Origin of the sequence: Rhizobium tibeticum, assembly GCF_900110205.1 — a bacterium.
Taxonomy (GTDB): Bacteria; Pseudomonadota; Alphaproteobacteria; order Rhizobiales; family Rhizobiaceae; genus Rhizobium; species Rhizobium tibeticum.
The window spans coordinates 71,728-129,398 of the sequence record NZ_FOCV01000013.1; the positions used below are offsets into that span (position 1 = coordinate 71,728).

The following is a 57,671-nucleotide window of genomic DNA, read 5'->3' on the forward strand; positions in this document are numbered from 1 at the left end:
CCGACTATTCTGTCAGCCTGCACCGCCAATTCCGCCTCAAGTGGACCGGCGTCCCAAATGCCATCCGAGATGAAATGATGCAGGCGGTCATAGCGATCAGGTGCCAGGCGCTCCGCCATCGGCTCGATACTCTTGCGATCTCCCGGCCCGATCAGGCCAGAAACATAGATCGGGCACATCTGCCGACGCTTCTTGTGGCCAAGCTTCTCAACAAACGGCTTCAGCCATTCCGTCAGTGCAACATCCTGCTCTGCCATCCTTCGCACCCCTGTTGAAGTGCCAAGGATCGCCGATCATCGTTAACCGAGGATTAATCTGCCAAAGTAGTGCTAGATTGTGGCCAAGTTTGTTCGCTCCTATCGGGCGATGACAGCGACCACTATCCGACGGATGACGTCGGCAAATGTGACACCCAGCGCCATGCTCCCGATGCCAATAACCCCGATAGCACCTAGACCCATTAGCTTCCAACGCTTGACGTCATCGGTAACTGGACGCATTTCAGAAATGTCCTCCTGAACAGCAGCCACATTCCCTTCCACCGGCCTAGCCCTCGACGGCCGCGCGGATGTCCTTCACGGCCGCGATGATCGAGTGCCGCAGCAACAGCGCCAGCAAGAACGCGACCAATGTCGAAGCCGCCGATCGCGAGGATGGTCCGCCAGTCCATGCCACCGAGGAAGCCAAGGCCCGTGCTCAAGCCGGTACCAAGTCCGCCAATCCAGCCGAGCAGGCTGAACTTCTTTTTCACCTGCGTTTCGACGGCGGCCGGGACAACCGCCTTGTCAGCCACAACCGGCGCTGAGACAAAGCCCTGCGCCATCGTCGCTCCAGACATCGCAAGCAATTCGGCATGGAGTGCCGCGCGCGTCTTCGGCCCGACATCACCGTCTGCGACCAAACCCTTCGACGCCTGAAATTCGCGCATGGCCTCCAGCCCAGCACGACCAGCGCCAGGCGCGCGAAATGCGCGACGCGATCGTCAAAACCTTTCATGCCGCCGTTGATCTTCTTGGTGATGGTCTCGATATCGCCCTGGTCAGCGAAGCGATTGAGGTTGTGCGTGTCCCAATACCAAAGCGGCACGAGTCCTTCCCATGGGTCGGCATTGACGAGATCCGGATTGGCTACGAAGTCAGGCGGATTGAAACCTTTCCCGTCGCACCAATCGTAGAATGCCTGGTAGTTTGCCTTGCCGGTGAGCTGCATGCCGGTTCGGCCCATATACTTCTTGCCGTCGCCGTCGGCAGCCGGCGTGTTGCCGAGATCGGTGCGCGTGTCGTAACGGGTCTGCACCGGCGCGTTGGCCCCCAGATCTCGCGATCGTAGCGGAAGTCGCCGCTTTCATGCATTAGCTGCGCCAGGTACTGCACGACGCGGCGCACCCGATCCATCCCGAAGTCGTCGCGATAACGAGTACGTTCATTTGTTTCTCCACAAATTGTGATGGATTTGCCGTTTGAGCATCGAGCAGAAGGGCGCCGCGACGGCCTTGCTGCATGAGCGGAACAGTTCACGCCGCGCTCTAGCAGCGTGATCTCAGCGTTGATGGGCCTGATTTGCCGACTTTTATCAGCAGGCTACGGAATGATCGGGGCACCCATCAGCGAAGCGTTCCGCTCAGCTACAACGCGGGCGTCAGCACAGGGCAGGATATGCCGTTAGGACTTAGGTCCCATAGTAATGGAAGACCGACTCTCTATCTTGTGTGTCTTATGTCATCTATGCGGGGATGCCTGAGATGAATTATATCACTGCGGCTGAGTTTCAAATGATCTCAAGGGCTGTTGTCTTGTGGTACCGCTACTACGGCGCTACTCCGATTGTCGGTCGTTCCGCTACGCTCTGCCGTGAGGCATTGGCGTTATTCGATGAAGGTGTAACGACATCCGAGGATATTGCCGCTTTTCTGATCCAGGAGTACGTAGCCGATGACAGTCTTATTCGAGGATCATCGGTAAATACCCGACACTGAGACCAGCGCCTGAAACCGTTGTCCGAAACATCATTAGCCGGTGACCTCAGTCAATCGGCGTGGTTCGTTGCGATGTGCCCAGAACAGAGCTTCTCCACCCGGGTCTTAATCAACTAAAACGAGCCGACATCCTCAAGTACGCAGGGGCACGACGTATGGATTATTGCGGTATCGGACAGGCGTTAAGTAATACTATTTAAGGCTATTCTGGCCGACAAATACCACTATGTAAGTATAAGACCTAGGTCCACCTAGCATGATTTTGAAGACAATCTAGAATTATGGGCTTCTTGTTCTGGATGAATACAACAGTAAGTCTTGTGTTCGGGATCTCATTCCGCGATTTATTCGGGCTCCCGTCCCTTTTTAAAAGGAGTGTCAGGATGACTTACTTGAGAGATCCCAATCTGCCCCGTAATACTGCACGCCGGCGTTTTCTGGGGGTGGCCGCCGCTGCCGGTGCTCGTTTCGCGAGCGTGGCGGGCATTGCCCTGGCGGCTTCATCGTCGCCAGCACGCGCGGCGGGCCTGCATTTGGGATGGCGCAACGGGGGCGGCCCCGGCAGCGGGCGCGGCAATTCCGGCGGAGCCGGAGGTGGCGGTGGTGCGCAATGCTTCCTGCAAGGCACGTCGATCCTCACCGATTGCGGTGAAAAGTATGTCGAGGATCTTCGGATTGGCGATCGCGTCACACTTCCGGGCGGAGACACCCGCGCGATCAAATGGGTCGGTCGCCAAGTGTTCAAGAAGGGCGGCCCGCACTGGCATGACAGCGTCGTGCCGATCCGAGTGGCGCGCCATGCGCTGGATGAGGATACGCCACATTCGGATCTCTACCTGTCGCCTGGCCATGCGCTATTCCTGAATGGCGTTTTGATCCGCGTGAAGGATCTCGTGAATGGTACGACGATCGCACCGATCGCACCCCACGACGATATGACGATTGAGTATTACGCCGTCCTGCTCGCGACTCACGAAGTGATCCTTGCTCAGGGCGCTGCGGCGGAGACCTTCCATCCCTCGGACAGCAATCGCGAAAATTTCTCGAACTTTGCGGAATACGAACGGCTATATGCCGGTGAGGCGCTTGAGCCGATGACATCCTATGCGACAGTCCTTGGCGAGGAAGGCGGCTGGCAGCATCTAAGAGCACTTCTTCTCCTCGGCGCTTCTCCTTTAGTGCCGATGTTTGATCCATTCGAGGATGCTTGCGAGAAGATCGATGCTCGAGCCAAGGAGTTGTTGATCTGAACAGCCCGCCTTGCCGAACGTTAGGCGGCCGCCGGCTTTGCTCGAGCCTACTATTTACGAGATCGAGGGGCGTTCTGCAGGTTTCGCGTGAGCGCGGAAACACTGTCAGAACGCCTCCCTCTATGTGCTCTGCCTCGTCACAAGACAGAGCACTGAAGAAGCTTCAGGCGGCTGAGGCTGATCCAAGTAGCCTGAAGTCTCTCCATAATGTCACCCGGGATGTGCTTTCCGGCGACATGAGCACTGTACGCCTCATGAGACGAAAAACCAGAATATTGTTGGGTACGATGGCCTATCGTTGAGTTGAAGGCAGCCGAGCACAGGTCGCGATAGGTGATGATGCCGCATCGATCCAGCACAGCGGTGGGAAGGGAGTTGTTCTGACTCTCGCGTCAAATGAGAACATTTATAGAATAAAATGCCGCCGGTAGCTACACTTCTGCCTTTCGAAGCGGCAGCCCGCAAGGCCCCAGCCGACAGTCGGCAGCCATCGAGCTGACTCGCCGAAAGATTCCCTGCGAGTCCGCGACCGGCTACCGCGACAGCATCACGATCCCTCGCGGATGTTCCGGTCGTTCGAAAGCCGATTTCGCAGGACACGCTGTCGCAGCAGCTCTCGCTGGCCTTGGCAGAGGCGTACGGCCGCTTGACGATACAGATCTATCGCGTGGAAACAGAAGAATACGGCGTCCCACGGGAACGAAGCCGGATTTTGCTCGCCGGCATGCGCGGAGACGCCATGGCGATCGGCGATCTGATGGCAAACGGTGGAAAGAAGCTTGGATCGAAGCGCGACGGAACCATGTCGTCATCCGGGATGGCGTCGAGCTGGGGCGGGTCTTGGGAAGGAAATGGCGCGCTGGGTTGCGAAGTAGGCGTGGCCGACGCGGCGCCTACTTGGGAGGAAGCCGACCGGATCGGTGAAGGGTTCCTACCCTCGCTCACCTTGCGCAAGCGCGCTCGTCTGCAAGGATTCCCCAACTGCTGGGAATTCACCGACGGCGAGGATTCGTCCGCCGCCAGATTGGAAACGCCGTCCCGCCGGTCATGTCAGGCACCAGGCTTGCGATCGGGGCTGCTTTGGAGTGGCAGCCCTTCGACTATGGATCGCTGCTGAAGCTACCACACGGCGCCGGCCGGCGGCCGCATCTTCGTGCTAACCCTTCGCCTGGATGGAGGCGTGCGCACGCGGCTAGGCGAGCTCGGGAGGGCAAGCTAATTTAGTGCTATTCGTTACGAACGGTTGAGCGGGGAGCCTTAGCGACTCATCGAATTACAGTTCAGGAAAGAATTCCTCGCGCCCGGCACGCCCCCGGCTCGGCGCCGTCCTCTTCTCCGCGCCTCGGGCGGCTTGGGTGGCCATCGTGGCTACAAAGCTGAATTCGATGTGGACGACGAAGGCGTCGTCCTCGACTACGCGCAATTAGATCCCATGGAGAGTTTTTTGGCGAACCCACTCTGCCACGGCGCGCGGGTCGCTAACTACTCCCATGGGATCTAACAGCGCGATTATCCTGACAGGTTGTGGCGCGAGAGACTCGAGCGCAAACTTAGCTTTAGGAAAGCCCGCTCCTTCCGATAAGGTCTCGCTGTATACATTCCAACGCTTCTGCTAGAGGTTGATATACGACGCGAGTTGCGTCAGAAATTTCCGCCGACAGAAGACCGTTTTGACACGGTCGATCATCATCCCATCCGGAATGGTTTACGATTGGGTACAAGCATATGCCTTCGATCGGAACTCCGGCATCCATCGCGGCAACGACCTCGCTATAAACATACATGATCCAACCAGGGCGCCTTTCGGCTTCGATACCGGTTTCGGCAACGAATATCGGTTTGCCATATCGGGCATAGGTTTCGATCAAAATAGTCCTAAATGGTTTGTAATGCGCGTTGGTTGCGTCGATCGGTGGCCCCCCGTGCATCCACTGATTATTGTGATAGTAGTTGACCCCAACGATATCGAGATAGCGATCTGCACCGCCGATTTGAGGCCATAGCTTTCCTGCTAATAAATCCCACCCCTGGAACTGCGACTGCCGGTGTGCTTCGGCAACAAGCTTCTCCCAGGGTCGCGAAGGATCGATGACGACATTGATAACGGGATCGCAGTGTACGAAACGCGCCCGTGGATCGACAGCAAGGATGGCATCCATGGCGGCGATAGAAGCGCGCGCGAGCTGGACTTTCAATTCGAACCCGCGTCCGTTTGCAAAAGGGTTCAGGTAGCCGGCGTCACCTCCACCCCACGACAAAAACGAGATCTCGTTCACGGGGCAATAGAAGGGAACGTCTCCCGTATTTTCCCGCACCACTGCTGCGACTGCACCAGCAAAATTAGCGAACCGTGACACAAACTCCTGCCCCCAAATATCGATATGGTCTGGCCAGCCATAGTGCAAAAGATCCCAGATGACCTGGGTGCCCGCGTCTTTCGCCGCTTCGAGCATCGGAAGAAAGCTAGACCAATCATAGTGGCCAGATGACGGCTCTATAAGATGCCAGCGGAGGCCGTCGCGCACGGTTTCGATCCGGTGCGCTTTCAGTTGATCGTAGTCCTGTCGCGCATGCGAGTCGTGGCCCGTCGAGCCGAGGACATCGAGACGCGTCCCCGCAGTTTCGCCCTCGCCTGGACGGAGGCGGTGCGTTGAACACTCGAAACCGCCCTGAATGAAAGATTTGAACAAACCAGATGGCCCCGCTCGCGCTCGGTCTTCCAGGACATCCATAAAGAGACCTTCCCATCGCGGCACGATCGTAGCGGCGCTGTAGTCATTTTCAACTTTTGACATCAAGGCTTTGCCCAACCGGGCACGCAGTTCGGCTGACACAATAAGCTTCATCATGGCCTGAGCGACAGCGGCAGGATCGTTGTAGGGCACGAAGAGACCCGAAGTCCCCTCCTCCACCTGCTGAAGCGCCCCGTTGTCAGGCGTCGCGATGACGGGCAGACCTGCTGCACCTGCCTCCGCTAGAACATGCGGCATCCCCTCGTCGCGCGAGAGCCAGGTAAAAATATCGAAGGCTGACAGAAGGTTGGGAACATCCTTCCGATCTCCGAGAAAGGAAAGCACCTCACCCAATCCCCGCTTAGCAGCAAGCGAATGCAACTGTATAGCGTACTCCGGATGGAACGCGTCGGCCCCCCCTACAATCACAAAACGCGCAGACGCAACGTCCTTATGCACCATTGCCGCGGCCTCTATGAAGTCTTCGACGTTTTTTTTGGGATCAAGCCGTCCGACCCAGCCGACCAGGACCGAATCCTCGGCCACGCCCAGTGACGAACGGTTTGCGGCACGCCGGGTGGCGTCAAATTCCGAGAAATCGACCATCGACGGGATTTCAAGAGCGCTTGATTCACGACCGGGCATCACGGAGGCTGCGGCGTCGCGGATTGATCGACAGACGCCGACGTAGCGACTTGTGAAGTGCTTCGGCCCCGCAAGCGCCTCCGACACCAGCCCGCCATGTTCGATCAGCGGCGGGCGAAGATGGAGACGTCCAAGCGCCGGGTAAATATCGGCGACGTTCTGGCAGGAGACCACCACGTCGTAGCCTGGGATTTTCGTTGCCAGATAGGTTATCGTATCCTCAAACGACAATGCATAAGGGGTCGTATCGACATCCACGCCCAACGCAGTTAGCTGCTCATGTGTCTGCTCAGGCATGTTCGGCTTGTGGAAACATGCCACGACGTCAATGCGATAGCGGCTTCGATTGAGATTTCGGGCAAGGAGCCGGACTTCGGTCTCTTCACCGCCAACGACCAACCATGCGAATACGAAAAGGATGCGGACTGGTTGTTTGCGCGACCTCATTCTTGAACCTTGAAAACAATTTGCAGGAATTCTGGCCGGTTCGTAATGAGATCGGCCAAGAATTGCGGCGCATCATCAAATGGAACGACGTGCGTGATCATGTGGTCGCGGATAGCAGAGCCGTGGCTTCGCATTAGGCCAACTGTCTCTCCGGCAAGCCGACATCGGTCCCACAACGCCCCCAATCCGCGCGGCACACGATTGATTTGGGCGCACCTGATGTTGAGACCATTGTGATGAAACTCTTCGCCAAGCCGCAATGCCTGAGCTCCACCTTGGTAAAAGGCGAGATCGATGACTGTTCCCTGCGGCCGCAACGCCTTGAGCGCAGTATGCAAGCTAGTCGCCTGCGCACGCGTCTGGAACACTACATCGGCGCCGCGGTCTCTGCCGCCGTTGTGCCAACGGGCCTTCACGTGCTGCCACACTAGCTCCTCCTCCATCGCGCCGAGGCCAAGATCGTGGGCCCTGTTCTGACGGAATTCCGACGGGTCGCCGACAATGACGTTGGAAGCGCCGCTCTTCTGCGCAAACAGCGCAGTCATCAGACCCACCGTTCCCGCACCGAGAACAACGACGTTTCGTCCCTCAATGCCAGCGCCGAGGTAAGGCACGCTGCTTCCGAACGCCTCTGAATCGGCGTGCAAAATTCCATTAGCCGCGATCGGTCCCATCTGAGCGACGAACACTCCAAGCATGGGATCGATATCGTTGGAAAGCGGCACCAGCACGTCATGGCATGGGTCTGCAGTGTGGCCGCTCTTGTGCGCAAAGGTCGTCGCGACAATATCGCCGTTCGCGAAGCCGGCCGCGCGTGTCTCCGAGACCCGCGCCACCTCCATGTAGCCAAGAAAGGGAACTGGATAGTGAAGGTCAGCCTCGCCTTCCACAAATACACCTCTCTCGCCATCGAACCTCGAATGGAAGTAAGGATTGGTATTTTTCATGAACGTGAGTTCGGTACCTGCTGAAAATCCGCTATACAACGTCTCCAACCGGATATGGCCTTCGGGGGGCGGGCCCTCTTCGTATTCCAAAAAGAATGCTTTCCCCTCACGTTCTATGCCCAGCGAACGAATTCGCCGATGGCCGGGCTGCAGGCCCTGCGGCTCATCTTTACGGGATTGATGCACAAGAGGAGCCATCGGCCTGCGCTCGAAGACAGGAGGGTCGAGTCTTACGGGTTCGTCTTGTCGAGCTGAGGCTGCGACAGCCAGCGCGATCCGATGCGTTGCGAGCGCGTCCGAGTAGGCACAGCGAATGTGGTTTTCCTGCCCGCGCACGGCGTCGACAAAATCGCGATCCTCGCGCCAGACGGGATCGCCTTCGGCTTGGCGAACCGGACGTCCTGCTCCGACATCGACCATGATGTCATGATCTGTCAATTCTATCGCAAGACGATCGGCGAAGATGTTGAGCCCCACCCGATGGTTCCAGCCGAGAAGGCAGGTCGAGGAAAAGTTGGCGATGACGCCGGATTCGAAGGTCATTGTCGCGGTCGCAACCGCGGGCACATCGAGGCCGGGAAATTCTGAACGATCTTTAAAGCCGACACGACCATATACGTCCGTAACTTCGCCAATGAGGTAACGCGCCAGGTCAATGATATGAGTGGTCTGTTCGATCATCTGTCCACCTGATCGATCAATCTTCCACCACCATTGCGGTGGAGGCGTCTGGTCCAACCAGTAGCCGGAAAGAAGTTGCGCCGGGTTTTCCACCAACAACCGGCGGGCCTCCTCTACAGTATCGAGGTACCGCCAGTGGTAACCCACGGCTGTTATCAATTTCGCTCGCGCAATCATGGTTGCAAGTTCTTCGGCAAGGGCCAAATCGAGCGTGATAGGCTTCTCGACAAAGAACGGGACGCCGCGTTGGATCAGCTCCCGCTCCGCGTCGCCGTGCGCAAAGGGAGGTATGCAAATATAAACTGCATCGAGCGCTTCGGCGTCCAGCATGGCCTGGTGGCTGGCGAACGCTTTCGCGCCAAAGCGCGACGCAGCTTCGCTTGCGCGACCTAAGTCAAGATCCGCAAAGGCGACGAGCGCCACATCGTCAAACCCGGCAAGGATGTCGAGATGGCGGTGCGCGATTCCTCCGACGCCGATGAAGCCAATCCGTGTCTTGTCCATGAAAGGGTGTCCTCATTTGACTTCTGTTTTGGCCGGGAGAAACCGTTGGTAGACGGCAACCGTTTCGGTGGCCATCCGCTCCGCTGAAAAGGCGCTGTGAAATCGAATCATGCCAGACCGACCTATTAACCTGGCGCGAATGGGATCAGAGAGCGCGTCGATCAAAACATCAGTTAGGGAGGAGGGATTTCCTGGCTCAGCTAAGAATGGGTGATCTTCGCCAAGCGCTTCGATGGTCCCCCCAATTCGGGTTGCGACGACCGTTAGTCCTACAGACATTGCTTCGAGCACCGCCAACGGCAGGCCCTCAAAGCGCGAGGGCAGGACAAAGAGGTCGGCATTCATCATGATGTTGGGAACGTCATTTCGGTGTCCGAGAAACTGGACATGATCGCGCAGTAACAGTTCGTCGACCAGATCGTGGATAGCATTCATTTCCTCGCCCTCCCCCACGAGAAGAAGTAAGGCGCTGGGATGGACTGCAACCACTGTTGGCATCGCCCTTACGAGGGCAGCGTGATCCTTCTGTTTCGAAAACCGCGCCACCGTAAGAAGGGTTGGTCGGGATTGAAACGGGCGTTCGCCGATCCCGTCTGCGTCGCTTTCCCCCCGATCCCACGCATATATCCCGTTGCGGACAACCGTCAGCCGCGCCGGATCCACACCATTTCTTTCAAAACTCTTGCGAGAGGCCTCGGAGACTACGATATGATGGGCAACTGTCAAAATCCCTCTATGATACTGCGCGATCTGTTCGGCATCTGTCAGCAAATATGGCAAATGCTCCGTTCGTATGACGGGAATTCCGCAATTGCCTCCTACACGGGCAATCTCGTGTCCCTCCCACCCGATGCCGGCATGGATGTGAAGCAGCGATGCACCCGATGAACGCAGCCATTCTTCAAATGCCGCCGGGTCATCGGCGCTCTTGATCGCCAAGCCGCGGCATACGGCGCGGGTCAGCAACGCGGAGTTCGGCGGAGCCGCAAGCGTGACTTTGTAGTGTGTTCTAAGCGCCTGTCCGAGCGTAAGCATGTGCTCGCCCATCCCGGACGGCTCGCGGCTGTCGGTGGCGATAACGATGTGCTGCAATACTCTTGTCATTTCACGCTCGCAGCAATGGTGCTCGCGTGCGCCTTTGACATCTTCCGGTATGTCGCCAGAGCCTGGCCCACCACCTGATCCATATTATAGTACTTGTATGTCGCCAGCCGACCGACAAATGTCACGTCGCTAGAACGTCGCGCAACAGCTTCATATTGCTTGTACAGTGCCTGATTGTCCGGTCGAGGGATGGGATAGTAGGGTTCCCCTTCTCCACCGGCGAACTCATAGGAAATGGTTGTCTTCGGATGGATCTGGCCAGTCAGATGCTTGTATTCGGTAATCCTCGTATACGGCACTGTCTCCGAAGGATAGTTGATCACGCCGACTGGTAGCAGGCGTCTGGCATCATGTGTTTCGTGTCGGAACTCAAGGCTCCGGTATGGAAGACGACCGAAGCGATAATCAAAATATTCGTCGATCGGTCCTGTGAAAATCGTATGTGCCTCGGGATGGTCCCTTCGGATGTCGGCGAATTCCGTGCCGAGCGATACGGTGATGTACTCGTGGTCCAACATTTTCTCGAACATCCTAGTGTAGCCATGCAGCGGCATAGCCTGGTAGGTGTCGAGGAAATATCGGTCGTCATCGCTGACGCGTGCCGGGACACGCGAGGTTACCGATCTGTCAAGCTGACTCGGATCGAGACCCCATTGCTTGCGGGTGTATCCTTGGAAAAACGCGCGGTAGAGATCGCCACCGACCTGGGAGACAACCGCATCCTTCGCTGTTTCGATCGGATCGCAAGGCTCTGCACGAGCGGCCAAAAATAAGGCGGCCTCAGCTTCGTCCTTCAGATTGAGACCGTAGAACCCATTGAGGGTCGTTCGGTTGATGGGGACTGGCAGTCGATGATCGCCGATATCGGCGAGCACACGGTGTTGGTACGGCCTCCAATCGGTAAATTGTGACAAGTAGTCGAAAATTTCCTGACTGTTGGTATGAAAAATATGCGGTCCATATCGATGAACGAGGATGCCGTCTTCATTGTGAAAATCGTACGCGTTGCCGCCGATATGCGGACGCCTATCACACAAAAGCACATGCCTCCCATCGGCCGCCAATCTTTCTGCCAGCACCGAGCCCGCAAAGCCTGCACCGACGATTAGGTAGTCATAGGATGACCTCGACCTGGCGCTTGACGGTGGAGATGGGAATTGTGTGAGAGAATGTGTGAATGCGGACCGACGGATGATGGCTTCCTCAACCAGCACACTCATCGCGTGAAACGTGTCGTCCCACGACGAAGCGGCGAGAAGGGTATCAACTGATCTCAGCCAGGCGCCGTCGGATTCTTTTAAGGCAAGCGCATCGTCGCACGCTCTGGCAAACTGCTCGGCATCCCGCGCAAGAGCGACACCGGAAACGCCCCCGTATTGACGCACGACGTCGGCGATAGGCGTCGATACGATTGGTCGACCAGCAGCAAGATACTCGGGCGTCTTGGTGGGGCTTATGAACCGTGTTGCGTCGTCGAGAGCAAATGGCATCAGTGCCCCGCTCCAGCCCGACACATACGCTGGCAGTTCGCCATATGTTTTTCGGCCCAGGTAATGGATGTTCGCCGCTTTGGGGAGGTCGTCGGATGAAATCTTGACGATTGGCCCGATAAACACAAAAGAGAGGTTCGGTCTAGCGTTGGCTACAGCGCTTATGAGGCCGAGGTCGAGGCGCTCGTCGATGACGCCATAATATCCGAACTTTGGAGCGCTGATGGACCTTTGATCGGCCGGCTCCTCGAGGTTTCCACGAGCAGAGTGGAAATGGTCTACATCGACGCCAGATGGGAAAGGATGAATATTGTCATGCAGATGCCGCTTGGCCTCATACAGGCTGTGGCCGCCGGTGAAGGCCACATCGGCGCGTTTAAGGAGTGCAGCCTCGGCGTCCTTGAGAGTTGGCGGCGCAAATTTGAAGTTGGCCAACTCGTCCATGCAATCGTAAATGACCGCCGCCGCATCGATGTGACGAGCGAGCCCATACATGAGCGGAGTATAGAACCATAGGATCGGGCGGGCCACGCCGTAGATCGACAATAGTTCATCCAACAGGTTTCTTAGTTCACGCTCCCTCTCGTCCTGACCTAACCAGTGAGGGATTCGTGGACGTATGGCTTTCACCGCCGTCCCCTCAAATGGATGGATCTCCAGATAGGCTAAATGGTGATCTGTGGGGATGAACTCTTCGAAATAGAAGACCTGTCTATCTCGCGCGAAACGCTCCATCAAATGCTGGGGACGCTGCAGCACAAAATCCCAGCGCAAATGGGAAAAACATATGATCGGCGCCTTGCGTTGTTCGGCTGTACGGAACCCTTGGGTGAGTGAGCTGGAAAGATTCATTTGCGGATCCGCGGTTTATTGGAAGCCTTCCAACCTCCACTCCGGCGGTTTGTTCCGCAGTCATTTCTGCCCCGCACGCGAATCCATGATTTCGCAAAGCTTGCGGACTGAATGTGGCCACGTCCAATTATCGAGGACAACCTGGCGCGGCGAATAATTTGAGAGGTTTTCAAGCATGCTCAAAATGGCGTGGTGAAAATCATCCGCTGCTGCAGTCTCTCCTGTTCGCGGAGTAATATACTGAAGTCCGCAAACGAGAGCGCTGTTAGCGAGAACCGGCAGGCCAGCGAGCATGTATTCGGTTAAGATTGCCGGCGCGCCGTCGTTGATGCCGCAAACCACGCCGATCTTTGCCTGGTTCATTAGACTATTAACCTCTGCATATGGCACGCCTGGCGGACCAACAAAGTCGACGTCGATTCCCAAGGTTTGCACTTGTGCGCGTAGAATATTCCCGAGTTCCCCATAGCCGCAGACGCAAAGTGCCCTCATACCAAGCGGAAGCTTAGCCAGGGCATCGAAAAGGATATCGTGGCGCTTGTAAGCTTGAGCCGCGGCTACATAGATAATGTCATATCGCCGTGGGCCATCGAGTGGATAGAACATGCTCTCAGAGGCAAATTCCGGCCCGATCGGAAGGACCGCCGTCTTCATTTCCGGATGTCGCCGGTTCGCCTCCTGCGACTGCCACAAGGCGCCGGTCAGCACGAGATCGAAATGTTGGCTGATTGATCGGGGAACTCGCCACGTAGGAGCATCGATAGAATTGTAGATTTTATAGCTGCTCTTGCATGCAACAAGTATGTCTTCTGAAACGCCAAGCCCCCACACGCAGAGAATATCGGGAGCACCAAACGTAAGGATGTGGGCTAGCATGTCATTCGACGCGAATGGCGCCTCTGGGCCGTTCATTGCAAATGAACGGCGAACAAGAAACGGATTAGTCGTCAAATCCTCCGGGGGCGGGCGGGCGCCGCGCCAATGCGTCCAAACTTCAACGATGTCGACTATCCCCATCTTCAAGCAAGCAAGGGGCAGGCGTTCAATGTAACCGCCCTGCACCACTAGATCATGGATTGGCCGTTCGGCAGTGAAAGGACTTCCCCGCGCGCCGCTGGCCCACTGGGCTCGCAACTCCTCGATAGAGAGCGGCGAGGAAGGCACGGACCAGCCGGCTTGATAGTCACTGATCACGACAAGACGCTTTTTGCCTAAATATTGCTTATTCAATTCCCTCCACTCCGTCCACCCATGACGCAGACCATTCCTTGCGGTTACGTTCGCAGAGGCTGCGTTCGCACTCGCGATCGCAACAATCGGGACGGCGCGAAGTTCCCGCTTCAGTTTCGACGGATGCACATGTAGTTGTAGGCCCAGCCGACAATCGCTTGAAGCGATGTTCGTCAAAAACAGGGTTTCGCTCTCGGTCATCAAGCGTCTTGCCTCGACAAACGAGCATGCAGCGGGTCGACCAAATTCCGTCTCGGCAAAACCAGGTTGCCCTGACGCGCGATCGCTTCGCCACCACCACAGGTGGTTCGGCTTTCAGCCATAGCGGTCCGCCACCTCGTTCATTGGCGATGTCCCCCACGCCCGGCCTTACCCGTCTGAGTAGCTCCAGCGTAGTCTTCATGGACAGACTCCCTTTGGTCACATGGAAAGCCGATTACAGATCATGGCTGACGAGACTATTTGGGGGCAGAACACCGGTTACGCTTGGCTGGTGATTCTGGCTCGTTACCCTGTTGCGTAAGCGGGCGATTGGCTGGACTTCGTCAGGCTTTCGATCCGGAGCACGATTGCGACACATCTGCTCGAGAGGGTGCAATGCGATTGAACATGTGGAGCGGCGTCTGGCCGCCGTTCCAGCGAGTTCATGCCCATACTTTGCGTAAACCGCGCGGCGGACGCGGCGAAGGATCGCCTCAGTTCCGTGAAAGTCACTCCGATGGAAGTTCTGGGAGGGTTCCTCGTCGAGGAGATGCAATCTGACGATTTGCAGCTGCTGGAAAAGCTGCATGACACCGAGACCGCTTGCTGCAGATCCATGAGCTGTCGGGGCGCGACAATGGGTGATGATCCGAGCGAGGGAATCGCTCGGACGAGCCTTGGAATTGGTGTCAATCCGAAATCTCGACCTGCAGGCTCGTTGTAGTCGGCTGATCTCGATGCGAACGACGGCGTCGAAGCTCTTAAGTCGATGGAGCGCGTCGCACGCGCTAACGTCCCCGGACTTCGATGTTCCGCTTCGTCCGCGGTTTGCAAGGCCTCGAGAATTTTTGCACTTCGAAAAGGGCAAGAGCCCCTGAGGGGCTCCCGCATATTGTGACTATTTCGACTTCTTGTGGCTCTGTTCGCCAGCTTTGACATGCTGCTCGTGTGAACCGCCCTGCTTGCCGGTTGAGCTCGAGCTTTTGGCCGAAGCGCTTTTGCTGGTTCCGGACTTTGACCCGGCTTTGCCCGATTGTGATCCGCTTGTAGATGGCATGTTGAACTCCTCCGTGATGAGATCAGAAATGATCTCCGGTACCTCAAACTTCGATCAGACGAAACGGTTCCCGTGGCTCGAAACAAACTTCCTCAAGCCTCTCGGAAAGACATTGATGAACATGGAGCTCGCTTAAGAAAAGAGAGGGCCAATAAGCATCGTCGCGATGTCGTCGACGATCCAGCAACCTTCGCCGTATAGTTCGACGGCGGCATTGCAAAGCGTGTCCGAAGTGGTTTCGTCTAATGGAACTTCTTCTAAGCGGTGCCAGCGACGGACCCGTTCGGAAAGGACGCGACGTCCCGCTCAAAATTCTTCTCGATGGCGGTCCTCCGTTTTCGAACGGATTAGGATTCGCCCAATGCTCGTCAACTGCTGCGCGTTAGGCGCTAGATCGTTCCGACACGCTCAGAGCGGCTGCGGCTCTTGGTGTTCTTGCCGGGTCGAGGTGTTCGCCGGGCCGACAACCTCGTCGCCAAGGTCTAGCCATGAGTGCCCAAGGACGATATCGACCTCTTCTGGTGTCACTAACTGGTGTTCCAGGATCGGTGCTGTTACCATCGGATTCGATTAAATCGAATGGTGTAAACTTTTGATATACCAGCGTAATTCGAAAAATGATCAAAGTTATGAGCCAATTTCCCCAAGCTTAAATTCCAATTGACACGAACTTGACTTCCAATTGTCATAAGCGCTATTCCCAATTGGCGACGATCGGGTTCCCTGGTCCTGCTCGGAGGCTTTCCAGAGGCCATCGGCCGCACGACAGAGCGAAGACAGCAGGATTGGGCTCGGTCCTACCTTACTTCGGTCCTGACGCGGGATCTCCGAGATATCGCAGCTTGACAAACTGTCCGAGCTTCCGAAGTTCGTCCGGTTGCTTGCAGAGCATTCGGGTCAGTTGGTTAACTACTCCCAGTTTGGTGGAAGCATCGGTGTTAGCCACAAAACTGGTCAACGCTATGTAGGCTTGCTGGAGCAGGTGTTTCTGGTAACCACACTGCAGCCTTGGTTCACAAACGCACTGAAGCGGATCGTGAAAACCCCAAAGATCCACTTTCTCGATTCCGGGATCCTGGCCGCCAGCCGCGGCCTAACCTTCGAACGCATCAAGGCCAATAGGCACGAATTTGGCGCGTTACTTGAGAGTTTCATCTTCGCAGAAGTGCTGAAATTGATGACGGGCTCAGACCTGAGGCTCGCCCTCTAATATTTTCGCGATCAGCAGCTGAAGGAAGTCGATGTCGTTCTCGAGCGGGACGACGGAGCGATTGCCGGTATCGAAATCAAGGCAAGCGCTACCGTAAGGTCCGATGACTTCGGTGGGCTGAAAACCTTGGCCGAAACCTGCAAGGACCGGTTCAAATACGGCATCGTCCTCTATGACGGGTCGGACATAGTTCACTTTGATGACCGGCTCGCCGCAGTGCCAATTTCGTCGCTGTGGTATTGACTAAAGTTCAGTTGACCACAAACGGGACCAGAGTGTCCGGAATCTCCCACGAGCAGAGTTGGACGCTTGCGGTTCACCACTAGAGGCGTAGGCTAACCCGGATATCGAACTCAAGTAGCAAAGGCATAGACCATGGCCGCATGCTTTCGATACATCGTCGACGACGTCAGTGCCTCGATCGATTTCTACACGAAACATCTCGGCTTCAAGCTCGAGATGCATCCTGCCCCGTCCTTTGCCGAAATCTCGCGTGACGACATGCATCTCTATCTCAGCCAGCCGAACCCGCGCGGTGGCGGCGGCTCGCCTATGCCGTCAGGAGAGCAGCAGGCGCCGGGCGGCTGGAACCGCATCCATCTCACGGTGGAAAACTTGAACAGAGTGGTAGAGGAACTGAGGTCGGCGGGCTGTCGTTTCCGCAACGAGCCTGTCCAGGGCGCCGGTGGCAAACAGATCCTGCTAGAAGATCCCTCTGGAAATCTGGTGGAATTGTTCGAGCCCAACACGCCCCAGTATCGCGCCCCGGGGTCGAGCTCGAGGATCGCCATCCAGTAGTCGGCGGATCAGGTTGTGCCGACGGGGAAGATAGCGAGTGGCCGCGCAAGATCGTCCACATTGACGTGGCCCACCGAGAGGTTTCCACCGAGGAACGCCGGTCGCGATGCGATCGCACTTTTAGTCGTCGTCCCTATTGTTCTCGTCGGCTGCTATGTCGCTGGACGAACCTACCGGATCATCCCGCATCAGCCGTTACATCAGCGGGATCGAGGATATTAACAAGGAAGCGCCCTACTACTTCGAGCCACACAGATCCTCCAATCGTGGGACATGTCCTATGGCCAATTGTGACTGCGCCTTGTCGCCGACAAATGGCTTTCATGGCGCAGGACAACTCGCTGACAAGCAGCGGTAAATCGTTGCACGCGATGACCGCGGAGGAACGAAAAGACCTGCCGTGGAGGAGGAGTGGAGCCGATCCCATAAGCGATCTTTGAGACAAGGAAGTCGTTCACTGTCGACGTTTTGCGGGAGGGGGAGCGTCGCTTCAATGACGTCGACTATATAATGAACGCCCAAGTCGTAGGTAGAACTTCGCAACTCAGCCATGTGCCATGGGTGCAGCGAATATTTCTCATGCTTTGAAACGGTCGAATGCCGTCAGGCGCTTGATCGGTGGATCGGCCTCGTCCCAGCGATAAATTTCAGAGCGCAGATAGCCGAGTTCCTCATCAAGTGCGTCTTCTGCAAGCTCGATCCACCAGGATTTCGGACGGCCGTCACTGCCATCTGACCAGCGATAACCGCGCGCCTTCAGGTGATCTTTCATATCGAAGGGGCTGTGTTCCGCGAAGATGCGCGCGCGCGATCGCTGGCTTGCTTCGTAGAGCTCGGCAAAGGGCGCTTGTTTCGATTCTCCCCCGCCCTGTGCGAGAACCTCTAGCAGGGCAAAGCAATCATCAACCGCCCGATGGCCGTCATGGAAATAGCCCGCCTGCCCGATCAGATAACCCAGCTTGGTGCCTTCGAAGCCGCGAGACGCCCAATCGATTTCAGAAACCGAACAAGCCCACGGCTTTCCGGCGAAGACTGGAGAGAAGGCCTCGCAGAACGGCCGGTCGAAGCCCGCATTGTGCGCGATGACGAGATCGGCCGGCTCGATTAGTGCACGGAGTTGGGTCGTGTCGATCACCTGCCCCGCCACCATCTCGTCGGTAATTCCTGTGAGCCGTGTGATCTCTGATGGGATCGAAGCTGTCGGCTGCTGCAGGCCGCCATAGACGCCAGTGACGTCGCCGATAATTCCCTCCTCGTCGAAAGTAAAAGCGATGGCGCCTATCTCGATGATTTCGTCGTTGCGATGATTGAGGCCGGTGGTTTCGGTGTCGACGATCACGCAATTACGAGGAAACTCCGCGCGGGGAAAAACCGCGATCGGACGGGGGACCAGCCGGCGAAGGATACGATACTTGCCGCTCTCCTCCAGATGCCGCACCATGTCCTCGTCACTAAGAGGCTTGCCATCGCGCCGCTTCATTTCCGAGCGTAGTCGCACGACATTCGCCTCGTGCTCCGCCGGGGACCGTGCAAACATGTCGAGCTGTAATGCCATCGCGCTTCCGGCGTCTTCAAGGTTAAGTGAGCGCGCCACAATAGGGAACGGATGGTGCGGTGACAACCGGAGACATCGACCCGCACGCTTGGCTCGTAACGTGCTTCCGACTGCATCGCCGAAACGCCAAACATTCGGCATAGAACCTGGGCGAAGCAAACTAATATCTTACGTGCCGACAATGAATCCCTGTAAAATTACGCGATATCGCGCAAAAATCTAATACAACGTTTGTATATATTTTGCGTTTCATAGTATTTTTTATTGTCGTTCATCATATTTTTCTCACGTACACCAAAACTTAATTTTGATTCGCGGAAGACAAAATCTCATTTTTTATTTTTGTTTTTCCATTTAGCCCTGATCGCGACTTAATTGAAGCGTAGCGTTATTTGATCGTCGTTTGGCCATATAGCCCCTCGCGGTGTCTAAGACACTGGACCGCTATCCTCCCGAATTCCGATGGGCAACGCCCGATACTGCTGGCCGGATGAAGGCTTTTACCGGGCCAGCGGTTCACCGCCTTCGCCTGGAGCCTGCCGCCATGTCAACACGTATCATGAATACCATCGTTCATTTCTCGGCCCCCTTTGCACTGCCCGACATCGATGACGTGCATCCAGCCGGGGATTATAAGATCCTGCAGGACGAGGAGCCGATCGAGGGACTTTCCCGACCGGCTCGTCGGCGTGTCGCAACATTCATCTGTTTGCCGTCGATTGCCGCCGGCAGCCGGGGCCGGCGGGCAGTCAAGATCGATCCTGGTCTTCTCCAGCATCTGCTGGCGACGACAAATTCCTCTAGGGAGCTTTCGTCATGAGCGCATTTGAGAAACGTGAAAAAGCGATGGAGGAGATGTATTTCTTGGATTCCGAAATGGCGTTCAAGGTGCAATCCCGCCGGGACCGACTTCTGGCTCAATGGGTCGTGGCCTTGGTCGGCGCGACCGATTTCGAAGCCTATGTCGCAGAGATCATCGATGTTCGGATGTCGGCAGCGGGGAATGAGGGCGTTGTAGCCAAGATCCTCGCAGACGTTCGATCAGCAGGTAAGGTTCTGGGTGAGAAGGAGCTTCGAGCCCGCATGGAGACACTGATGGCCGATGCAGCAGAAGCCGTCGTCCGGCGTCCTGATCGATCACCCACTTCGCAGGCGTAAAAGCCTATCTGCGTATATCTTCCGCCATCAGCGTATCCCCGCAGCCGGGTCATGAACATTGGACGCGGCCCCAGAATCGGCACGCGCTCCGCGTCAAACGCACCGAGGCACTCGGTCTTTGGGCGGCTTGCGCTGCCGACCGGACCTTCTCCTGCTCCGTGTGGGGGGAATTTTTCACCGGCTTCTATCGCGCGCATATTGGCTGTGGCAAGATTGCTGGGCAGATAACGGGAAGACATTCACTCTCCCTATTCGGGCTTCGAAAACCAGTCCGAAAGGTGGCGCCCGCGGGCCGCATCTCACAGTCTCCTTCCGATGCAGCGACCAGATGGCCCAAATTTCTGTAGATGGTCGCCAGGGACACGCGCCTGCCTCGCGCCCGCACGCGTCCATGTAGCGAATCGACATCCGGGTGATCGGGTCCGGTAATCAACGCCTGGAGGATTTCGCTCAAGTTCGCGGTCACTCGCAGTCCGCCCTGCTGGCATCGGTTCTCGAGTTCGGCTAGCGACAGATCGTCCATCCTCACACCACGAAGTCTATGAGATACTTTGCGTTCGGGTCCGCAATGATCAACGCAGGCAATACTATAGCGTCCAGCGCCTTGCCCGTGAAACCAAGGCTCGCAATTTCTCCTGATTTGATGTGGATACTCTGGGCAGATGGACTTGGGGATAGTCAACGGCAATCATCCGAGGACCTCTCTACAGGTGTCGTTTCGGCGTGAACCGCTTCATGGCCTCCAAAGTTTCAGGACTGACGTGATGCTCGATGCCCTCCGCGTTCATCCGGGCCGTCTCGACGCTGACTCCGATAGAGCAGAGAAATGATTCCACGATCTGGTGCCTCTCGCGACTGACGCGGGCCAATTCCTTGCCGGTGCCTGTCAGGAAGACACCCCGGTACGGACGCTGCTGGATATATCCTTCCGCACTCAGCCGCTTCAGCATTTTGGCGACCGTCGGCTGCGCGACGCCGAGGCGCTGGGCAATATCCACTTGCCGGGCCTCGCCGCCGTCGGCGATAAGGTCGGCGATGAGTTCGACGTAATCTTCCACGAGTTCGCTGCGGCGATTGTTCCGTGCCTGCCTGAAGCTCTCCATCTGTGTGTCGGGTGCGACAAGCGAACTCTCGATCGCCTGATCATGCTTCTCGTTCAATTCAATTCCGCCTGCTCATAATTTTTCTCCAATGCTACAATAACATAGCAAAGGCTATATTTCCAATCTTCATTTGCACATGAGGAATATAGCTCTTGCTATAATCATGCCATCATGCTCTATTTCATTTAATTTGCTAATTGGAGTATCCTCTAAAATGTTGAAGTGGGCACAGACGGCCTTGAGCAGAAGGAGCCTCCTCGGCGGGGGGATCGCAACGCTCGGTGCCACGAGCATCTGCTCCGTCAACGCGGCGGCTCAACAGGCCCATTCTGGCGACCATGGCGCCGCAGCGTCCGCCATGAAAGGCGGCGACAGTGCTCCGGCCCACCATTCCGCCCACGGCGCGATGATCACCGTCGGGAATGTCGACAACGAGCGCAACGGCTTCCACCCGACGCAGATGCTGACCGACTGGTATACGGGCTCGTTGAGCGAGCTGCCCGACGGGCGCAAGCTGCGCAGCTTCGAAATCACGGTCGAAGAAAAGGAAATCGAGATCGCACCCGGCGTCATGTTCCCCGCCTGGACCTATAACGGCCGCGTCCCCGGTCCCGCCCTGCGGGCGACCGAAGGGGAGCGCCTGAGCATCAAGCTCATCAACAACGGCTCGCATCCTCATTCCCTGCACTTCCACGGCATTCATGCGGCCCGGATGGACGGCGTGCCCGGCGCTGGCGTCATCGGCCCCGGCGAGGAGTTCGTCTACGAGTTCGACGCCAAGCCGTTCGGCTGCCACCTCTACCATTGCCACGCCCTGCCGCTTGCCCGACACATCCACAAGGGCATGTACGGCCTCTTCGTGATCGATCCCGATCCAACGCGCCATCCCGACCATATCGAGGTCGCCAAGTCGCGGCTCCTCGGCTCGCCCGAAAACGCGCGATGGCAGGAAATGGCGATGGTCATGAACGCCTTCGACACGAACTTCGACGGCGAGAACGAATTCTATGCCTGCAACACGGTCGCCCACTGCTACGCGAAGGAACCGATCAAGGTCGCCAAGGGCCGCCCGGTCCGCATCTACCTTGTCAACCTCGTCGAGTTCGATCCGATCAACTCGTTCCACCTGCACGCCAATTTCTTCGACTACTACGATCAGGGAACGACCCTGACGCCAACCCTGAAGACGGTCGATCTCATCACGCAGTGCCAGGCACAGCGCGGCATTATCGAATTTACCTTCGAGGAACATGAGCCTGGGCTTTACATGTTCCACGCGCACCAATCGGAATTTGCCGAACTTGGCTGGATGGGCATGTTCGACGTTGTGGAGACGCTGTCATGATGCACGAGAGAATCGACAGTGCGGCTCCAGCCACCGGCTTGTCCCGCTATCTCTGGCTATTGTTGCCCGCCGCAGTTCTCGCGGTGGCCATCGTCTGGCTTCTCCAAACAAACCCGCTGCAAGGCTTCAACAACGGCGCACCGCCGGTCGAGAATCTGACGATCGAGCGCACGGTCCTCGATCACGACGGAGTACGATTGCTTGTCCGTGCCGGCGGATCGGACCCGATGACGGTCGCGCAGGTTCAGGTGGACGCAGCCTATTGGGAATTCAAACAGGAGCCGCAAGGCTCGATCGCCCGCGGTGACACGGCCTGGATCAGCCTCCCCTTCCCGTGGGTTCTGGGCGAAACCCACCATGTGACCTTCGTCACCAACACGGGCGCGACTTTCGAGCACGAAATCGCCGTTGCCGTGCCGACCCCGGTTGCCACCTCCGGCAGTCTCTGGTCGCAGGCCATTCTCGGGGCGTTCGTCGGCATCCTGCCCGTTGCCATTGGTCTCATGTGCTATCCGGCCCTTCGTGGCGCGGGCCAGGGAACGATGACGTTCCTCCTTGCTTTGACCGTGGGACTGCTTGCGTTTTTGCTGGTCGACACCTTCATCGAGGCGCTGGAATTCGCCAGCATGTCAGCACCCATCTTCCAGGGTAGCGTTCTGGTCGTTCTCACGGCCGCCGCCAGCTTCCTTGTCCTGATTGCGGTGGGCCGCCGACGCGGCACGCCAACGGGGCTGGCGCTTGCCACTTTTATCGCTCTCGGAATCGGGCTCCACAATTTCGGCGAAGGGCTGGCCATCGGCGCGGCGTTCGCCGCGGGCAGCGCCGGACTGGGCACGTTCCTTGTCCTTGGCTTCACCCTGCACAACATCACCGAGGGTATCGGGATCGCCGCACCGATCCTCAAGGTGAAGCCCAGCCTGCGGTCGTTTGTCGGCCTGGCTCTGCTTGCAGGCGGCCCGGCCGTTATCGGCATCTGGACCGGAAGCTTGGCCTACGCCCCGCAGTGGACCGCGATCGCACTTGCTATTGGTGCCGGCGCGATCGCCCAGGTCATCGTCGAAGTCTACGGCCTGATCGGGCGTTCGAACGGACAAGGCATCAAGGCAATCCTTACCCCGGCCTCGTTCGCTGGTCTGGCGTCCGGTGCTGCCTTCATGTACGCGACCGCAATGCTCGTCAAAATCTGAAGCGCGAACCATTTACGCGGTTCCTTATCCTGGCGGCGATCGCCAGGATCAGCGGCTATCTGGCAGGAGCCCCCCGGTTTAACAGCGGCAAGCTGCAATACCAAAGGGTGCAACACAAGACGGAATTTCGCGTCCATTGTCGGGATAACTCTGCACCTCCATGCCGGGGGTCAAGTTGCGTAGGCATCGACCGCGGATCGCGCCTTGCGCCGTGAAGCTGGTCGACTTTGGATCCGGATTGCCTCCTTCAGCAGGACGACCTTGCCTTTCGCCTGTCGTATAAACCCATCCGAGCGAAAGGTACGTCAAGCGAGAGGGACGTTGTTGCCTGGACGTCAGCGGGAGCTTCCTCTCGAAGGCACCCTCGACAATGACGAATTTGATCGCATTGCTTGCAGCATGGACAGAATCGGTCCTGGCTAGCCTGGGCGACACGCTCGCCGATGAGGCGGAAGCAGGTGCTCAAGGCACGAAAACGCCATTTCGACAGTTAATGCAGCGTACTAATTGCCCTCGGCCGCCTGCCGGTTTCGCGTGTTTTCGGCTGGAATTAACGCCCACCGAAGCCAGAGCTGATGGCGATGCCCCGGTAGATCACCTTCTGCAGCACGATAGCCAGGAGGATGCCCGGCAGCATGGAGATGGCCGCGCCGGCCATGATGTAGTTCCACGAGGTGCCCTGCTGTGTCTGGAACAAGGTGAGCCCGAGCGGCAGCGTAGCTTTGTCCATGCCGTTGGTGACGATCAGCGGCCACAGGAAGCTTTTCCACTGCCCTATGAAGGTGAACAGCGCCAGCAGGCCGATGGCCGGCATTGCAAGCGGAACGATGATCGTGACCAGGATGCGTAGGCGCGAAGCCCCGTCGATCATCGCTGCCTCGTCGAGATCCTTGGGAATGCCGAGAAAGAACTGCCGCAGCAAAAATGTGCCGAAGGAGCCGAACGCCACGGGCAGGATCATGCCATGATAGGTGTTGACCCAGCCGAGCTTACTGACCACCAGGAAAAGCGGGATGACCAGCATTACCTGCGGAATCATCAGCGTGCCGAGATAAGCGAGCAGCAGACCCTCCCGGCCGGGAAACTTCAGCCGGGCGAAAGAGTAGGCGGAAAGGCACGAGACCGCAATCACGATCGCCGTGACGCCGCTAGCGACCACGAATGAGTTGAACAAGAAGGTTCCAAACGGCAGGGAAACCAATGCTTCGACGAAGTTTCCCCATTGATATTCCTGTGGCAGGATGCGGACCGGCACGGCCAGGACTTCCGCGTTCGAGCGCACCGCGTTCGACACCATCCAGAAGAAGGGGAAGAGGAACAGCAGCGCGATCAGCGAAAGCGCGGCGTAACTGACGAACGTGCCAATGCGCCGCAGGGTTTTGTTCCGCGACACAGAATCCGGGTGCAATGGGCCTTTGCTAGTCGTCATAGTGCACCCATTTGCGCTGCAGGTGGAACTGCAGGATCGTCAAGGCCATGATCATGATGAACATCACCCAGGCCAGTGCCGAGGCGTAACCCATTTGGAAGTTGGCGAAGCCCTTCTGATAGATTGCAAAGCCAAGCGTGGCTGTGGCCGAGCCCGGGCCGCCGCGAGTCATCGCATAGATCTCATCGAATACCTGCAGCGAGGTGATGGCCGTCATCACGGTGGCAAAGAAGATCGTCGGCGAGATCAGTGGCAGACGAATGCGCCAGAAACGCTGCCAGGCGTTGGCGCCATCAATCGTCGCGGCCTCGAGGTAGTGCTTTGGCACAAGGTCGAGCGCGGCGTTGAACATCACGACATTGTAGCCGACATTGGCCCACAGAGTGACAAGCACGATCGCCTGCATGGCCCAGGTCGTGCTGAGCAGGAAATTCGGCAGGCCGAGGCCAAACGAACGGATGAGGCTGTCGGCCAGTCCATCAGGGGTGAAGATGAGCAGCCATACCACCGACGCTGCGATCGTGGGGGTAAAGGTCGGTAGGAAGAAGATCACCCGGAAGAGCGCCTTGCCGTGCCTCAGGCTCGATATCCAGACAGCAAGCGTCAGCGAGACAATGATGTTTAGCGTCAGATACTCGACGGCGAAGAATAGTGTGTTCCGCAATACGGTGTAAAAAGCCGGATCGACGGTGAAGAGGCGGACATAATTCTGAAAGCCGGCGAAGGATGGCGTCGAGATCAACTGCCAGTTGGTGAAGCTGAGTGCCAGCGACGCCAAGATCGGCAGGGCCATGAAGGCCATGAAGCCGAGGAAGCTTGGCAGCAGGAACAGTATTGCCGTCTGCGTATCTGGCCTCAGAAAGCGCCGCGACTGACTGAGCTGTATGGGAATTTCGGCGACGGCGCTTTCCGACATGTTTTCCTCCATGCGCGGCAATTCCTGCCGCGGCGAGAGCTATTGTTGTGCGAGGCTCTGGATGGTCTCCATCGTCTGCTTGGCGTCGGCACTGCCGGCGAAGGCCGGAGGAAAATACTGGTTGAAGAGGTTTTCCACCGCCGCCCAATTGCTGGTGATCGCGTAGGGTATGGAATGCGCCAACGAGTAGTCGAGGGCCTCGCCGCCATTGGTGATGTCTTTGGCCGCCACCTGGTACCAGGACGATTGCGCCGCGGTACGCGCCGGCAAGGCACGCCCTTTCTCAGCAAGGTATGACAGCGCTTCGGGGCTGGTGAGCACCTGAATCGCTTTCCAGGCCGCATCCTTGTTCTGGCTGGTGGTGGAAATGCCGAAACCGGAGCCCGCGGTTACGGCCGCCAGTTCACCTGCGTCGCGTGGCAGGGTGGTGAGACCGACCTTGAACTTGACCTGGTCCTTCATGCCAATGATGGACCAGGGACCATCGACATACATAGCGATGTTGCCTGAATTGAACCGACCCTGGATGACCGTGCCAGCATCGTTGCCTGACGGCACCAGCGGCGCAATCTTATCCTTGGCAGCGAAGCCGATCAGCCTGTCGGCTGCGGCAATGGCAGCCGGATTGACGAGGTCGAGCTGTCCGGCGTCATCGATGTATTTGTCGCCCCAGGCCGAAGCCATGACCGAATAGTTGACCGGGGCGACGCCAAAGCCGTAATTGCCGTCCTTTGTCAGTTTCTTGGCGGCGTCGGTAAACTCTGCAAGCGCCCAACCCGGCTTAGGCAATGGAATGCCGGCGGCCTCGAAAGCGTCCTGGTTATAATAGATCACCCATGGACCAACGTCGTAAGGCAGGCCGTAAAGCTCCTTGTCGACCGACATGCCACCGATGATCGAGGGAGTGAAGGCGCCAATGTCAAGCTTGCCCGCCTTTATCCTCTCATTGAGCGGCTCGAGCAGCGAATAGAAGTTCGGCATGCGCAACGACTGCATGGAGACGATGTCGGCGAGCTGGCCCGACGCCGCCAACACCGGCAGCCTGGTCCAGTAGTCGACCCAGCCAGTCGTCTGCAGCGTCACTTTGATGTCCGGGTGCTTGACGCTCACCATGTCGGCCAAGTGCTGCCAGGTTTTGGTGTCGGCTTCGGAACCGGTCCACATCTGCCAGGTCAGGTTGACCTGATCTGCCGACGCGGCTGTAGCAAAGAAGCTGCCGCCGATTGCGGCAAGCAACAGCGCTTTCTTCAGAACCTTCATGGGTTTCTCCTCCCTCCATGAATGCAATGGATACGCAGTGGGGCAAAACGCTAGGGCTTCAGGATGATCTCGATCACCGGCACGGTGACGTTCGGCCGCCGTACCGGCAGTTCGAGCGTGATCATGCCTTCCGGCACTGTCACGCCGACATTGGAATCCACCTCCTTGACGTGGCTCAACCAGCGCACTTCACTGGCGTCGTGCAGGAACTGCGCATAGGAGATCCGGTCGGAGATACCCTCGATGTGGATGTGGCGGTATGGCCAATCGCAGACGTGCAGGTACAGGCGATTGCCGCGTTGGGTGTAGCGGCAGCCTGACGGCACCGGAAAGTCGGACGGCCTGGCTCCATAGATGGAGCGCCCGTTCACGGCCATCCAGTTCTGGTAAACCTCAAGCGCGCCGATGGCGCGCGCATCGAGCGTACCACGGCCGGTCGGACCGACATTCATTAGGAGGTTGCCTCCCATGGCGACGGAATCGATGAGCAGCTTGATGATTTGTTCCGGGCTCTTCCAGGTGTCCTCGTCGCGATGATAGCCCCAGGAACCGCTGAAGGTATGGCAAGCCTCCCAGCGCACGGGCTGACCAGCGATGGTGGGCGCCACCCGCGGCGTATACTGCTCCGGCGTCACCATGTCGGGCAGGTTGTTGGCGTCGAGCGGTAAATCGAGGCGGTTATTGACGATGATGCCTGGCTGCAACTCGCGCACCAATTCAACCAGGCGCTCGCTCTCCCAATCGGTGCGTCCCTTGCCGGTCAGGCCGCGATATTCCCGTCGCGGATAGCTGAAATCAAACCACATGATGTCGACGCGGCCGAAGCCGGTCAAAAGCTCGCGCACCTGTTCGCGCATATAGGCGGCATAGTTGGCCATGTTGCGGCCGGCATTCAGCGCCTTCGCATCAGGGTGGTTGCGCAGCGGATGATGGACGTCGATCGGGAAGTCCGGGTGATGCCAGTCGATCAGCGAATAATAGAAGCCGATTTTGAGTCCCTCGGCGCGGAACGCGTCGACCAGTGGGGTCAGCAGATCCTTGCCACAAGGCGTGTTCGTCGCCTTGTAATCCGTCACCTTGCTGTCCCACAGGCAGAAACCCTCGTGATGCTTGGTCGTCACCACGACATATTTCATGCCGGCGAGACGGGCCCGGCGAGCCCATTCCTTGGGCTCGTAGAGATCGGGGTCGAAATTATCGAAGTAGCGCTGGTATCGCTCGTCGGTTAGTTCCTCGCGGTTTTTCAACCACTCGTGCCGGGCTCCCAGTGCGTAGAGGCCCCAATGGATGAACAGGCCCAGACGGTCGCGACTGAACCATGCATGTTTGTCCTCTTCCCCGGATGCCGGACTCCCCGACTGATGCGTTGCAATCGCCACAGGCCTCTCCTCCTCGTTTCCGGATCAAGTACTCCCATCGAACCGGTTCGGCATTTTGATCATCTTCCTTGATTTCCTGGCTGTCAAGCAGGAATCATGGATCACGGAATCGGACGAAATGCCTTGAAGCGTGGGAAAAACGAGCAGCGGTGTGTTGCGTAGCCAAGAAAAATCTGCCACAAGAATAGCCTAGAACCGGTTCGATCATAATGGCCACCATCCGAGATGTAGCGCGCCTTGCGGGAGTTTCGATCTCGACCGTCTCGCTCGCGCTCAACAGTCCGAAGCGGGTCGGTGCCGAGACGCTCGACCGCATTCAGCAGGCGGTCAAGTCGACCGGTTACCGCGTCGACCCGGTAGCACAGACCTTGGCACGCGGACGCAGCTCGCTGATCGGCTTTGTCTCAGCCAATCTGGGAAATATGTTCTTTGGCGATATCCGCCGCGAGATAGAACACCAGGCGCTGGACAATGGCTATTTCGTACTGATCGCCGACTCCTCCGGCAAGGCAGACCTCGAACGGGCGTTGCTCGAGCGGCTGGAAGCGCAGAAGGTGGCCGGCATCGTGCTGGCGACGAACGGGCGTGGCGAGGATTACGCCGCATTCCTGCGCGACTTCAAGACCCCGATCGTAATGTTCGACCAAAGGGTGGAAGGCGCCGAGCGCGATTTCGTCGGCTCCGACAATCCGCTAACCACCACCATCTTGACGGAACACCTGCTGCAGCTCGGTCATAGACGCATCGGCTTCATCTCTGGCCCGGCCGGCCTGTACACCGCCGACGAGCGCTTGACGGGCTATATGGACGCGATGGCCGGTGCTGGCGTGGAAGTCGACCTTTCGCTGGTGGTCGAAGGTGGCTACACGCGGGCCGGCGGCTATACGCAAGCGATGCGCCTGCTGGCCCGCCGTGATCGACCGACCGCCATCATCGGCGCCAACAACATGATGGGCCTTGCGGCCCTGCAGGTGATGCAGGAAATGGGTTTCCGCTGCCCGGACGACGTGTCGCTGGCAATGGTCGACGACGTGCCTTGGAGCAGCGTGATCACGCCCCGCATCACGATGGTGGTACAGGACGCCCAAAAGCTCGGCGAACTGACAGCACAGCGCCTGCTGGCAAGAATCCAAAGCCCTGAAGGCGCCGCCGCGCGCCCGCAAGACATCATTCTGACGCCGAGATTCGTCCGCGGAGAATCAACCAAGCGACTCTAAGCGTTTTCAAGGACGTCATCGGGGAAGACACCCACCTGGCAGGTCTCAAGTCGCAAAGCGTCCCGGAATGTTGCCGGGCCAGCCCGACCAAACGCTTGCCCCTCTTCAGGAACCTGGTCTCGCCCACCGCGAAAACGCCGTGCGCGTCACCGAGCGCCCCTACCGCATAGGCCTGGACGACATCGCGCAGGGCGTCGGCATCCCAATGGCTGAGCCCAATAGCGACTGCATCCGATAAGTGCGCTCCAGCACAGCCTGTTCGGCAATCAGCCAGCCGGTCTTGCGTTCTGCCCCCACAGCACGGCGTCGAGGAAGGCGGCACTCGATACGCGCAATTCGCGACCACAAAAGACCCGTCCCAACCGCTCGAACCGGAGCCCAAATCCAATCATTCATGTTTCATCCAAGATGAAATTGGCTTACATCATGCCGCCCATTCCACCCATGTCAGGCATGCCGCCGCCGGCGGCTTCCTTCTTCGGCAGTTCGGCGATCATGGCTTCGGTGGTGACGAGGAGGCCTGCAACCGAGGCAGCGTTCTGCAGAGCCGTGCGAACAACCTTAACCGGATCGACGATGCCCATGGCGATCATGTCGCCATATTCGCCGGTCTGGGCGTTGTAGCCGAAGTTGTCCTGGTTCTGCTCGAGGATCTTGCCAACCACGATGGAGGCTTCGTCACCAGCATTCTCGGCGATCTGGCGAACCAGCGACTGCAGAGCGCGACGAACGATGTTGATGCCAGCTTCCTGGTCGTCGTTCTCACCCTTGACGGTGATCTTGGACGACGAGCGCAGCAATGCAACGCCGCCGCCGGGGACGATACCTTCCTCAACGGCAGCGCGCGTCGCATTGAGCGCGTCGTCGATGCGGTCCTTCCTTTCCTTGACTTCGACTTCCGTGGAGCCGCCGACGCGAATGACGGCAACGCCGCCAGCGAGCTTGGCAAGACGTTCCTGCAGCTTCTCGCGGTCGTAGTCGGAGGTGGTCTCTTCGATCTGAGCCTTGATCTGGGCAACACGACCTTCGATGTCGGACTTGGCCCCAGCGCCGTCGACGATGGTCGTGTTTTCCTTAGAGATCGAAACCTTCCTGGCGCGGCCGAGCATGTCGAGGGTAACCGACTCGAGTTTGATGCCGAGGTCCTCGGAGATGACCGTACCTCCGGTCAGGATCGCGATGTCTTCGAGCATGGCCTTGCGGCGATCGCCGAAGCCAGGAGCCTTGACGGCAGCGATCTTCAGGCCGCCGCGCAGCTTGTTGACGACGAGGGTAGCAAGCGCTTCGCCTTCGACATCTTCAGCGATGATGAGGAGCGGATTGCCGCTCTGAACGACAGCTTCGAGAACCGGAAGCATTGCCTGCAGGTTCGACAGCTTCTTCTCGTGAAGCAGCACGTAAGCATCCTCCAGCTCGGCCACCATCTTCTCGGCGTTTGTCACGAAGTAGGGGCTGAGGTAGCCGCGGTCGAACTGCATGCCTTCGACGACTTCGAGCTCGGTCTCAGCAGTCTTGGCTTCTTCGACGGTGATAACGCCTTCGTTGCCGACCTTCTGCATGGCGTCGGCGATATAGGCGCCAATTTCCTTCTCGCCGTTGGCGGAGATCGTCCCGACCTGGGCAATCTCTTCCGACGTGTTGATCTTCTTGGCCTTGGCCTGGAGATCCTTGACGACTTCGCCAACAGCGAGGTCGATACCGCGCTTCAGGTCCATCGGGTTCATTCCAGCAGCAACGGCCTTGCCACCTTCGCGAACGATCGACTGCGCGAGAACCGTTGCAGTCGTGGTGCCGTCACCGGCGATGTCGTGGGTCTTCGAAGCAACTTCGCGGACCATCTGGGCACCCATGTTTTCGAACTTGTCTTCCAGTTCGATTTCCTTGGCGACCGAAACGCCGTCCTTGGTGATGCGCGGAGCGCCGAAGGACCTGTCGAGGATGACGTTGCGGCCCTTCGGGCCGAGCGTTACCTTCACTGCGTCAGCGAGAATGTCGACGCCCTTGAGCATCTTTTCGCGTGCGGTGCGGCCAAACTTGATTTCTTTAGGTGCCATTTTGAGAACTCCTGAATAGGGTTGTCAGCGACTTCGGATAATGAGCAAACGGCTGATCAGCCGATGATGCCCATGATGTCGGCTTCCTTCATGATCAGAAGGTCTTCGCCGTTGATCTTGACTTCAGTGCCGGACCACTTGCCGAACAGAACGCGGTCGCCAGCCTTGACGTCGAGAGCGACGACCTTGCCGGACTCGTCACGAGCGCCGGATCCGACGGCGACGATTTCGCCTTCCTGCGGCTTTTCCTTGGCGGTGTCGGGAATGATGATGCCGCCCTTGGTCTTTCCTTCGGACTCAACGCGGCGGACGACGACGCGATCGTGAAGGGGGCGGAAATTGGTGCTTGCCATTTGTCTAATCCCTTTGCTGATCCGCCTGTCGAACGACTGGCGCGGCATTGGCCGATGAAGCGTTCGATAAGGTCGGTTTTCCTGGCGCGCATGACCTGGCTCCTGGCCTTAGATTTCGGGCAATAGCTTGAATGCCCAGAGGCATGACGCCCTCCCTCGGTTCGGAGCTGGGGTATGACGGCCCCAATCGGCAGCGCCCCGAAAATGACCGCTGAAGATAAGACGATGTGCCTAATATGCCTGAGTGGCAATGAATTAATTTAAGGCAACGCCGACGCACTCGCCTACAGGAACCTGCCGCGCGGGGTCGGGATCGCTGGCCGATCCTGCTATCCCGACCCGGGAAGTGCAAACCCCGATAAATCAACCACTCAGAAACTCGCTGGACCCCCTGATCTTCTTACGAAATCACTATGCCTTTTGACAGAGTGTCCAGCCTCTTTTTGACGGCTTTGCGCCCGCCAAAAGCGGGCTTTTGCTCGCACGACGCAAATTGCCAACCTACGGCCGTTGGCCGCGCCAAACGCGGACATATGGGATCCACCACGATAGACTGTCCCGGCGCATGCGCTATAGTCGTGCAGCGATAGAGGCGCGTCACTAAGAGGGATCGGGAGACGTCAGGGAGCACATGACATCCAACTTCGTCGCCAAAAGTGCTGAGGCTTATGAAGCCAGCATGGGGCGCTGGAGCCAACGGCTGGCCGCACCGTTCCTCAATTTTTCCGGCGTGCCATCCCGCGGTCGCGTCCTCGACGCGGGATGTGGGACCGGCAGCCTGACCCTGGCTTTGGCGGCTTTCCCCGAGTTGGACGCCATCGAAGCCCTGGATTTCGAGGAAAACTTCGTGGCGGCCCTGCGCTCGCGCACGACCGATGTCAGGATAAGGGCGCAACAGGGCGATGTTTGTGCCTTACCTTACGACAATCAGGAGTTCGATGGCGTCTATTCCCTGCTGGTGCTCCATTTTGTGTCCGATGCACATCGAGCGGTGCGGGAAATGCGGCGCGTTCTGCGCCCGGGTGCCATCGCCGCGGCTGCAGTTTGGTCTTACGGCGGCATGCCGAGTTGGCGCTTGTTTTGGGATACGGTCCTCGCACTCGAGCCGGAAGCAACCGGCAGAGGTGTGCCATCCGGCAGGCGGCCGCTGACAGCCGAAGGCGAATTACGTGAGGTTTTTGAGAGTGCCGGCTTCACGGGCGTTGCCGAAACGATGCTCACGATCCCTATGAACTATGCCAATTTCGAAGATTTCTGGCATCCGAAGGTTTATGGGCAAGGGACCTTCGCAGCCTTTTTTGACGCGTTGCCCACGGTGAGGCGCGATCGTCTTCGAGACGCGATGAGAGCAGCCTATCTTGGGGGCGATGGCGACGACGGTCCTCGTGGATTTGCGAGCGTTGCCTTTGCGGTCCGAGGCATGGCTTAACCTCATCGCGCCAAAGTGGACGAGTTCGCTGCGAGCGGCAGACCCGCTCAAATAATGCTGCCATAACCGGCTGACCACCACTTCTCCGAGGTGGTGAGCGCCTGACCGCTCGCGGTTGGGGAAGAGCTCAGAAAGACTCGAAAACGCGAAGTCAAATTCGCAACGGATTCCAAGCCTTTAAATTCGGCCGTCAAATCACGTGGCCATTGCGTCAAAATGCAATGTCCGACGGGCGACGCAACTTGTTGAAATCAAGTAATCGCCGCGTCAAAATCAGTGGCTGCCTGTACAAAATGGCACAGACGACAGCAAGAACTTGAGCCTTTCTTCGGCGGCCATCCGGTAGGCGTGCACTACGGCACCTCCCGTAGTTATTACGTCCTCAATGAATGTAACGCGGCGTCCCGCGACATCCTGCCCCTCGTTCGCGCGGCACGTGCCATAAGTCTTTGCCTCTTTGCGAACGCAACAGGCAGTGGAGGCCCATTCCGCACATTGGAAATGACTCGCGTTCTCCCCGGCTTGAGCGTTAACTGTGTTGTTCTGACGGTGGAGGCAAACCATGGCCCTGTATCTCACGCGCTTCAGCTACACGCCCGAGACGTGGGCGCGCATGATCGAAAACCCCGAGGATCGCCGAGAGGCGGCACGTACTTACATTGAATCCGTGGGCGGAAAGCTCCATGGGTTCTGGTACGCTTTTGGCGAGCATGATGGTTGGAATCTGTGGGAAGCGCCTGATAACGTATCTATGGCAGCTGTTGCCCTTGCAATCGGCGCAGGAGGCGCGCTCAGCTCTATTGAGACCACTGTCCTCCTCAGTGTTGACGATACGATCCAAGCCTTGGAAAAGGCGAAGTCGATTCGGTATCGTCCACCGGCAGCGTAGGCCCGCTGTTTCCCATCCATGTTGAAGGTGAGTGCTTCGCGCATATCTCATTCCCGGCGCAAGCTCTCTGTGAATTGCGCCGGAGGGAATAAGGGTCCGCAATGGGCGTTAGCGGAAACTGCCCAAGTTCGCACGACGTCGAAGAGCAGACGCAGCTCACGACAGGGCGAAAATTCTTACCTCCCGCCCAATGCCCTGAAGTTCCTCCATCCGGGAGACCGATGAGATGCCGCTGTCTCGCAGGATCTCTGAAACTTGGGCATCCCCGACAATCGCCTCAGTCGTCAGGATCATATTGGGATCAGCAAGGCCCTGTACGCGGGAGGCGATATTGACAGTCTGTCCGAAGTAGTCCTGCCGGTCGTTCAGGTTGACTGCGAGGCATGGTCCCTCATGGATGCCGATCTTCAGGAGAAGATCGTCGTTGCCGTGTTCGGCATTTAACCGAAGCATCGCCTCCCGCATCCGCAGCGCGGCCGCCACCGCGCGGTCCGGGCTCGGGAAGGTCGCCATCACGGCGTCGCCTATGGTTTTGACCACCGCTCCGGCCTCTGTGGCGACGATCTCGTGAAGAACCCTGAAATGCGCTCGCACCAGATCGAAAGCGGCAAGATCTCCGACGCGCTCATAGAGAGCGGTCGAGCCCCTCAAGTCAGTGAAGAGGAAAGTTAGGCTTGTGATCTTGAGACGCTGGTCGACGTCAAGTGTGTCGGTCCGATAGATGTCCCGGAAGCTCTGGTTCGTCAGTAGACGCTTGGCTGTCAGAAAAGCTCGCCTGCGGCCCAATAGGTCGTGGAGGTCGTCTCCTGCGACGCAGACGTTCGGTACCACTCTGCGATCGCTGTGGTTCTCGAGGGTGAGCCGAAGTAAGCCGGGACGAAGCGTAACCGTCTCGTTCAGCGCATGCGCCTGACTGATGACCATTGAGAGGTTTTGACGTTCGTCGGTGGGCTCACCCTTTACGTCGATGAACTGCGCCGAGTGTGTCACCGCATCGAAGATGATGACGAATTGCGCCGGCAGTTGTAGTGAGACGAAAGCCTTCTCGCCTGGAGCCAACTCGATCAACTCCAATACGATGCGTGCGAACCTCGCTTCGAAGTCGTCTGGCAGGTCGACTCCGGAGCTGAAGAAGATTTGGCGGTAGTACTCAAGCGGAGGTAACCGATCAGGCTCGTGGGCAGCAATCCTGCGCACTCTCGGACTGACCGTGAACGTTACCTCTACCATCTCGTCGAGGGTTGGTTCGTATCCGGCCGCGCAGAGCGCGCAATGGTACGTTTCTTGGACAACTCCTTTCAGGGTCGCGCCGGTGTCAAGGACGCCGCCGCATCCTGGGCAAAGGACATTCCAGGTCATCTCGAACGCGCCCATGCGGGCTGCATGTAGAAACGCTGCGATCGTTTTTTCCTCATCGAGATGATGCGCATCGGCGAAGGCGAGCGCATTGATGCGATTGAGATCGCGATCCGAGCCACGCATGACTACATTCTCGATGCACTCGACCGTCTGCGGGTCAGCCGCCTGTCGCAGGGTGGCAAAAAGCACGTCCACTTCGCTCATTAGACAAGTCTCTGTGCGCATAACCCGACGACGGACGACGCCGGTACCGGGATTATAACACGGGAACTTCCTGATAGACATCTTGACGGCTGCATGCTGCTCGCTCCCGATCTACGTGGAGTGTGCGTAGCCTCCAGGCGTAAGAGGTCGCGCATCAGTATTGCTAGACCGGCACGTTCCGCCGGGACATCTTTGCGCCGTCCAGCGCCCTGCCGTCTTTGTCGCGGATCGAAATAGAGTGAGATGGCACGATTGGCTTCGATTTCGCTGTCCGGATCATGGCCCGGCGTTGGGCTTGAAAGGGATCCGCACGAATCCAAGCAATTCGACTTCAGGCCGTGCGCGCTGTGATCACACATGAAGGGGTGGTCGGGCTCGCACCTTTACCTATCTCCGCTGGAGATGGAATTTTGAGAGGTATCGACGTGAGCCGCGTCTTCATTACAGGATCGACCGACGGACTGGGGCTGGCTGCGGCTCGCACCTTGATGGACGAAGGCCATGAGGTCGTATTGCATGCGCGCTCCAACGACAGGGCCTCGGCCGTCGTCAGTCTTAGATCCAGAGCCTTGGCAGTGATCATCGGCGATCTCAGCAGCGATGCGGAGACGCGTTCCATCGCTGAACAAGTCAACCAAATCGGACGGATGGACGCCGTCATTCACAATGCCGGCATCTACTCCGAGAGAAGCCGTGGGAACACGCCCGAAGGTCATCCGAAGATCCTAGCTGTCAATACGTTGGCACCATACCTGCTCACAGCCTTGATCGACCGACCTGACCGTCTGGTCTACCTTACCAGCGGCATGCACCAGAGTGGTGGTAGCTCCATCGACGACATCGACTGGAAAAGGCGCGCTTGGAATACAAGTCAGGCTTATTCCGAAAGCAAGCTTCACGTGGCTACCATCGCAGCGGCCGTTGCTCGGCACTGGCCGGACGTCCTCAGCAATGCGGTGGATCCCGGCTGGGTGCCGACCAAGATGGGCGGTGCCGGAGCGCCCGATGATCTTCAAATGGGCCATGAAACCCAGACCTGGCTGGCGACGAGCGACGACGAAGACGCGAAGATCAACGGTGCCTATTGGCATCACCGTCAGCAGCGTCGACCCGCTGCGGAAGTTACCGACCCGGATTATCAGGACAGGCTGATGGATAGGCTGGCACATCTGACGGGCGTCAGGCTGTTTTGAGCGTTCGCGTGGGTGGCCCACAAAGTCCATGCGCTCACCGACGTGATCGGCCGCCCCTGTAGGTTCGTGCTAACCGCCGGCAACGTCAGCGACGGCCGCGCCCGCGCTCCTCAAACAGGCTGGGCGCATGCACTACCTACCGGGCGACAAAGGCGACGATGCCGACCTACTGCGCCATTCGCTCCGCGACGCTGGCGCCGTTCCCCCTATCTCCGGCTGGCGCAGCCGCAAGCGCGCCACCTGCGACGACAAGGAACGTTATCGCGGCCGTCACCTCATCGAGGACCCTTCGCCCGCTGGAAGTCTATTCTGTCCACGACCAGCAGAACTATTCCTCCGAGAATGAGGACGATGCAGACGAGCAGAGGGGTTTCGAAGAGCACAGACTTAATGAATTCATGTGCAAGGACCCCGACAATGGCTGCTGCCAAGAATGCAATCAGAATGCGGCCAATCCTCGCACGCTGCAATTTGGGCAAGGAACATGTCGCGAGCACTAATCCTTTTGCCGAGCAAAGAGATATTGGATGAGAAGTTTCGATTCGCCGCGATCGGTTCCGGCGCAATCAGACTCAGCCACACGTTTCCATCGTGAGACGTAGACAATCTCTCCAAGCTGGCAGCGTTCCAGGATGCCAAAGATGAAACGATTTCGCCCGACCGCCCCGGTGTCATTCATCAACGAATTGGGGCATCTCTTTCGAGCTTTCGCGCGTACTCGGTGAGCGGATAGCAAAGCACAAAGAAGATTGCAGCGACCAACCCATAAACTTTGAAGGGCTCAAACGTTGCGTTGTTTATCGCGTTCGCCGTCCTCATCAGTTCCTCAAACCCCAGAATGGACGTCAAGGCTGTGCTCTTGATCAGCTGCACGAGAAACCCGACGATCGGTGCTCGAGTTATCCGGAAAGCTTGCGGCAGGATGATAAGCCGAAGTTCTTGCAGGCGGTGGAGACCGAGGCTCGCACCAGCATCCCACTGTCCGCGCGGAAGCGCCTCGACGCCGCTTCGCCATATCTCTGCCAGATAGGCACTGGCATAAAACGTAAGCCCGCACACTGCCGCCGTCCATGGCTCAATTCGGAAGCCCAACATGGGCAACCCGAAGAACATCAAGAAGAGCTGCATGAGAAGTGGCGTTCCTTGGAACAGCGCGATGTAACCTGACGCAAGACGCCGTGGCCAAAAGGATTGCGATATCCGAGCAAAGAGGATTGCTATGCCGACGGAGGCCCCGCCGACGAAGGCGGCGATTGATAAGAGAATCGTCCAACGCGTCGCGAAAGCGAGATTGCGTAAAATGTCCCAGAACGTGAACTCGATCATGATATCCCCGCTCCGAGGAACCTGCGACCGCCCGCGATCAGCAAACGCCTGAGGGTTGCCGACATGGCAAGGTAGATCATCGTCACGACGAGATACGTTTCAAATGAACGAAAAGTGCGGGCTTGCAAAAGGTCGGCTTCTTGCGCCAGTTCTCGAACTGAAATCTGTGAGACCACAGCCGATTCCAGCATCATGATGACGATCTGGCTTGTCAGGGCCGGAAAGATAATTTTGAGCGCCTGGGGCAACACGACTTTGAAAAATACGTGCCTGGGCTTCAGCCCGAGCGCCAGTGCCGCTTCGCTTTGCCCCTTAGGGATAGCATCGAGCCCCGCCCCTACAACCTCGGTCGTGTAAGCCGCCATGTTCAGTGTCATTGCGAGTATTGCGGCGGTCACGGGATTGAGATGGACTCCGAGACTTGGGAGGCCAAAGAAGATGAAGAAAAGCTGGACCAGGAACGGCGTATTGCGGATTACTTCAACATAGAGGCCAACAGCCCGGCGCAACCAGCCGAACCGACTTCTTCGCGCAGCAGCGCCAAAAACACTCAGTACCATCCCGAAGATGGTGGTGCAGGCAATCAGCAAAAGCGTCATACCCGCCCCATATGCAAGTGCGCCCGCACCGCCCCAGAGCCAGTCGAAGCCAAGGCTATAGGTCATCGCCACTCCTTCCACGGCGCGGAGCGCTCATACCGATCAATCCTTGAGATTTTCAGGGTTGAGTGGTGTCTTCAGCCAGGCCTTCGAACTTGCGTCGAGTTTCCCTTCGGCGATCATCTTGGCAACGACGTCATTGACGGCGTTTTTCAGGCTTTCCTCGCTCTTGCGGAGAGCGATATGCGACGGCGACGTCAAGAGTTGGAACTTTTGTTCTGGTTTCAACGCGTCCTGCCGTGCCAAAACCTGTGCACCGACGTCGTTGCCGACCACCATCAACTGTGTTTGACCAGAGATGAAGGCCTGGATGACGGAATTGTAGTTTTCAAAGCGCTGGATGGTGGCCGATGCCGGCGCTGCGGCGGTCAACGAGGTGTCTTCGAGCGTCCCGCGGTTAACAGCAATCGTTTTGTCGGCGAGGTCATCCTTGCCGCTAATTGGGACAGCTGCCGGCCCTATGACCGCGATGTAATACGGCGCGTACGCAGCCGCAAAATCGATGACCTCGGCACGCTCCTTGGAATAGCCGACGCTCATTAGAATATCGACGCGCTTGTCATTCAGATAGGCAATCCTGTTTTGTCCTGTGACGCTCACGAGGTTGAGCTTCACACCAAGACTGTCGGCAACGTTCTGAGCAACGTCGACGTCATATCCCTTGAGGCTCATGTCGGCGCTGGCCGAGGAGAATGGAGGGAAATCGGAAAATATACCGACATTGATCTGGCCTGCAGCCTTGATGTCGGTGAGATCGTCGGCGTGCGCCGATAAGCCGACGAAAGCGAATGCCGCAGCGGCGGCGATAGTGCGTCCCAGTTTGCTGATAGTCATTTTATGTTCCCCTTTTCTTGGTTCTGGATTTGGGTGACTTAAGCGGCCCGCACGCGAGCGGACGGACTGAACATGGCAAGGCAAAGCAGTTCGAATAGGACCTGCGCCCCTATCTGGGCCGTATTGGTGGTCGCGTCGTACTGCGGTGCGACCTCCACCACGTCGCCGCCTACGAGATTTATTCCTCGGAAACCGCGCAACATGGCGAGAACTTCTCTCGGAAGCAGTCCCCCGACCTCAGGTGTCCCGGTTCCGGGCGCAAAGGCGGGATCCAGACTGTCGACGTCAAAACTGATATACGTTGGACCGGAGCCGACGACCCCGAGGGCGCGCGCGATCACGGACTTAATGCCCATTTCCGCGACTTCCTCGGCGTGTATGACCGTCATTCCGGAAGCGAATGAGAATTCCCAGAGATATTCGGCTCCGCCTCGAATGCCGATCTGGATCGTTCTTTTGGGATCAAGGACGCCGGCGAGAACGGCCTCTCGGAATGGGGCACCGTGGTGGAATTTGGAGCCTTCGTACGGGCCTGCCGTATCGCAATGAGCATCGATGTGAATCATTCCGACGGGAGTGCGGCTCGCAAATCCCTTGAGAATGGCACCGGAGATGGAATGGTCTCCGCCCACCGACAAAGGTATCACTCCGGTATCCGCGATCATGCGGTAGCTTTGCTCGATGTCCGCATGGCATCCGGCAAGGTCAAAGCGGCTTCGCATCGGAACGTCACCGACGTCAGCAACCTTGAGCTTCCCCATTGGCGCAACACCGAGGACATGCTCATAGGGACCAACACGTTCGATCGCCCGAACGGCCCTCGGACCCAACCGTGATCCGGCGCGATTGGTGACACCAAGATCCATCGGCACGCCGATCAAGGCTACATCCAGTGCTGCAAGCACGTCGGGTCTGATGCCGTTTTCGATGAAGGACGCACCAAGGAATGTCGCCGGGTCGGCAAATGGCCACTTGCGGCCGTCGCCATCCCTGAAGACACTTGCGGCCACTTCGCGGAAGTGTGGATCGAGCATTTCGCCGCCGGCCGCATTGCCGAAGCGAAGGCGTAGGTCCTCCAGAAAGTCTTGGTCAATCGTCAAGATAAGCTCCCCAGTTCTGATCCAAGGCGCCATCATTTGCTTGGCGGAAAGCCTTTACAACCTTGATATTTCGTGAGGGGCTATAACGATTCCTGATACTCTTGCAGCACAGGCGTGAGTATTCATCGACGTGTTCGTTCAGAAGCTCTTATAGGGCAAAGGCGACCGGTTGCCTCTCTCCCCGGATGGCGGGAGGGACTTCTGGACCGTTGCGCCCGAACTAGAGATCGTACAATGTCAGTTTTGCTGTCGACGGGCAAGGTCGCGCAGCGCGGAGCAACGCAGACGAAGACGCTGTCAAATGCTTGATCTCGACTCATATTTGCTCCGGGCGTTCCTGACGGTCGCCGAAATCGGAACGGTCAACGGCGCAGCGGCGAAACTGCACAGAACTCAAGCGGCAGTCAGCATGCAAATTCGCAAGCTCGAGGAGCTCGTCGGCGTAACGCTCTTTTCCCGTTCCTCAAAAGGACTTGAGCTCACGGCTCATGGCCAGATCATGGTTGCCTATGCCCGAGAGATCGTGGTGCTTAGCGACGAGGTCGGCCGGCGGCTTACCGGAAAGATACTCCAGGGACGAATCCGTCTCGGGGTCGTCGAGGACTTCGCCGCCAGTCGCCTGATAGACATCCTTCGTGACTTCAGGGCTCAAAACCCCAAGGTGGATATCGATATCATTGTCGAGCCAAATCGGCGTCTGGCAGAGATGTTTGAAGAGGGAAAACTCGATCTCGTTGTTTGCGATATCACCGTCCTCAACCGGAAACCCATCCTGATATGGACCGAATATCTGACCTGGGTTGTCAGATCGGATTTTGTGGTCGACGCAAGCCGGCCGCTCCCGGTGATCATGTTTGATGAGAGCTGCCCCTGGAATGTTCGCACCATAGCAACGCTGTCGCAGCGGAACATAAAATGGAAGACCGCCTGTGTTGCTTCCACTTTGGTTGCCATGGCGACGGCGGTAAGGGTCGGCATTGGTGTTGGCCCCATGCTTGAAGCCACGATCCCGGAGGGATGCCGCGCACTCGACAAGGCAGCCGACCTTCCTGGAGCCGTGCGGATCGAGATCGGATTTTATGCCCAGTCCGAAGCGTCCGAGGGTGTTCGTTATCTCGTCGAGTTCGTGTCGCGACACACTGCGATGGCGGACCGTCCATAACATCCCGTTATAGCCGCAAAAAATAAAACGGCCTGTTCCAATTGGCACAACGGATGCAATTTGCCTTCCGGCAAGCACCACGTACCACTTGAAACAAGGAAACTGGCCGATGGCTATCGAGCATTTGCCCGTCGACGAGGCGTCGCCACTTCAAACTGTCCATATCATTGGCCAGATTGCCAGTACTACTATAGGCGCTGGCGTTGGTGCGCAGACGATCGAGATACTCGACCGCATTGATGCCTTGCTCTCAGACGCGGGTACCGACAGGTCAGAATTAGTTCAAGCGAATATCTGGCTCCGCGATCTCAAGGCTTTTGGCGAAATGAACACCGTTTGGGAAAGGTGGGTTACTCCAGGCGCAACGCCTCGCCGAACTACTTTTGAAGATTGCGACCTGCCACGCCTATGCGACATCCGTGTAGACGTGATTGCTTGGCGGAAAACTCAAGGGTTTGAACCTACGTAGAGGTTGTCGAATCTGGAACGAAACTGGGAGATCGATCTCCACTCGAGGAGAGCCTCGTAAAAGTGTCAATCACGGCCCACCGACCAGCGACGATCGCGCTCTTTCCAGCTTGATATCGCAGGTGCTGAGTGGAAGGACGCTCCGAATGTGCCATGATGCCCTTCCTTCCGAGCAGGAACGGCACCCTTCAGCGCATCGCGGAGCATTCGGCGATCGTTGTCAATCTTTTGGCGGGAAGTCTGGTAGGCGCCTGGGGCGGCATCAACATGCTGTTGATTGTCCGACCTCCTTGATCTCAAGCGTTCGGATCGATCCACAGGTCGCCGAAGCTCCAGTTCAGCCCCTGCGATCCCGTAACGAAGTTCTTCACCCGCTTGTTGGCAACGATCTGCGCACCAGCAGCAACGAGGTCGACGGAAGCAACTTCGTCGTGGATGAGATGTTGGAATTTGCTCCAGGTCTCCCATCGCTTCTTCTCATTCGGCTCAATGGCGGCCGCCTCGAGCAGCGCGTCTGCCTGAGCATTGGCGTAGTGGCTCGCATTCGAAAATGGCAGGCCGATCTTGAAATTCTTGCTCCAATAGGCGCGCTGGATGCCGAGGGAAGGATCGAAGGTGTTTGAGAGAGATTCCACCACCAAGTCGAAGGCCCTGTCGGTGTAGACAGTCTTGAGGAATGTGGGGAGGTCGTACTTTTTGATCTCGATGCCGATGCCGATTTTTTCCAATTGGCTTTTCAGGACATCGGCATAACCTTGCGGCAGATAGGAATTGTACGTCAGCCGGAGATCGAAACGCTTTCCGTCCGATTTGCGCGGATAGCCTGCCTCGTCGAGGAGCTTTTCGGCGGCGGTAGGATCGAACGGATGCGCCACGACACTTGGATCGTACCACTTCGGCAATGCCGTACTGACAGGGCTTGGAGAAACCTGTGCATAGCCGTAAAGCGCAATATCGACGATCTCCTGCAGATTGATTGCCCTGGCGATGGCAAGCCTCACCTCGCGCTTGGCAAAGAGCGGATTGTCGTAGTTGAAGAACAGCTGCTGCTGCGGACCGGAATAGGCGTAGGTGGTGGTGTCAACGACAAGATTGGGATCCTGCTTCAACCGGTCGAGGTCGGCGAGCGGCACGGGATTGTCGCCTATGTCGGCCTCGCCCGTCTCCAAGGCGGCAGAACGCGCAGCCGGATCCGTCACCACGCGCAGGATGATGCGATCGAGATAGGGTTTTCCGGCATCCCAGTAGTCCGGATTTCGCTCGAAGATCAGATGGCTGCCGAGCACCCATTCCGTCAGCTTGAAGGGCCCTGTGCCGATCGCGGTCTGCAGGGTTTGGCCATCGCCCGGCGCGAGCTTCTCGAAGATATGCTTCGGAACGATGGGCGATTCCGAACTCGATTGTGCCGCTAGCAGGAAGGGAGCGGGCTTGGACAGTACGATGATGGCGGTAAGCGGATCAGGTGTCTGGACTTCGACGACATTCTGATAGGTGATGCGACCGCGCGGATGAGCCTCCTTCAGCCGTAGGATCGAAAAGGCAACGTCGGCGGAGGTGAAGTCCGTTCCGTCATGCCATTTGACACCCTTACGGAGCTTGAATGTGTAGCGAAGATTGTCGTCAGAGACGGACCAGTCGGTTGCCAATAGTGGCTGCGGCTTGACGTCAAAGTCAAAGGTCAGGAGCCCCTCGACGATCTTCGGACCGATGGCCTGGCCGGTTCCCGACGACGTATTGATCGCAAGCAATGCGCTGCCCGGATCCACGCGGTAGACCCAATTCAAGGTGCCGCCAGAAGCTGGCGCGGCACCCTGCCCGAAGGAGATCGACGGAAGGATGGTACTCGCGCCGGCAAGCAGAATTAACTGATTGAAACTACGACGGCTGATGGACACGCGAAGGCTCCTCTTGGTTCCGAAATGGTCGTCGACAGAAGCATCCGTCTCGCGTGCCCAAACACGAAGTCAAAGTTTCTTCTCGCATGGGAAAGAATAACTGCGCGCAGAAGATTTTTCGTCCCGCTGACCCGATGAAGAGAATGCGCATGCTTCTGCGGCTTCGCGCCGAGCAGGACGATTGCGCCGGCGATGCAAATAGGGAAACGACGAAATATTGTATGCCGCGGCAAACTCCGCAAAAGGACTGGTAAAAACCGCTAGCGTAGCGCGCGATGGTCGGTGAGCCCGCGAGGGTACGGATCAAAGACCAGCAAGGAACCTGTTGGCCGGCCGTTGCAGGCCGCCGAGGCGCTCGCGCAACCTTGTACCCGCGTTCCTGCCCGAACGGTCCTCGCCGTTGCCTCGTCGGCTCGAAACCCGAAGCGCCACATCCGTGGACAAGAGAAACGACGTTGCGTTGGGAAACTTGAAATTTGCTGTTGTCAACTGCGCCAGCGCAGGAGCCTTGCTTCAGCCGCGCCAGCCAGCCTGTTGAGCGCAAATCCGACGAGGCCGAGAATGATCACGCCAACCATAACCAGTGCCATATCGAAACGTTCGCGCCCGGCAATCACAAGGCCGCCGATGCCTGGACCCACGGCAAGGAAGTATTCCGCTCCAACCGTTGCCAACCACGAGTATATCAGGCCAAGGTGAATGCCGGTTGCGATCGCCGGCAGGGCCGAGGGCAGGTAGATTCTGGTGACGCGCTGCCAGGGCCTGAACCGCAGCGCACGCGCGACCTCGACCAGATCGGCGGGCGCGCTTTTGATGCCGTCATAGGTGTTGAGAGCGATGGGGATGAAGGCAGCGAGCGCCACAAACACGACCTTCGCCTGTTCACCAAAACCGAACCATACCGAGATCAGCGGAATCCAGGCCAGCAGGGAAATCTGTTTGAGGCCGTTGAATGTTGGCATGATCAGCCGATCCCCCGTTCGGGTAACGGCGACCAGCGTCGCGAAGCTGACGCCGAAAACGCAGCCGATCAGGAAGCCGGCAAGATTGCGCAACAGGCTCGATCCGAGCTGGCCCGTCAGACCATTGTCGATGATCTCACGCTTGGCCGTCGAAATGACATCCTCGATGGATGGCAAGAAGCGGGGATCGACGAGCCCCAAGCGGCTCGAAGCTTCCCATGCGACGAGAAGAAGAAGTGGAAGCGTGAGGCCCCGCCGGAGGCGGACGATATCCGTTGATGTGGCGACCATCGTTTAAAGCCCCTCTTTCTTCCAGCGCTGAATGAAGACCTCGGCGCCACTCAGTCCTTTGTCCATCGCAAAGCCGATGAGGCCGATCACGATCATCGCGACGATCACGGTGTCCAGCCAGAACATCTGCCGACCCCAGACGAGCAGGTATCCAAGTCCTTCGGACGATGCCAGCAGCTCGACGCCGACGAGCGATGTCCATGCGTGCGTGAGGCCGTAGCGGATTCCCGTGAAGATCGACGGAACGGCAGCGGGCAAAACGATCAGCCGAAGCGTCTGCCAGCGGCTGAAACGCAGTGCCTTGCCGACTTCGATGTACTTGCCGGGAACGTTGCGGATACCCGAGAAGGTATTGAGCGCAATAGGGACGAGCGCCCCCTTGGCGATGATGATGATCTTCAGTGTCTCCTCGATACCGACCAGCAGCATGAGGAGCGGAATCCACCCAAGCGTCGGGATCTGCGCAAAGGCGAGGAAGAGCGGTTTGATATAGTCTTCTGCGCGTTGAGATAGCCCCATGGCGATGCCAAGCGCCAGACCCAACACCGCGCCGATCACAAAACCGAAGATCACGCGCCGCAAGCTGACTGCGGCGTGATAGAGCAGTTCACCGCTCGCAAACATATCGCGCCCGGTCTCCAGCACATAGGCGGGCGCCGGAAGGATCTGCTCTGGCAGCCAGCCCCTTGCGCAAGCAAGCCACCAGACTGAGATCAGCAATACCGGAAGAAGCAAGGCTAAGAGCGAAGGGAGCCATCCCCTGAGATATCTGCGCCAGTTCGTGATGCCGTGATGGCCAGAAAGTTCGAGATAGGTTGCCATCAGCCTGCTGCTCCGGTCCTGGTTTACGAGGCGACCGGCTTGCCGTCGGCGCCGTAAGGCTGCCAGAAGTGCTGCAGGCCGAAGCGCTCGATCGCGCTGTTCAGGTAGCGCGACTCGAACCAGCCTTCGAGGTCGACATCGCGGCGGATGAGCCCGAATTCCTTGCTCTTTTCGCCCTGCTCCTTGTACTGCGAGACGAGGAGGTCATCGATCAACGGCGAATTGCGATAGGCAAGCGCATCGCCCTTGAAGTACTCCTCAAGGATCGGAACCGGCGTTCCGGACTTGTGCCACAGTTCGAGAAGGGCCGCGCGATTGGGCTCATCGGACGACCATTGCGCCGCCTTGACGAACGCATCGACGACCCGCTGGGTGATCTCCGGATGGGCCTCGATGAATGCCTCCCGGCCGATGATACCCGCATTGCGACCAAAGCGGGGATCGTCACCCTTCGTCGTGTAGATGACGTCGGCGGCACCCTTTGCGGCAAGGTTGATCAACTGCGTGTCGCCGAAGGCCGCATCGATGTCTTTGCTGGTCAGCGCAGCAACCGTGCCGGCACTGTCGAGGTTGACGACCTGAACGTCGCGTTCCTTCAAGCCGTGCGCCTCGAGAACCTTGATGGCAGCGAGATGACCGTTCGTGCCGCGTTGGAGGGCAATCTTGCGACCCTTCAGATCCTCGATTGACTTGATGCCGGAGGCTTTCGCCACAGCAAGGTAGAGCGGCTTTCGCGCGCCGCTCGCCAGGAGATACTTCGTCTTCAGACCGTTGGCGCGGCCGATCAGCGAAGGAAGATCGCCCTGATAGGCGAAGTCGAGCTGGTCGTTGGCAAAGCCTTCATTGACGGCAGGGCCAGCGCCCTTGAAGAAGGTCCACTCGATCTTGATGTTCGGATCATTGGCGAATTCCTTTTCCAGAAATTCACCCGCCCGTGCCGTCGCGGCAGAGGTGCCTTCCGCGTAAGGCCGATTGTCGACGCCTATGGCGGCATAGCCGACATGAATAACCAGCGGCTCCTCCGCCTGGACCGTGACCGGCGCGACGGCGAGCATCAGGGCGAGGCTGGCGGCGACGCGTGACAGAAATGCGCGTTTCATAGTTTCTCTCCGTTTTTGTGAAGCTTATCTGGCCAGAGCAATTGTGCGTTCGGTGTGACCGCCGTCATCGGATGGCTGAGACCTCTTTGCCGGGACTGCGTGTTCTCCCCCGTCGCATGAAGGCTCTTCAGGACGCGATCGCGCGCACTGGCGATCTCGCTTGATGTGCGGCGGCGCGGGCGCGCCAGCCTGACCGGTACGATTTCACGGATGCGGCCTGGGCGCGGCGACATCACGACGACGCGGTCCCCGAGATAGACCGCCTCTTCAACGTCATGCGTGACCATCACCATGGTGATGTTTTCCTTGGCCCAGATCTCCTCCAGCTCGTCGTGCAGATGCGCCTTGGTGATGGCGTCGAGCGCGCCGAAGGGCTCGTCAAGCAGTAGGACGTTCGGCCGACTGACGAGGCCACGGGCGATACCGGCGCGCTGCGCCATGCCGCCGGACAGCTGGTGCGGGTAGACGTTCGCAAAACGGGAAAGCCCGACCAGCTCGAGATGTTCGCGCACGAGTTCCGACTTCTGCGCCTTGGGCAGTCTGCTGTTCAAAAGACCAAGGGAGACATTCTTCTCGACCGTGAGCCAGGGAAAGAGGCGCGGCTCCTGAAAGACGATGCCGCGGTCGAGGCTAGGCTCGCTGATTGCCTCGCCCGCATGACGAATAGTGCCCGATGTCGCGACATCCAGACCGGCGAAAAGGCGCAGCAACGTCGACTTTCCGCAACCGCTGGCGCCGACGATCGTCACGAACTCGCCTTCGGCAATATCGAGGTTGATATCGTCAAGCGCGACAAGCGGCTCGCCGTCGATCTGGAACTGCCGGGTGATATGCTCGACTGTAAGGTGGGGTCGGTTCATTTTGTGGCCCTACTCTGCCGCGGCCCGAAGGCGCGCCGGATGTCGAGGTACGCTGAGTCCGAGATTCTCGCGCAGCGTCCTGCCCTGGTATTCGGTGCGAAACAGGCCACGCCGCCGCAGTTCGGGCAGCACCAGCTCAACAAAGTCTCGCAGTCCGACCGGCAGATGTGGCGGCATCACATTGAAGCCATCGGCGGCGCCGGTCGTGAACCAGTGCTCCATCTCGTCCGCGATCCGGCTCGCTGTTCCGACAATCTGCCAATGTCCCCTCGCACCGGCGACCCTGAGATAGAGCTGGCGGATCGTCAGGTTTTCGCGTCGGGCAAGGTCGCGAAGCAGCTCTTGGCGGCTCTTGCTCGCGTTCGTCTCAGGCACGTCGGGAATGGGACCATCCAGAGGATATTTCGAAAGATCGACGCCGCCAGCCATGCCATTCAACATCGAGAGGCCGACAACCGGGTGAATGAGATCCTGGATCTCCTGGAACTTATCTTCGGCTTCCGCCTGCGTTCGGCCGACGACCGGGAAGATCCCCGGCATGATCTTCAGCTCGTCGGGCCGGCGCCCGTATTTGGACAGGCGGCCCTTGAGGTCAGCATAAAAGCCCCGCGCATCCTCGATCGTCTGATGCGCCGTGAAGACGACTTCGCCGGTGCGCGCGGCAAGCTCCTTGCCCGGTTCCGACGACCCTGCCTGTACGAGCACGGGGTGGCCCTGGGGCGCTCGGGCAACGTTGAGGGGTCCTCTGACCTTGAAGAACTTGCCCGTGTGATTGAGAATATGCTGCTTGTCCGGATCGAAGTAGATGCCGCTTTGCTTGTCGCGCAAGAATGCATCTTCCTCCCAGGTGTCCCAAAGACCGCGTACGACGTCGGCAAACTCTTCGGCGCGCTCGTATCGCTGCGCATGCGCATAGTGTTCGTCACGGCCGAAGTTATGCGCCTCGTGCTCGCTGGACGAGGTAACCAGATTCCAGCCCGCGCGTCCGCCGCTGATGTGGTCGAGCGAGGCGAATTTCCGGGCGATATGGTAGGGCTCGTTGTAGGAGGTGGACGCTGTGGCGACGAAGCCTATGTTTTTTGTCACCGCGGCGAGAGCCGAAAGTAGCGTAATCGGCTCGAACTGCGCCACGTAGCGCACCGCGGTCCTGCTCAGAGCGTCGATGTCGGTACCGCGAGTGCCGACGCCGTCCGCCATGAAGATGAGATCGAATTTTGCCGCTTCGGCGAGTTGCGCAAGCTCGACGTAGTGAGCGATGTTGGAACCGGCATCTGCTTGTGCCTCCGGATGCCGCCAGGCAGCCACATGATGGCCTGTCGGATACAGGAAGGCGCCAAGTTTGAGTTGTCGTTGCGCGGTACTCATATCAGCCTCCGTCGTAAGGGAGACGATAGGCTAACAGCACAACTTATTATCTATAGAAATAGTATTCTATTTAACGCGACGAAGCAGGATTTTTGCAACCGGCAATGCCGCGTTTCGAATGACGACGTTCTGCTGTCGCTCCAATCACGGCGATCTGGTCCACGGCTAGGATGGCGTTTTGCAAACGCCGAAAGAATTTCTTTCCGTAAAATCAATCAGATATTTCTGGACTTGAGCCGTCAGCCGGCCAACCGTTGATGCCGAAGGTAGGGGCACATCCCTGCATCGACATCCGGGAGGCAGTATGCCGTTCGAAACAGACGTTGACGACCGACTCTTGGCAAAGGCTACTAAGCTTCGCAAAACATTTCATCTCGATGCCGTCGAGAGGGACAAGCGGGGCGGTAGACCTGTCGAGCAGATCAGGCTCCTGAAGGAAAGCTCTCTTGCCTCCGCGCAGATTGCCAGGGAATATGGCGGCCAGGGTGCATCGTGGCTGACAATCCTGCGCATCGTCAGGGAGTTCGCCAAGACGGACGGCTCGCTCGCCCATCTTTTCGGCTATCACCATCTGCCGCTCAATCTCATCCTGTTTCGCGCTTCGGCCGCCCAGAAGGAAAAATGGCTGGCGGGTTCAGCGGCGGGCAATTGGATCTGGAGCAATTCCGGAAACGCCATGTCGAGGACATCATCGGGTGAAAAGACGGCAACGGGCTGGGTCATCAACGGCAGCCGGCCATTCTCCTCGGGCTCGCATGTCGCCGACTACATCCAGATCTCCTGGGAGAATGCCGAGGGCGCCCGGCTGACCGCTGCGGTGCCCGCCGACCGCGACGGCATTGTCATTGAAAACGACTGGGACGGCATCGGCCAGAGGCAGACCGGAAGCGGTACGGTGCGTTTCGCCAATCTTCAGGTTCATGACGACGAGCTGATCAGCTCGCCTGATGTGCCGCTGACGCCCTATTCCTCGCTCACCTCACTCCTCCAGCAGAGCGTCCTGCTCAATGTCTTCATCGGCAGCGCCCAGGGCATACTGGAAGAGGGTCGCGCCTACACGACGACGCGTTCGCGGCCGTGGATCCATTCAGGCGTCGAACGCCATGTCGACGATCCATGGATCAAGCGGCAGTATGGCGATCTCTATATCCGAACCCTGGCGGCAACGGAACTCGCGGACAAGGCGGCCCGCAGCCTTGACGTGGCTTACGCCCAGGGTCCCTCGCCGACCGTGGCGCAGCCGCAATCGATATTGCAACTGCCAACGTCTATGCCGGCGAAGTCGGCCTCACCGTCTCGAGCGAGGTTTTCGAGCTGATGGGCGCGCGCTCGGCCACCAATGCCAACGGCTTCGATCGGTTTTGGCGCAATGTCAGGACCCATACGCTTCACAATCCCGCCGAGTACAAGAAGCGCACCGTCGGCACCTGGTTGCTGACGGGCGAATTTCCCGTGCCGGCGATCTATCGCTGAAAGGAACCGCAATGGCGAGACGCAAGGATAAGATCAAGCTCGGCGCTTTCCTGCTCTTCACCGGCCACCATGTCGCCGCATGGCGCCACCCGAAGGCATCCGTCGGCACCGAGCTTGAACACTATCTGGAACTGGCAAGGCTTGCCGAGGCTGCCAAGTTCGACACGATCTTCTTCGCAGACGGTGTTGGTGCACGCATCAAGGACGTCGAAGCAGCAAGCCGCAAGGCCATAGCGGTGGCTATCCCTTCGAGCCGGTCACTCTCCTCTCGGCGCTGTCGTCGGTTACCCGCAACATCGGCCTGATCGCCACCGCCTCCACCAGTTACTCCGATCCCTATAATCTTGCTCGGCAATTTGCCTCCATCGACCGGCTAAGCGGCGGCCGGGCCGGCTGGAACCTGGTGACATCCTCGGATCCGGATGCGGCCTACAATTTCGGCCACGAGACGCAGATCCTTCACGCCGATCGCTATGAGCGGGCCGAGGAGTTTGCCGATGTCGTGCTCGGCCTCTGGGACAGCTGGGACGACGACGCCTTCCTGCGCGACCGCCAAAGCGGTCGCTATTTCGATCCAGCCAAGCTGCATCGCCTCAATCACAGCGGCCGGTACTTCAAGGTCCGTGGCCCGCTGAACATTCCCCGCTCGCCGCAGGGACGACCTGTCGTCGTCCAGGCGGGTGCCTCCGAACCCGGCAAGGAGCTCGCAGCCCGAACGGCTGAAGCCATCTTTGCTGCCCAGATCACCTTGGAGGAAGCCACCGGTTTTTACGCCGACGTGAAGGCAAGGCTCGCGAAATACGGTCGATCACACGAGGATCTGAAAATCCTGCCGGGTATTTTCCCAGTCGTTGGTCGCACGCAATCGGAAGCGCAGGAGAAGTTCGAATCCCTTCAGGAGCTCATTCAGCCCGAGGTTGGGCTGAACCTGATTTCCCAGCTTTCCGGCGTCGATCTTCGCGACTACCCGCTGGACGGGCCGGTGCCGGAAAACCCGCCTTCGACAAATGCCGGCAAGAGCCGGCAGGCGCTCGTTCTGGACCTCGCCCGCCGCGAGAACCTTTCGATCCGTCAGCTCTATCTGCGCATCGCCGGCGCGCGTGGCCACTGGCAGGTCGTCGGCACGCCGAACGAGATCGCCGATGCCTTGGAAGAGCGCTTCGAGAACTACGGCGCTGACGGGTTCAACATCATGGCGCCGATCATGCCGGGGGGACTTGCCGATTTCATCGAGCTTGTCGTGCCGGAATTGCGCCGTCGCGGTCTCTTCCGTCACGAATACGAAGGGGCCACGCTGCGGGAAAACCTGGGCCTCAAACGTCCCGAGAACCGCCTTGCTACCAACGGCGGCGCAGTCGCGGCGGAATAGGAGAACACCAATGAGCCGCGACAAACTCTTTCTCATCGCACCGGGCTTCTCGGACCCGAAGCGACCTGGCCAGACGTTCGTCTGCCCTTACTGCAATGCGATCGAGGGGTTGCTTGCAAGCTTCCCTGAGCTTGCTGCAAGGATTGATGTAGAACGGGTCCCCTTCCCTCGTCCGCGAACGCGCGTGATCGAGGCGGTGGGCGAAGAAAACCAGTCTTTGCCGGTGCTGGTTCTCTCCGCCAACGCGCCGCCCGATGCTGCCGATTGGAAAGGCAAGCGTTTCGTCACCAAGACCGGTCGCATTCTCGAGCTGCTAGCCGAGCGGCACGGTTTTCCACGACTTCACGACTGACGGAGGAAAGACGATGACCGTAAAGCCCACGAGTTTCGAACCCGCTCTGCCACCCGTCCTTTTCGAACAGGACCAGACCAATCCCTACCTCGCCAAGGCAATCGAACTGAGAGAGATCTTTGCTGTCGACGCCGTCGAGCGGGATCAACAGGGCGGGCGCCCGAGCGATCAGATCCGGCGTCTCAAGGAAAGCGGTCTCGTCAATCTGCTTATTCCCAGAGAGTTCGGCGGCGAGGGACAGCCCTATTCGACGGCGCTGCGCATCGTGCGCGAATTCGCCAAGGTCGACGGTTCGCTCGCTCATCTGTTCGGATATCATTTCAGCCCGATCCAGAATGCCGTGACGAGCGGGAGAGATGAACGATCCGCCGCGATCCTGCGACGGTCGGCTGAGGGTCGCTGGTTCTGGGGCAACACCACGAACAGCTTTTCCAAAAGCCTCTTTGGCAGGAAGGTCGAAGGTGGCGTCTTGCTCAACGGCGATCGGCCATTCGCCTCTGGCTCCCACGTCGCCGACTATCTGATGGTCGCCTGGGAAGACGAGAAGACGAACGCGCGACGCTTCGCCTATATTCCCGCCAACCGGCCCGGCATTACCATTGCCGACGACTGGGACGGCATCGGCCAGCGGCAGACGGGGAGCGGCCGCGTCTTCTACAAGGACGTGAGGGTCAGGGATGACGAGATCCTCTCGGAACGCCCGAAGGATCCGAGCGAGCTTCTCATACCCCAGCAACAGCAGAGCGTTCTTCTCAACGTCTTCGTCGGCAGCGCGCAGGGCGCCCTTAACGCAGCGCGCGACTACACCGTCACGACGTCGCGCCCATGGATCTACTCCGGTGTCGAACGCCACTCCGACGATCCCTGGATCAAGCGGCAGTACGGCGAACTCTGGACAAAGGTGCAGGCTGCCACCGCATTGGCGGATAGGGCGGCAGCGGCTATGGATTCCGCCTACGCCAAGGGTGGCGCATTGACAGCGCAAGAGCGCGGCGCAACGGCGATTGCGGTTGCTTCTGCCAACGTGCTGGCGGGCAATGTTGCGCTCGAAGTCACCAGCGAGATCTTCGAGGTGATGGGTGCCCGGTCGGCTGTACGACCCCTTGGCTTCGACCGTTTCTGGCGCAACGTCCGTATCCACACCCTCCACAATCCTGCTGAATACAAGACCCGAAATGTCGGCGCCTGGTTTTTGACCGGCGACTATCCAGAGCCCGGTATCTTCCAATGAGCGGACGACAGCTCCACCTCAATATCAATATCCTCCACTCCGGCTTCTCGCCGGCGGCGTGGCGAATGGAAGGCAGCGATCCGCGAGCATCCTTCGACGTCAACCACTATGTCAGGGTCGCCCAGATTGCGGAACGCGGTACCTTCGACGCGGTTTTCCTTGCCGACCAGGCGGCGATCTCCGACCGGGTTGATTTCAGACCGTTGACGTCACTTGAACCGACTATCGTTCTGGCCATGGTCGCGGCCAACACGGAACGGATAGGTCTGATCGCCACCGCCTCGACGACCTATAACGAGCCGTACAACATCGCCCGGCGCTTCGCGACGCTCGACCATGCCAGCAACGGGCGCGCCGGCTGGAACATCGTCACCAGCGCAGACCTGGCGCAAAGCCGAAACTTCGGCCTTCAAAAGCCTGTGGCCCACGCAAGCCGCTATGAGCGCGCCAGTGAATTCGCAGCCGTGGTCAAGGCGCTCTGGGACAGTTGGGAGGAAGAGGCCTTCATCGGCGACGCCACGACAGGCCGCTTCGTCGATGCTGGTCGGGTCCATCCGATCGCCCACAGCGGCAAGCACTTCTCGGTTCATGGACCGCACAACATTCCCCGCCCGCCCCAGGGTCACCCGGTTATCGTCCAGGCAGGCGGCTCAGATGATGGGCGGGAGCTTGCCGCCGAGCATGCCGAAGCCGTCTTCTCCGCGTCTCAATCCTTCGAGGAGTCGTTGGATTATGCGAGAGATCTTCGCCGGCGCGCTACCCGCTGTGGCCGTCCAGACAACAGTATCGTGGTGCTGGCGGGCCTGGCCACGATCATCGGCAGTACCGAGGCAGAGGCCAAACGCCGCCAGGACGAATTGCGCGACCTGATCCCTCTTGAATACAGTCTTGCGCGGCTGGCAGGTGTGCTGCAGGTCGATCGCAGCAGGCTCGAACTCGACGCTCCGTTGCCAGGCGACATACCGCTGCCGGCCGACGGCGGCCACACATTCTTCCGCGCAACCGTGGCACTCGCACAGCGAGAGGGATTGACGGTTCGGGGTTTGATCCGTGCGCTCAACGGTGGCACCGGCCACCGCACGATTGTCGGCACGCCGAAGGACATCGCCGATGACATCGAAACCTGGTTTACCGCCGGTGCGGCTGACGGCTTCAATCTGATGCCGGACGTGTTACCCCATGGGCTCGATGTCTTTGTCGACGAGGTCGTTCCGATCCTGCGTCGACGCGGGCTCTTCAGGCACGAATATGGCGGTCGGACACTGCGCGACCATCTCGGTCTTGCCCGTCCGGACAATCCCTATGCCGCGGCAGCAGAATGACAGACGAGAAAAGGACATCGCCATGACGCCAACCCTTGCGACAAAGGCAGACGACGCTGATCGGCTGGCGGCACTTGCCGCCGAGCGCTACCGAAACGCGCAGCAGCTTGGGGGCGACTGGAACGAGACCCTGGAGACCATTCTCTCCCATCGCAGCGTACGCAGCTATCTGCCAAAACCGGTTCCGCACATGGCAGTGGAGCTTGCCGTTGCCGCCGCCCAGTCGGCGCCGAGTTCGTCCAATCTGCAGGCATGGAGCGTGGTGGCGGTGGAAGGTACCGAACGCCGAAGCCGGCTTAACGCGATTGCCGGAAATCAGCGCCAGATTGCGCAAGCGCCGCTTCTCCTCGTCTGGCTGGCCGACCTTGCCCGGCCTCGTGAGATCGCCGAAGACGGCGGATCGACCGCCGACGGGCTCGACTACATCGAGAGCTTTCTGCTTGGTGTGATCGATGCCGCGCTGGCCGCCCAGAACGCCGTCGTTACTCTTGAATCGTTGGGGCTTGGAACCTGCTATATCGGCGCCATCCGCAACGACCCGGAAGCAGTCGCGCGCGAGCTTGCATTGCCCGACGGGGTCTTCCCGGTCTTCGGCTTGACGGTGGGCTTTCCCGATCCGGCGCAGCCCGCCGCAGTGAAGCCACGGCTACCGCAATCGACCGTCCTGCACCGCGAGCACTATACCAAGGAAAAACGCAGCCACGATCTTGCCGCCTATAACAAGGTGCTCAGAAGCTTCCAGACAGAACAGGCCATGCCAGCACTCGACTGGACAGATCAGGTCAGCCACCGCATCGGTACGGTCGAAGCGTTGAAGGGCCGGCACGTACTTGCTGCGGCAGCGCGCAGACTCGGGTTCCAGCTGAAATAGAACGATGAAGACACCGCGCCCAAGCTTACTCGGCGGCAATCATGTCCGTTGCCGGGCGAATACGGCGTGCGACGATCTCATCCATTGTCTGCAAGGTGCGCGCCTCGGCCAGCAGCCATTCGCGAAACAGATCGACGCGCATCAGCCGCGCCGTATGCGCAGTGGTCGCAAAGAAGTAGGAGGAACTGACAGGCTGCGGCACGCCGAAAGGGCTGACCAGCCGTCCGGACCGGATCTCGGCTTCCGCAAGCCTGATCTTCCCGAGCCCTAAACCCTGCCCGGCCAGCGCTGCATCGAGTACGAGGGAGGATTGGCTCAGCCGGAAACCACCTTGCGACGGATGGTAGGAGAGCCCGGCCGCACGCAGCCATCCGCTCCAGTCCGGGCAGGATTGATCATGCTCAGCCCCCTCCTCGTGCAACAACGGCACATCTTCAATTGCATGCGGCCCGTCCCATAGCGAATGGGCATCGGCAAATTCCGGGCTGCAGACTGGCAGGACGGCCTCGGAAAAGAGATGGTCGACGACCAGTCCAGGATAGGGACCGCTTCCGTAGCGAATAACACAATCAGCGTCCCCCGCATCGAGATTTGTCAGCTGGGTCGACGCATCGACAAGGACTTGCAATCCGGGAGCCGCTCGCCGCAGCGCATCGAGGCGCGGGATGAGCCACTTGCTGGCAAAGGATGGTGCCACTGAGACGCGGATCGGCTGTTCGTGATCGCTTGTAGCGAACTGGGCCATCGCGGCGAGCACCGCATCAAATGCATCCGTCAGTCCTGGCACCAATGCCAGCCCGGCCGGCGTCAGTTGCAACTGACCGCGGACACGCTTGAACAGGGGTTGTCCGAGATAGTCCTCCAACAGGCGAATCTGCTGCCCGACGGCTGCGGACGTGACATGCAGTTCTTCGGCAGCGCGAACGAAATTCAAGTGCCGCGCCGTTGCCACGAAGGTGCGTAGCGACGTCAACGGCGGAAGCCGCGCAAGCGTGGGCTGGATTGCTTTTCGGCGGGAGTTGGCAAGCGTGCTCATGTTAGCGATTGCACCACAAA

At 58.6% G+C, this 57,671-nt stretch carries 46 protein-coding genes and 6 pseudogenes; 22 read left to right on the forward strand and 30 right to left on the reverse strand.

What is annotated here, in order from left to right; translation table 11 throughout:
- From BSG20_RS16035 to BSG20_RS37470, 3 genes and pseudogenes are all read right to left on the reverse strand, one after another.
- Positions 1-257, reverse strand: a 257-nt coding sequence (locus tag BSG20_RS16035) for a transposase (protein WP_143147496.1), incomplete at its 3' end; no start/stop codon positions are given.
- Between the two features lie 99 nt (positions 258-356).
- Positions 357-554 (reverse strand): annotated as a pseudogene (locus tag BSG20_RS16040) (DUF1515 family protein); the annotation flags it as partial.
- Positions 461-928 (reverse strand): peptidoglycan-binding domain-containing protein, encoded by a 468-nt coding sequence (locus tag BSG20_RS37470; RefSeq protein ID WP_244541385.1) that lies wholly within the window; start codon positions 926-928, stop codon positions 461-463. The gene BSG20_RS37470 and the pseudogene BSG20_RS16040, both read right to left, overlap by 94 nt.
- Before the next feature lie 38 nt (positions 929-966).
- Between BSG20_RS37470 and BSG20_RS37475 the strand changes: the two genes are divergently transcribed.
- From BSG20_RS37475 to BSG20_RS16065, 4 genes are all read left to right on the forward strand, one after another.
- Entirely contained in the window at positions 967-1,329 is a 363-nt protein-coding gene (locus BSG20_RS37475) for a hypothetical protein (protein WP_072378532.1), read from the forward strand.
- A gap of 412 nt (positions 1,330-1,741) precedes the next feature.
- A complete protein-coding gene (locus BSG20_RS16055; RefSeq protein ID WP_143147492.1) occupies positions 1,742-1,975 on the forward strand; it encodes a hypothetical protein in 234 nt (77 codons plus the stop codon).
- A gap of 383 nt (positions 1,976-2,358) precedes the next feature.
- The gene (locus BSG20_RS16060) at positions 2,359-3,225 is read left to right on the forward strand and encodes a Hint domain-containing protein (RefSeq protein WP_093041208.1); all 867 of its coding nucleotides are present in this window, start codon (positions 2,359-2,361) and stop codon (positions 3,223-3,225) included.
- Between the two features lie 739 nt (positions 3,226-3,964).
- On the forward strand, positions 3,965-4,342 hold the full coding sequence (locus tag BSG20_RS16065) for a hypothetical protein (protein WP_143147493.1): 378 nt from the start codon (positions 3,965-3,967) through the stop codon (positions 4,340-4,342).
- A gap of 439 nt (positions 4,343-4,781) precedes the next feature.
- Here BSG20_RS16065 and BSG20_RS16070 read toward each other — a convergent pair whose 3' ends face one another.
- The 4 genes and pseudogenes from BSG20_RS16070 to BSG20_RS16085 form a co-directional block, all read right to left on the reverse strand.
- The gene (locus BSG20_RS16070) at positions 4,782-7,049 is read right to left on the reverse strand and encodes a glycosyltransferase family 4 protein (protein WP_072378538.1); all 2,268 of its coding nucleotides are present in this window, start codon (positions 7,047-7,049) and stop codon (positions 4,782-4,784) included.
- Positions 7,046-10,216 (reverse strand): annotated as a pseudogene (locus tag BSG20_RS16075) (glycosyltransferase). The gene BSG20_RS16070 and the pseudogene BSG20_RS16075 overlap by 4 nt, the downstream one beginning before the upstream one ends.
- A 65-nt stretch (positions 10,217-10,281) precedes the next feature.
- Positions 10,282-12,627, reverse strand: coding sequence for a UDP-galactopyranose mutase (gene glf / locus BSG20_RS16080; protein WP_072378541.1), 2,346 nt, complete (start codon positions 12,625-12,627; stop codon positions 10,282-10,284).
- A 60-nt stretch (positions 12,628-12,687) separates the two neighbouring features.
- Positions 12,688-14,058 carry a glycosyltransferase gene (locus BSG20_RS16085; RefSeq protein WP_083539966.1) on the reverse strand — a complete coding sequence of 457 codons (1,371 nt, stop codon included), beginning with the start codon at positions 14,056-14,058 and terminating at the stop codon, positions 12,688-12,690.
- 1,780 nt (positions 14,059-15,838) lie between these two features.
- Here BSG20_RS16085 and BSG20_RS16095 point away from each other — a divergent pair.
- Positions 15,839-16,568, forward strand: a pseudogene (locus BSG20_RS16095) (ATP-binding protein); the annotation flags it as partial.
- A 132-nt stretch (positions 16,569-16,700) separates the two neighbouring features.
- A complete protein-coding gene (locus BSG20_RS16100; protein WP_072378543.1) occupies positions 16,701-17,123 on the forward strand; it encodes a VOC family protein in 423 nt (140 codons plus the stop codon).
- A 577-nt stretch (positions 17,124-17,700) separates the two neighbouring features.
- Here the strand turns inward: BSG20_RS16100 and BSG20_RS16105 are convergent.
- The gene (locus BSG20_RS16105; RefSeq protein ID WP_072378544.1) at positions 17,701-18,678 is read right to left on the reverse strand and encodes a 3'-5' exonuclease; all 978 of its coding nucleotides are present in this window, start codon (positions 18,676-18,678) and stop codon (positions 17,701-17,703) included.
- Between the two features lie 544 nt (positions 18,679-19,222).
- Here BSG20_RS16105 and BSG20_RS16110 point away from each other — a divergent pair.
- Both BSG20_RS16110 and BSG20_RS16115 read left to right on the forward strand, forming a co-directional pair.
- The gene (locus BSG20_RS16110) at positions 19,223-19,498 is read left to right on the forward strand and encodes a hypothetical protein (protein WP_072378566.1); all 276 of its coding nucleotides are present in this window, start codon (positions 19,223-19,225) and stop codon (positions 19,496-19,498) included.
- The gene (locus tag BSG20_RS16115; protein ID WP_072378545.1) at positions 19,495-19,836 is read left to right on the forward strand and encodes an ATPase inhibitor subunit zeta; all 342 of its coding nucleotides are present in this window, start codon (positions 19,495-19,497) and stop codon (positions 19,834-19,836) included. The genes BSG20_RS16110 and BSG20_RS16115 overlap by 4 nt, the downstream gene beginning before the upstream one ends.
- A gap of 184 nt (positions 19,837-20,020) precedes the next feature.
- Here BSG20_RS16115 and BSG20_RS37480 read toward each other — a convergent pair whose 3' ends face one another.
- Both BSG20_RS37480 and mntR read right to left on the reverse strand, forming a co-directional pair.
- Positions 20,021-20,359 (reverse strand): transcriptional repressor, encoded by a 339-nt coding sequence (locus BSG20_RS37480; protein WP_244541386.1) that lies wholly within the window; start codon positions 20,357-20,359, stop codon positions 20,021-20,023.
- A gap of 181 nt (positions 20,360-20,540) precedes the next feature.
- On the reverse strand, positions 20,541-20,996 hold the full coding sequence (gene mntR, locus BSG20_RS16125; protein WP_072378547.1) for a manganese-binding transcriptional regulator MntR: 456 nt from the start codon (positions 20,994-20,996) through the stop codon (positions 20,541-20,543).
- A gap of 157 nt (positions 20,997-21,153) precedes the next feature.
- Here mntR and BSG20_RS16130 point away from each other — a divergent pair, with 157 nt between their 5' ends.
- Together BSG20_RS16130 and BSG20_RS16135 are read left to right on the forward strand one after the other, a co-directional pair.
- A complete protein-coding gene (locus BSG20_RS16130) occupies positions 21,154-22,284 on the forward strand; it encodes a multicopper oxidase domain-containing protein (RefSeq protein ID WP_072378549.1) in 1,131 nt (376 codons plus the stop codon).
- Complete coding sequence (locus BSG20_RS16135) at positions 22,281-23,471, forward strand: ZIP family metal transporter (RefSeq protein WP_093041211.1); 1,191 nt, start codon at positions 22,281-22,283, stop codon at positions 23,469-23,471. Before BSG20_RS16130 ends, BSG20_RS16135 begins: the two co-directional genes overlap by 4 nt.
- A 550-nt stretch (positions 23,472-24,021) precedes the next feature.
- Here BSG20_RS16135 and BSG20_RS16140 read toward each other — a convergent pair.
- The 4 genes from BSG20_RS16140 to BSG20_RS16155 are packed head-to-tail and all read right to left on the reverse strand — an operon-like array spanning position 24,022 to position 28,455.
- A complete protein-coding gene (locus BSG20_RS16140) occupies positions 24,022-24,900 on the reverse strand; it encodes a carbohydrate ABC transporter permease (protein ID WP_072378550.1) in 879 nt (292 codons plus the stop codon).
- On the reverse strand, positions 24,890-25,816 hold the full coding sequence (locus BSG20_RS16145) for a carbohydrate ABC transporter permease (protein WP_072378552.1): 927 nt from the start codon (positions 25,814-25,816) through the stop codon (positions 24,890-24,892). The genes BSG20_RS16140 and BSG20_RS16145 overlap by 11 nt, the downstream gene beginning before the upstream one ends.
- Before the next feature lie 39 nt (positions 25,817-25,855).
- Entirely contained in the window at positions 25,856-27,076 is a 1,221-nt protein-coding gene (locus BSG20_RS16150; RefSeq protein ID WP_072378554.1) for an ABC transporter substrate-binding protein, read from the reverse strand.
- Between the two features lie 50 nt (positions 27,077-27,126).
- Positions 27,127-28,455, reverse strand: a complete 1,329-nt coding sequence (locus tag BSG20_RS16155) for an alpha-L-fucosidase (protein ID WP_072378556.1) — start codon at positions 28,453-28,455, stop codon at positions 27,127-27,129.
- A gap of 209 nt (positions 28,456-28,664) precedes the next feature.
- Between BSG20_RS16155 and BSG20_RS16160 the strand changes: the two genes are divergently transcribed.
- A complete protein-coding gene (locus BSG20_RS16160; RefSeq protein ID WP_072378558.1) occupies positions 28,665-29,672 on the forward strand; it encodes a LacI family DNA-binding transcriptional regulator in 1,008 nt (335 codons plus the stop codon).
- Here BSG20_RS16160 and BSG20_RS16165 read toward each other — a convergent pair.
- The 3 genes from BSG20_RS16165 to groES all read right to left on the reverse strand — a co-directional run bounded on the left by BSG20_RS16165 (position 29,623) and on the right by groES (position 32,079).
- A complete protein-coding gene (locus BSG20_RS16165; RefSeq protein ID WP_306372245.1) occupies positions 29,623-30,018 on the reverse strand; it encodes a transposase in 396 nt (131 codons plus the stop codon). The two genes, BSG20_RS16160 and BSG20_RS16165, sit on opposite strands and share 50 nt — an antisense overlap.
- A gap of 73 nt (positions 30,019-30,091) precedes the next feature.
- A complete protein-coding gene (gene groL, locus BSG20_RS16170; RefSeq protein WP_072378562.1) occupies positions 30,092-31,726 on the reverse strand; it encodes a chaperonin GroEL in 1,635 nt (544 codons plus the stop codon).
- A 56-nt stretch (positions 31,727-31,782) separates the two neighbouring features.
- Positions 31,783-32,079 (reverse strand): co-chaperone GroES, encoded by a 297-nt coding sequence (gene groES, locus BSG20_RS16175; RefSeq protein ID WP_037120589.1) that lies wholly within the window; start codon positions 32,077-32,079, stop codon positions 31,783-31,785.
- 631 nt (positions 32,080-32,710) lie between these two features.
- Between groES and BSG20_RS16180 the strand changes: the two genes are divergently transcribed.
- Positions 32,711-33,508, forward strand: a complete 798-nt coding sequence (locus BSG20_RS16180) for a class I SAM-dependent methyltransferase (RefSeq protein WP_093041214.1) — start codon at positions 32,711-32,713, stop codon at positions 33,506-33,508.
- Positions 33,509-34,070: 562 nt separating this feature from the next.
- Complete coding sequence (locus BSG20_RS16190; protein ID WP_072378568.1) at positions 34,071-34,397, forward strand: GYD domain-containing protein; 327 nt, start codon at positions 34,071-34,073, stop codon at positions 34,395-34,397.
- Positions 34,398-34,553: 156 nt separating this feature from the next.
- On the opposite strand, the gene BSG20_RS16195 is transcribed toward BSG20_RS16190, so the two are convergent.
- On the reverse strand, positions 34,554-35,960 hold the full coding sequence (locus BSG20_RS16195) for an adenylate/guanylate cyclase domain-containing protein (RefSeq protein ID WP_072378569.1): 1,407 nt from the start codon (positions 35,958-35,960) through the stop codon (positions 34,554-34,556).
- 425 nt (positions 35,961-36,385) lie between these two features.
- On the opposite strand from BSG20_RS16195, the gene BSG20_RS16200 reads away from it, so the two are divergent.
- Entirely contained in the window at positions 36,386-37,153 is a 768-nt protein-coding gene (locus BSG20_RS16200; protein WP_072378687.1) for an SDR family NAD(P)-dependent oxidoreductase, read from the forward strand.
- 305 nt (positions 37,154-37,458) lie between these two features.
- Here BSG20_RS16200 and BSG20_RS37485 read toward each other — a convergent pair.
- The 5 genes and pseudogenes from BSG20_RS37485 to speB form a co-directional block, all read right to left on the reverse strand.
- Positions 37,459-37,632 (reverse strand): annotated as a pseudogene (locus BSG20_RS37485) (undecaprenyl-diphosphate phosphatase); the annotation flags it as partial.
- Positions 37,633-37,831: 199 nt separating this feature from the next.
- Positions 37,832-38,479 (reverse strand): amino acid ABC transporter permease, encoded by a 648-nt coding sequence (locus BSG20_RS16215; protein ID WP_037120329.1) that lies wholly within the window; start codon positions 38,477-38,479, stop codon positions 37,832-37,834.
- A complete protein-coding gene (locus BSG20_RS16220; RefSeq protein WP_072378572.1) occupies positions 38,476-39,144 on the reverse strand; it encodes an amino acid ABC transporter permease in 669 nt (222 codons plus the stop codon). The genes BSG20_RS16215 and BSG20_RS16220 overlap by 4 nt, the downstream gene beginning before the upstream one ends.
- 36 nt (positions 39,145-39,180) lie before the next feature.
- Positions 39,181-39,972 (reverse strand): transporter substrate-binding domain-containing protein, encoded by a 792-nt coding sequence (locus tag BSG20_RS16225; RefSeq protein ID WP_072378574.1) that lies wholly within the window; start codon positions 39,970-39,972, stop codon positions 39,181-39,183.
- Positions 39,973-40,010: 38 nt separating this feature from the next.
- Positions 40,011-41,072 carry an agmatinase gene (gene speB, locus BSG20_RS16230; protein ID WP_093041224.1) on the reverse strand — a complete coding sequence of 354 codons (1,062 nt, stop codon included), beginning with the start codon at positions 41,070-41,072 and terminating at the stop codon, positions 40,011-40,013.
- Between the two features lie 301 nt (positions 41,073-41,373).
- Between speB and BSG20_RS16235 the strand changes: the two genes are divergently transcribed.
- Positions 41,374-42,234, forward strand: coding sequence for a LysR substrate-binding domain-containing protein (locus BSG20_RS16235; RefSeq protein ID WP_072378578.1), 861 nt, complete (start codon positions 41,374-41,376; stop codon positions 42,232-42,234).
- Between the two features lie 109 nt (positions 42,235-42,343).
- The gene (locus BSG20_RS16240) at positions 42,344-42,703 is read left to right on the forward strand and encodes a Rid family hydrolase (protein WP_072378581.1); all 360 of its coding nucleotides are present in this window, start codon (positions 42,344-42,346) and stop codon (positions 42,701-42,703) included.
- 295 nt (positions 42,704-42,998) lie between these two features.
- Here the strand turns inward: BSG20_RS16240 and BSG20_RS16245 are convergent, their stop codons facing one another.
- From BSG20_RS16245 to BSG20_RS16270, 6 genes are all read right to left on the reverse strand, one after another.
- Positions 42,999-44,597, reverse strand: coding sequence for an ABC transporter substrate-binding protein (locus tag BSG20_RS16245; RefSeq protein ID WP_072378583.1), 1,599 nt, complete (start codon positions 44,595-44,597; stop codon positions 42,999-43,001).
- 485 nt (positions 44,598-45,082) lie between these two features.
- Positions 45,083-45,850: an ABC transporter permease gene (locus tag BSG20_RS16250; RefSeq protein ID WP_072378585.1), complete on the reverse strand. Its 768-nt coding sequence runs from the start codon at positions 45,848-45,850 to the stop codon at positions 45,083-45,085.
- Between the two features lie 3 nt (positions 45,851-45,853).
- Positions 45,854-46,672, reverse strand: a complete 819-nt coding sequence (locus BSG20_RS16255) for an ABC transporter permease (RefSeq protein WP_072378587.1) — start codon at positions 46,670-46,672, stop codon at positions 45,854-45,856.
- 23 nt (positions 46,673-46,695) lie between these two features.
- Positions 46,696-47,772: an ABC transporter substrate-binding protein gene (locus BSG20_RS16260; protein WP_072378589.1), complete on the reverse strand. Its 1,077-nt coding sequence runs from the start codon at positions 47,770-47,772 to the stop codon at positions 46,696-46,698.
- The gene (locus BSG20_RS16265; RefSeq protein ID WP_083539967.1) at positions 47,769-48,632 is read right to left on the reverse strand and encodes an ABC transporter ATP-binding protein; all 864 of its coding nucleotides are present in this window, start codon (positions 48,630-48,632) and stop codon (positions 47,769-47,771) included. Before BSG20_RS16265 ends, BSG20_RS16260 begins: the two co-directional genes overlap by 4 nt.
- Positions 48,633-48,641: 9 nt before the next feature.
- Complete coding sequence (locus BSG20_RS16270) at positions 48,642-49,997, reverse strand: LLM class flavin-dependent oxidoreductase (RefSeq protein ID WP_072378591.1); 1,356 nt, start codon at positions 49,995-49,997, stop codon at positions 48,642-48,644.
- A gap of 304 nt (positions 49,998-50,301) precedes the next feature.
- Between BSG20_RS16270 and BSG20_RS16275 the strand changes: the two are divergent.
- From BSG20_RS16275 to BSG20_RS16300, 6 genes and pseudogenes are all read left to right on the forward strand, one after another.
- A pseudogene (locus BSG20_RS16275) lies at positions 50,302-51,470 on the forward strand (acyl-CoA dehydrogenase family protein).
- A gap of 11 nt (positions 51,471-51,481) precedes the next feature.
- Positions 51,482-52,839 (forward strand): annotated as a pseudogene (locus BSG20_RS16280) (LLM class flavin-dependent oxidoreductase).
- A 10-nt stretch (positions 52,840-52,849) separates the two neighbouring features.
- On the forward strand, positions 52,850-53,191 hold the full coding sequence (locus tag BSG20_RS16285) for a DUF3088 domain-containing protein (protein ID WP_072378593.1): 342 nt from the start codon (positions 52,850-52,852) through the stop codon (positions 53,189-53,191).
- A gap of 13 nt (positions 53,192-53,204) precedes the next feature.
- The gene (locus BSG20_RS16290; protein WP_072378595.1) at positions 53,205-54,422 is read left to right on the forward strand and encodes an acyl-CoA dehydrogenase family protein; all 1,218 of its coding nucleotides are present in this window, start codon (positions 53,205-53,207) and stop codon (positions 54,420-54,422) included.
- Positions 54,419-55,744, forward strand: a complete 1,326-nt coding sequence (locus BSG20_RS16295) for an LLM class flavin-dependent oxidoreductase (protein ID WP_072378597.1) — start codon at positions 54,419-54,421, stop codon at positions 55,742-55,744. Before BSG20_RS16290 ends, BSG20_RS16295 begins: the two co-directional genes overlap by 4 nt.
- Before the next feature lie 22 nt (positions 55,745-55,766).
- Positions 55,767-56,615 carry an NADPH-dependent oxidoreductase gene (locus BSG20_RS16300; RefSeq protein ID WP_072378689.1) on the forward strand — a complete coding sequence of 283 codons (849 nt, stop codon included), beginning with the start codon at positions 55,767-55,769 and terminating at the stop codon, positions 56,613-56,615.
- A gap of 25 nt (positions 56,616-56,640) precedes the next feature.
- Here BSG20_RS16300 and BSG20_RS16305 read toward each other — a convergent pair whose 3' ends face one another.
- Positions 56,641-57,651, reverse strand: a complete 1,011-nt coding sequence (locus BSG20_RS16305) for a LysR substrate-binding domain-containing protein (protein ID WP_072378599.1) — start codon at positions 57,649-57,651, stop codon at positions 56,641-56,643.
- Positions 57,652-57,671: the final 20 nt, after the last annotated feature.

What these genes read in the sequence shown, in the direction of transcription:
- BSG20_RS16180 (WP_093041214.1), top strand. Translation starts at nt 32,711, where the DNA reads ATGACATCCAACTTCGTCGCCAAAAGTGCTGAGGCTTATGAAGCCAGC.
- BSG20_RS16255 (WP_072378587.1), bottom strand. Translation starts at nt 46,672, where the DNA reads ATGGCAACCTATCTCGAACTTTCTGGCCATCACGGCATCACGAACTGG.
- BSG20_RS16060 (WP_093041208.1), top strand. Translation starts at nt 2,359, where the DNA reads ATGACTTACTTGAGAGATCCCAATCTGCCCCGTAATACTGCACGCCGG.
- BSG20_RS16160 (WP_072378558.1), top strand. Translation starts at nt 28,665, where the DNA reads ATGGCCACCATCCGAGATGTAGCGCGCCTTGCGGGAGTTTCGATCTCG.
- BSG20_RS16225 (WP_072378574.1), bottom strand. Translation starts at nt 39,972, where the DNA reads ATGACTATCAGCAAACTGGGACGCACTATCGCCGCCGCTGCGGCATTC.
- BSG20_RS16250 (WP_072378585.1), bottom strand. Translation starts at nt 45,850, where the DNA reads ATGGTCGCCACATCAACGGATATCGTCCGCCTCCGGCGGGGCCTCACG.
- BSG20_RS16085 (WP_083539966.1), bottom strand. Translation starts at nt 14,058, where the DNA reads ATGACCGAGAGCGAAACCCTGTTTTTGACGAACATCGCTTCAAGCGAT.
- BSG20_RS16135 (WP_093041211.1), top strand. Translation starts at nt 22,281, where the DNA reads ATGATGCACGAGAGAATCGACAGTGCGGCTCCAGCCACCGGCTTGTCC.
- BSG20_RS16115 (WP_072378545.1), top strand. Translation starts at nt 19,495, where the DNA reads ATGAGCGCATTTGAGAAACGTGAAAAAGCGATGGAGGAGATGTATTTC.
- BSG20_RS16105 (WP_072378544.1), bottom strand. Translation starts at nt 18,678, where the DNA reads ATGGCATTACAGCTCGACATGTTTGCACGGTCCCCGGCGGAGCACGAG.
- BSG20_RS16150 (WP_072378554.1), bottom strand. Translation starts at nt 27,076, where the DNA reads ATGAAGGTTCTGAAGAAAGCGCTGTTGCTTGCCGCAATCGGCGGCAGC.
- groES (WP_037120589.1), bottom strand. Translation starts at nt 32,079, where the DNA reads ATGGCAAGCACCAATTTCCGCCCCCTTCACGATCGCGTCGTCGTCCGC.
- BSG20_RS16285 (WP_072378593.1), top strand. Translation starts at nt 52,850, where the DNA reads ATGAGCCGCGACAAACTCTTTCTCATCGCACCGGGCTTCTCGGACCCG.
- BSG20_RS16295 (WP_072378597.1), top strand. Translation starts at nt 54,419, where the DNA reads ATGAGCGGACGACAGCTCCACCTCAATATCAATATCCTCCACTCCGGC.
- BSG20_RS16290 (WP_072378595.1), top strand. Translation starts at nt 53,205, where the DNA reads ATGACCGTAAAGCCCACGAGTTTCGAACCCGCTCTGCCACCCGTCCTT.
- BSG20_RS37480 (WP_244541386.1), bottom strand. Translation starts at nt 20,359, where the DNA reads ATGGACGATCTGTCGCTAGCCGAACTCGAGAACCGATGCCAGCAGGGC.
- BSG20_RS16140 (WP_072378550.1), bottom strand. Translation starts at nt 24,900, where the DNA reads ATGACGACTAGCAAAGGCCCATTGCACCCGGATTCTGTGTCGCGGAAC.
- BSG20_RS16065 (WP_143147493.1), top strand. Translation starts at nt 3,965, where the DNA reads ATGGCGATCGGCGATCTGATGGCAAACGGTGGAAAGAAGCTTGGATCG.
- BSG20_RS16055 (WP_143147492.1), top strand. Translation starts at nt 1,742, where the DNA reads ATGAATTATATCACTGCGGCTGAGTTTCAAATGATCTCAAGGGCTGTT.
- BSG20_RS37470 (WP_244541385.1), bottom strand. Translation starts at nt 928, where the DNA reads ATGCGCGAATTTCAGGCGTCGAAGGGTTTGGTCGCAGACGGTGATGTC.
- groL (WP_072378562.1), bottom strand. Translation starts at nt 31,726, where the DNA reads ATGGCACCTAAAGAAATCAAGTTTGGCCGCACCGCACGCGAAAAGATG.
- BSG20_RS16240 (WP_072378581.1), top strand. Translation starts at nt 42,344, where the DNA reads ATGGCTATCGAGCATTTGCCCGTCGACGAGGCGTCGCCACTTCAAACT.
- BSG20_RS37475 (WP_072378532.1), top strand. Translation starts at nt 967, where the DNA reads ATGCGCGACGCGATCGTCAAAACCTTTCATGCCGCCGTTGATCTTCTT.
- BSG20_RS16070 (WP_072378538.1), bottom strand. Translation starts at nt 7,049, where the DNA reads ATGAGGTCGCGCAAACAACCAGTCCGCATCCTTTTCGTATTCGCATGG.
- BSG20_RS16100 (WP_072378543.1), top strand. Translation starts at nt 16,701, where the DNA reads ATGGCCGCATGCTTTCGATACATCGTCGACGACGTCAGTGCCTCGATC.
- BSG20_RS16220 (WP_072378572.1), bottom strand. Translation starts at nt 39,144, where the DNA reads ATGACCTATAGCCTTGGCTTCGACTGGCTCTGGGGCGGTGCGGGCGCA.
- BSG20_RS16195 (WP_072378569.1), bottom strand. Translation starts at nt 35,960, where the DNA reads ATGAGCGAAGTGGACGTGCTTTTTGCCACCCTGCGACAGGCGGCTGAC.
- BSG20_RS16130 (WP_072378549.1), top strand. Translation starts at nt 21,154, where the DNA reads ATGTTGAAGTGGGCACAGACGGCCTTGAGCAGAAGGAGCCTCCTCGGC.
- BSG20_RS16305 (WP_072378599.1), bottom strand. Translation starts at nt 57,651, where the DNA reads ATGAGCACGCTTGCCAACTCCCGCCGAAAAGCAATCCAGCCCACGCTT.
- BSG20_RS16145 (WP_072378552.1), bottom strand. Translation starts at nt 25,816, where the DNA reads ATGTCGGAAAGCGCCGTCGCCGAAATTCCCATACAGCTCAGTCAGTCG.
- BSG20_RS16110 (WP_072378566.1), top strand. Translation starts at nt 19,223, where the DNA reads ATGTCAACACGTATCATGAATACCATCGTTCATTTCTCGGCCCCCTTT.
- BSG20_RS16265 (WP_083539967.1), bottom strand. Translation starts at nt 48,632, where the DNA reads ATGAACCGACCCCACCTTACAGTCGAGCATATCACCCGGCAGTTCCAG.
- BSG20_RS16260 (WP_072378589.1), bottom strand. Translation starts at nt 47,772, where the DNA reads ATGAAACGCGCATTTCTGTCACGCGTCGCCGCCAGCCTCGCCCTGATG.
- BSG20_RS16215 (WP_037120329.1), bottom strand. Translation starts at nt 38,479, where the DNA reads ATGATCGAGTTCACGTTCTGGGACATTTTACGCAATCTCGCTTTCGCG.
- glf (WP_072378541.1), bottom strand. Translation starts at nt 12,627, where the DNA reads ATGAATCTTTCCAGCTCACTCACCCAAGGGTTCCGTACAGCCGAACAA.
- BSG20_RS16300 (WP_072378689.1), top strand. Translation starts at nt 55,767, where the DNA reads ATGACGCCAACCCTTGCGACAAAGGCAGACGACGCTGATCGGCTGGCG.
- BSG20_RS16190 (WP_072378568.1), top strand. Translation starts at nt 34,071, where the DNA reads ATGGCCCTGTATCTCACGCGCTTCAGCTACACGCCCGAGACGTGGGCG.
- BSG20_RS16270 (WP_072378591.1), bottom strand. Translation starts at nt 49,997, where the DNA reads ATGAGTACCGCGCAACGACAACTCAAACTTGGCGCCTTCCTGTATCCG.
- BSG20_RS16235 (WP_072378578.1), top strand. Translation starts at nt 41,374, where the DNA reads ATGCTTGATCTCGACTCATATTTGCTCCGGGCGTTCCTGACGGTCGCC.